This window comes from Salmonella sp. 741265050_HSA, assembly GCF_046569445.1.
Classification (GTDB): domain Bacteria; phylum Pseudomonadota; class Gammaproteobacteria; order Enterobacterales; family Enterobacteriaceae; genus Salmonella; species Salmonella enterica.
Map to the genome: position 1 here is coordinate 345,907 of NZ_JBKFSV010000003.1, position 57,671 is coordinate 403,577.

Annotated in this window: 55 protein-coding genes, 1 tRNA gene, 1 other RNA gene and 1 pseudogene (1 of these 58 running past the window's edge); 17 read left to right on the top strand and 41 right to left on the bottom strand. The window is 52.7% G+C overall.

Features of this window, described 5'->3' with window-relative positions:
* Window positions 1-24: 24 nt before the first annotated feature.
* The 3 genes from kduI to ACLD4F_RS09950 all read right to left on the bottom strand — a co-directional run bounded on the left by kduI (window position 25) and on the right by ACLD4F_RS09950 (window position 3,455).
* Entirely contained in the window at window positions 25-861 is an 837-nt protein-coding gene (kduI, locus tag ACLD4F_RS09940; protein WP_069721774.1) for a 5-dehydro-4-deoxy-D-glucuronate isomerase, read from the bottom strand.
* A 429-nt stretch (window positions 862-1,290) separates the two neighbouring features.
* On the bottom strand, window positions 1,291-2,469 hold the full coding sequence (locus ACLD4F_RS09945) for an acetyl-CoA C-acetyltransferase (protein WP_131046521.1): 1,179 nt from the start codon (window positions 2,467-2,469) through the stop codon (window positions 1,291-1,293).
* Window positions 2,470-2,591: 122 nt separating this feature from the next.
* Complete coding sequence (locus ACLD4F_RS09950) at window positions 2,592-3,455, bottom strand: LysR family transcriptional regulator (protein ID WP_001270776.1); 864 nt, start codon at window positions 3,453-3,455, stop codon at window positions 2,592-2,594.
* Window positions 3,456-3,558: 103 nt separating this feature from the next.
* Here ACLD4F_RS09950 and ACLD4F_RS09955 point away from each other — a divergent pair, with 103 nt between their 5' ends.
* On the top strand, window positions 3,559-4,014 hold the full coding sequence (locus ACLD4F_RS09955; protein ID WP_001736749.1) for a multidrug/biocide efflux PACE transporter: 456 nt from the start codon (window positions 3,559-3,561) through the stop codon (window positions 4,012-4,014).
* A gap of 141 nt (window positions 4,015-4,155) precedes the next feature.
* Complete coding sequence (locus ACLD4F_RS09960) at window positions 4,156-5,385, top strand: amino acid permease (protein ID WP_000036843.1); 1,230 nt, start codon at window positions 4,156-4,158, stop codon at window positions 5,383-5,385.
* Window positions 5,386-5,415: 30 nt separating this feature from the next.
* Here ACLD4F_RS09960 and rcnR read toward each other — a convergent pair whose 3' ends face one another.
* A complete protein-coding gene (rcnR, locus tag ACLD4F_RS09965) occupies window positions 5,416-5,688 on the bottom strand; it encodes a Ni(II)/Co(II)-binding transcriptional repressor RcnR (protein ID WP_000019953.1) in 273 nt (90 codons plus the stop codon).
* Between the two features lie 122 nt (window positions 5,689-5,810).
* Between rcnR and ACLD4F_RS09970 the strand changes: the two genes are divergently transcribed.
* A complete protein-coding gene (locus tag ACLD4F_RS09970) occupies window positions 5,811-6,677 on the top strand; it encodes a nickel/cobalt efflux protein RcnA (protein ID WP_411010816.1) in 867 nt (288 codons plus the stop codon).
* A gap of 209 nt (window positions 6,678-6,886) precedes the next feature.
* Here ACLD4F_RS09970 and ACLD4F_RS09975 read toward each other — a convergent pair whose 3' ends face one another.
* The 9 genes and pseudogenes from ACLD4F_RS09975 to vapC all read right to left on the bottom strand — a co-directional run.
* On the bottom strand, window positions 6,887-7,645 hold the full coding sequence (locus ACLD4F_RS09975; RefSeq protein WP_411010817.1) for a transcriptional regulator: 759 nt from the start codon (window positions 7,643-7,645) through the stop codon (window positions 6,887-6,889).
* The gene (locus tag ACLD4F_RS09980; protein WP_000336255.1) at window positions 7,632-8,144 is read right to left on the bottom strand and encodes a CaiF/GrlA family transcriptional regulator; all 513 of its coding nucleotides are present in this window, start codon (window positions 8,142-8,144) and stop codon (window positions 7,632-7,634) included. The genes ACLD4F_RS09975 and ACLD4F_RS09980 overlap by 14 nt, the downstream gene beginning before the upstream one ends.
* 144 nt (window positions 8,145-8,288) lie before the next feature.
* Window positions 8,289-9,356, bottom strand: a complete 1,068-nt coding sequence (locus ACLD4F_RS09985; RefSeq protein ID WP_000141336.1) for a hypothetical protein — start codon at window positions 9,354-9,356, stop codon at window positions 8,289-8,291.
* Window positions 9,353-10,096 (bottom strand): fimbrial biogenesis chaperone StdC, encoded by a 744-nt coding sequence (gene stdC, locus ACLD4F_RS09990; protein ID WP_411010818.1) that lies wholly within the window; start codon window positions 10,094-10,096, stop codon window positions 9,353-9,355. The genes ACLD4F_RS09985 and stdC overlap by 4 nt, the downstream gene beginning before the upstream one ends.
* Before the next feature lie 40 nt (window positions 10,097-10,136).
* Entirely contained in the window at window positions 10,137-12,626 is a 2,490-nt protein-coding gene (stdB, locus tag ACLD4F_RS09995; RefSeq protein ID WP_411010819.1) for a fimbrial outer membrane usher protein StdB, read from the bottom strand.
* Window positions 12,627-12,745: 119 nt separating this feature from the next.
* Window positions 12,746-13,333 (bottom strand): fimbrial protein, encoded by a 588-nt coding sequence (locus ACLD4F_RS10000; RefSeq protein WP_411010820.1) that lies wholly within the window; start codon window positions 13,331-13,333, stop codon window positions 12,746-12,748.
* Between the two features lie 717 nt (window positions 13,334-14,050).
* Window positions 14,051-14,683, bottom strand: coding sequence for a YfdX family protein (locus tag ACLD4F_RS10005; protein WP_000835257.1), 633 nt, complete (start codon window positions 14,681-14,683; stop codon window positions 14,051-14,053).
* A 46-nt stretch (window positions 14,684-14,729) separates the two neighbouring features.
* Window positions 14,730-15,266, bottom strand: coding sequence for an STM3031 family outer membrane protein (locus ACLD4F_RS10010; protein WP_001038499.1), 537 nt, complete (start codon window positions 15,264-15,266; stop codon window positions 14,730-14,732).
* An 805-nt stretch (window positions 15,267-16,071) separates the two neighbouring features.
* Window positions 16,072-16,248 (bottom strand): annotated as a pseudogene (gene vapC / locus ACLD4F_RS10015) (tRNA(fMet)-specific endonuclease VapC); the annotation flags it as partial.
* A 183-nt stretch (window positions 16,249-16,431) separates the two neighbouring features.
* Here vapC and ACLD4F_RS10020 point away from each other — a divergent pair.
* Window positions 16,432-17,238 (top strand): DUF1460 domain-containing protein, encoded by an 807-nt coding sequence (locus ACLD4F_RS10020; RefSeq protein WP_001635492.1) that lies wholly within the window; start codon window positions 16,432-16,434, stop codon window positions 17,236-17,238.
* A 131-nt stretch (window positions 17,239-17,369) separates the two neighbouring features.
* Here ACLD4F_RS10020 and ACLD4F_RS10025 read toward each other — a convergent pair.
* Together ACLD4F_RS10025 and actS are read right to left on the bottom strand one after the other, a co-directional pair.
* Window positions 17,370-17,443: transfer RNA gene (locus ACLD4F_RS10025), tRNA-Gly, on the bottom strand.
* Window positions 17,444-17,522: 79 nt separating this feature from the next.
* Window positions 17,523-18,281, bottom strand: coding sequence for an amidase activator ActS (actS, locus tag ACLD4F_RS10030; RefSeq protein ID WP_000244325.1), 759 nt, complete (start codon window positions 18,279-18,281; stop codon window positions 17,523-17,525).
* A gap of 264 nt (window positions 18,282-18,545) precedes the next feature.
* On the opposite strand from actS, the gene idi reads away from it, so the two are divergent.
* Window positions 18,546-19,091, top strand: a complete 546-nt coding sequence (gene idi, locus ACLD4F_RS10035; RefSeq protein WP_000133994.1) for an isopentenyl-diphosphate Delta-isomerase — start codon at window positions 18,546-18,548, stop codon at window positions 19,089-19,091.
* A gap of 75 nt (window positions 19,092-19,166) precedes the next feature.
* Here the strand turns inward: idi and lysS are convergent, their stop codons facing one another.
* From lysS to xerD, 5 genes are all read right to left on the bottom strand, one after another.
* Entirely contained in the window at window positions 19,167-20,684 is a 1,518-nt protein-coding gene (lysS, locus tag ACLD4F_RS10040) for a lysine--tRNA ligase (RefSeq protein WP_000003339.1), read from the bottom strand.
* A 9-nt stretch (window positions 20,685-20,693) separates the two neighbouring features.
* Window positions 20,694-21,792 (bottom strand): peptide chain release factor 2 gene (prfB, locus tag ACLD4F_RS10045; RefSeq protein WP_010989230.1). Its coding sequence is split into 2 segments (ribosomal slippage): window positions 20,694-21,716 and window positions 21,718-21,792, totalling 1,098 coding nucleotides; the frame shifts between segments, so codons are not numbered across the junction.
* A gap of 104 nt (window positions 21,793-21,896) precedes the next feature.
* Window positions 21,897-23,630 (bottom strand): single-stranded-DNA-specific exonuclease RecJ, encoded by a 1,734-nt coding sequence (gene recJ / locus ACLD4F_RS10050; RefSeq protein WP_058331845.1) that lies wholly within the window; start codon window positions 23,628-23,630, stop codon window positions 21,897-21,899.
* A 5-nt stretch (window positions 23,631-23,635) separates the two neighbouring features.
* Window positions 23,636-24,349, bottom strand: a complete 714-nt coding sequence (gene dsbC / locus ACLD4F_RS10055; protein WP_000745614.1) for a bifunctional protein-disulfide isomerase/oxidoreductase DsbC — start codon at window positions 24,347-24,349, stop codon at window positions 23,636-23,638.
* A 23-nt stretch (window positions 24,350-24,372) separates the two neighbouring features.
* On the bottom strand, window positions 24,373-25,269 hold the full coding sequence (gene xerD / locus ACLD4F_RS10060) for a site-specific tyrosine recombinase XerD (RefSeq protein ID WP_000434302.1): 897 nt from the start codon (window positions 25,267-25,269) through the stop codon (window positions 24,373-24,375).
* Between the two features lie 112 nt (window positions 25,270-25,381).
* On the opposite strand from xerD, the gene fldB reads away from it, so the two are divergent.
* Window positions 25,382-25,903, top strand: coding sequence for a flavodoxin FldB (fldB, locus tag ACLD4F_RS10065; RefSeq protein WP_001055885.1), 522 nt, complete (start codon window positions 25,382-25,384; stop codon window positions 25,901-25,903).
* 52 nt (window positions 25,904-25,955) lie between these two features.
* Here the strand turns inward: fldB and ACLD4F_RS10070 are convergent, their stop codons facing one another.
* Together ACLD4F_RS10070 and sdhE are read right to left on the bottom strand one after the other, a co-directional pair.
* Complete coding sequence (locus tag ACLD4F_RS10070; RefSeq protein WP_000244756.1) at window positions 25,956-26,369, bottom strand: protein YgfX; 414 nt, start codon at window positions 26,367-26,369, stop codon at window positions 25,956-25,958.
* Entirely contained in the window at window positions 26,350-26,616 is a 267-nt protein-coding gene (gene sdhE / locus ACLD4F_RS10075) for an FAD assembly factor SdhE (RefSeq protein ID WP_000351186.1), read from the bottom strand. The genes ACLD4F_RS10070 and sdhE overlap by 20 nt, the downstream gene beginning before the upstream one ends.
* A 249-nt stretch (window positions 26,617-26,865) precedes the next feature.
* Here sdhE and ygfZ point away from each other — a divergent pair, with 249 nt between their 5' ends.
* Window positions 26,866-27,846, top strand: coding sequence for a tRNA-modifying protein YgfZ (ygfZ, locus tag ACLD4F_RS10080; protein ID WP_000874178.1), 981 nt, complete (start codon window positions 26,866-26,868; stop codon window positions 27,844-27,846).
* A gap of 115 nt (window positions 27,847-27,961) precedes the next feature.
* On the opposite strand, the gene trhA is transcribed toward ygfZ, so the two are convergent.
* A complete protein-coding gene (trhA, locus tag ACLD4F_RS10085) occupies window positions 27,962-28,621 on the bottom strand; it encodes a PAQR family membrane homeostasis protein TrhA (RefSeq protein ID WP_000250289.1) in 660 nt (219 codons plus the stop codon).
* 163 nt (window positions 28,622-28,784) lie between these two features.
* A complete protein-coding gene (gene yqfB, locus ACLD4F_RS10090) occupies window positions 28,785-29,096 on the bottom strand; it encodes a N(4)-acetylcytidine aminohydrolase (protein ID WP_001182976.1) in 312 nt (103 codons plus the stop codon).
* Between the two features lie 157 nt (window positions 29,097-29,253).
* Between yqfB and bglA the strand changes: the two genes are divergently transcribed.
* Entirely contained in the window at window positions 29,254-30,687 is a 1,434-nt protein-coding gene (gene bglA / locus ACLD4F_RS10095) for a 6-phospho-beta-glucosidase BglA (RefSeq protein ID WP_411010821.1), read from the top strand.
* A 47-nt stretch (window positions 30,688-30,734) separates the two neighbouring features.
* Here the strand turns inward: bglA and ACLD4F_RS10100 are convergent, their stop codons facing one another.
* The 8 genes from ACLD4F_RS10100 to ACLD4F_RS10135 all read right to left on the bottom strand — a co-directional run bounded on the left by ACLD4F_RS10100 (window position 30,735) and on the right by ACLD4F_RS10135 (window position 41,521).
* A complete protein-coding gene (locus tag ACLD4F_RS10100; RefSeq protein ID WP_000819375.1) occupies window positions 30,735-31,628 on the bottom strand; it encodes a transporter in 894 nt (297 codons plus the stop codon).
* Between the two features lie 469 nt (window positions 31,629-32,097).
* A complete protein-coding gene (gene gcvP / locus ACLD4F_RS10105; RefSeq protein WP_115178863.1) occupies window positions 32,098-34,971 on the bottom strand; it encodes an aminomethyl-transferring glycine dehydrogenase in 2,874 nt (957 codons plus the stop codon).
* Between the two features lie 162 nt (window positions 34,972-35,133).
* Complete coding sequence (gene gcvH / locus ACLD4F_RS10110) at window positions 35,134-35,523, bottom strand: glycine cleavage system protein GcvH (RefSeq protein ID WP_001295377.1); 390 nt, start codon at window positions 35,521-35,523, stop codon at window positions 35,134-35,136.
* A 25-nt stretch (window positions 35,524-35,548) separates the two neighbouring features.
* A complete protein-coding gene (gene gcvT / locus ACLD4F_RS10115; RefSeq protein ID WP_000068738.1) occupies window positions 35,549-36,643 on the bottom strand; it encodes a glycine cleavage system aminomethyltransferase GcvT in 1,095 nt (364 codons plus the stop codon).
* Between the two features lie 454 nt (window positions 36,644-37,097).
* Window positions 37,098-38,300, bottom strand: a complete 1,203-nt coding sequence (ubiI, locus tag ACLD4F_RS10120; protein WP_001192144.1) for an FAD-dependent 2-octaprenylphenol hydroxylase — start codon at window positions 38,298-38,300, stop codon at window positions 37,098-37,100.
* Window positions 38,301-38,425: 125 nt separating this feature from the next.
* Complete coding sequence (gene ubiH, locus ACLD4F_RS10125) at window positions 38,426-39,604, bottom strand: 2-octaprenyl-6-methoxyphenyl hydroxylase (RefSeq protein WP_000111145.1); 1,179 nt, start codon at window positions 39,602-39,604, stop codon at window positions 38,426-38,428.
* The gene (pepP, locus tag ACLD4F_RS10130; RefSeq protein WP_057515039.1) at window positions 39,601-40,917 is read right to left on the bottom strand and encodes a Xaa-Pro aminopeptidase; all 1,317 of its coding nucleotides are present in this window, start codon (window positions 40,915-40,917) and stop codon (window positions 39,601-39,603) included. Before pepP ends, ubiH begins: the two co-directional genes overlap by 4 nt.
* 25 nt (window positions 40,918-40,942) lie before the next feature.
* Window positions 40,943-41,521 carry a YecA family protein gene (locus tag ACLD4F_RS10135; RefSeq protein ID WP_000027236.1) on the bottom strand — a complete coding sequence of 193 codons (579 nt, stop codon included), beginning with the start codon at window positions 41,519-41,521 and terminating at the stop codon, window positions 40,943-40,945.
* A 166-nt stretch (window positions 41,522-41,687) separates the two neighbouring features.
* On the opposite strand from ACLD4F_RS10135, the gene zapA reads away from it, so the two are divergent.
* From zapA to ACLD4F_RS10150, 3 genes are all read left to right on the top strand, one after another.
* On the top strand, window positions 41,688-42,017 hold the full coding sequence (gene zapA / locus ACLD4F_RS10140) for a cell division protein ZapA (protein WP_001276011.1): 330 nt from the start codon (window positions 41,688-41,690) through the stop codon (window positions 42,015-42,017).
* A 41-nt stretch (window positions 42,018-42,058) separates the two neighbouring features.
* Window positions 42,059-42,242: non-coding RNA, 6S RNA (ssrS, locus tag ACLD4F_RS10145), on the top strand.
* Between the two features lie 20 nt (window positions 42,243-42,262).
* A complete protein-coding gene (locus ACLD4F_RS10150; RefSeq protein WP_058331715.1) occupies window positions 42,263-42,859 on the top strand; it encodes a 5-formyltetrahydrofolate cyclo-ligase in 597 nt (198 codons plus the stop codon).
* Between the two features lie 380 nt (window positions 42,860-43,239).
* Here ACLD4F_RS10150 and serA read toward each other — a convergent pair whose 3' ends face one another.
* Together serA and rpiA are read right to left on the bottom strand one after the other, a co-directional pair.
* On the bottom strand, window positions 43,240-44,472 hold the full coding sequence (gene serA, locus ACLD4F_RS10155; RefSeq protein ID WP_001151627.1) for a phosphoglycerate dehydrogenase: 1,233 nt from the start codon (window positions 44,470-44,472) through the stop codon (window positions 43,240-43,242).
* Window positions 44,473-44,738: 266 nt separating this feature from the next.
* Window positions 44,739-45,398 carry a ribose-5-phosphate isomerase RpiA gene (gene rpiA, locus ACLD4F_RS10160; protein WP_000189741.1) on the bottom strand — a complete coding sequence of 220 codons (660 nt, stop codon included), beginning with the start codon at window positions 45,396-45,398 and terminating at the stop codon, window positions 44,739-44,741.
* Between the two features lie 153 nt (window positions 45,399-45,551).
* On the opposite strand from rpiA, the gene argP reads away from it, so the two are divergent.
* Window positions 45,552-46,445: a DNA-binding transcriptional regulator ArgP gene (gene argP / locus ACLD4F_RS10165; protein WP_000828345.1), complete on the top strand. Its 894-nt coding sequence runs from the start codon at window positions 45,552-45,554 to the stop codon at window positions 46,443-46,445.
* Window positions 46,446-46,710: 265 nt separating this feature from the next.
* Here the strand turns inward: argP and ACLD4F_RS10170 are convergent, their stop codons facing one another.
* The 6 genes from ACLD4F_RS10170 to epd all read right to left on the bottom strand — a co-directional run bounded on the left by ACLD4F_RS10170 (window position 46,711) and on the right by epd (window position 52,882).
* Window positions 46,711-47,457: an oxidative stress defense protein gene (locus ACLD4F_RS10170; RefSeq protein WP_000669854.1), complete on the bottom strand. Its 747-nt coding sequence runs from the start codon at window positions 47,455-47,457 to the stop codon at window positions 46,711-46,713.
* Between the two features lie 93 nt (window positions 47,458-47,550).
* Window positions 47,551-48,186 (bottom strand): arginine exporter ArgO, encoded by a 636-nt coding sequence (gene argO / locus ACLD4F_RS10175; RefSeq protein WP_000626863.1) that lies wholly within the window; start codon window positions 48,184-48,186, stop codon window positions 47,551-47,553.
* Between the two features lie 200 nt (window positions 48,187-48,386).
* Complete coding sequence (locus tag ACLD4F_RS10180) at window positions 48,387-49,247, bottom strand: small-conductance mechanosensitive channel MscS (RefSeq protein WP_000389833.1); 861 nt, start codon at window positions 49,245-49,247, stop codon at window positions 48,387-48,389.
* Window positions 49,248-49,469: 222 nt separating this feature from the next.
* On the bottom strand, window positions 49,470-50,549 hold the full coding sequence (fbaA, locus tag ACLD4F_RS10185) for a class II fructose-bisphosphate aldolase (protein WP_000034386.1): 1,080 nt from the start codon (window positions 50,547-50,549) through the stop codon (window positions 49,470-49,472).
* Window positions 50,550-50,650: 101 nt separating this feature from the next.
* Window positions 50,651-51,814 (bottom strand): phosphoglycerate kinase, encoded by a 1,164-nt coding sequence (gene pgk, locus ACLD4F_RS10190; protein WP_000111274.1) that lies wholly within the window; start codon window positions 51,812-51,814, stop codon window positions 50,651-50,653.
* A 21-nt stretch (window positions 51,815-51,835) separates the two neighbouring features.
* Window positions 51,836-52,882: an erythrose-4-phosphate dehydrogenase gene (gene epd / locus ACLD4F_RS10195; protein WP_000218338.1), complete on the bottom strand. Its 1,047-nt coding sequence runs from the start codon at window positions 52,880-52,882 to the stop codon at window positions 51,836-51,838.
* A gap of 373 nt (window positions 52,883-53,255) precedes the next feature.
* Between epd and ACLD4F_RS10200 the strand changes: the two genes are divergently transcribed.
* The 5 genes from ACLD4F_RS10200 to ACLD4F_RS10220 are packed head-to-tail and all read left to right on the top strand — an operon-like array spanning window position 53,256 to window position 56,308.
* On the top strand, window positions 53,256-53,681 hold the full coding sequence (locus ACLD4F_RS10200) for a PPC domain-containing DNA-binding protein (RefSeq protein ID WP_000218563.1): 426 nt from the start codon (window positions 53,256-53,258) through the stop codon (window positions 53,679-53,681).
* A gap of 25 nt (window positions 53,682-53,706) precedes the next feature.
* Complete coding sequence (locus ACLD4F_RS10205; RefSeq protein WP_000124001.1) at window positions 53,707-54,285, top strand: ECF transporter S component; 579 nt, start codon at window positions 53,707-53,709, stop codon at window positions 54,283-54,285.
* Window positions 54,286-54,993, top strand: coding sequence for an energy-coupling factor transporter transmembrane component T (locus ACLD4F_RS10210; RefSeq protein WP_079943922.1), 708 nt, complete (start codon window positions 54,286-54,288; stop codon window positions 54,991-54,993).
* A complete protein-coding gene (locus ACLD4F_RS10215) occupies window positions 54,981-55,658 on the top strand; it encodes an ABC transporter ATP-binding protein (protein WP_001534176.1) in 678 nt (225 codons plus the stop codon). Before ACLD4F_RS10210 ends, ACLD4F_RS10215 begins: the two co-directional genes overlap by 13 nt.
* Window positions 55,652-56,308, top strand: a complete 657-nt coding sequence (locus ACLD4F_RS10220; protein WP_023202168.1) for an ABC transporter ATP-binding protein — start codon at window positions 55,652-55,654, stop codon at window positions 56,306-56,308. Before ACLD4F_RS10215 ends, ACLD4F_RS10220 begins: the two co-directional genes overlap by 7 nt.
* Window positions 56,309-56,351: 43 nt before the next feature.
* Here the strand turns inward: ACLD4F_RS10220 and tkt are convergent, their stop codons facing one another.
* A protein-coding gene (gene tkt / locus ACLD4F_RS10225) for a transketolase (RefSeq protein WP_000098651.1) crosses the window boundary here: on the bottom strand, window positions 56,352-57,671 show its 3' portion. 672 nt of this gene lie beyond the right edge of the window; 1,320 of the gene's 1,992 nt are visible here — the last part of the coding sequence; its start codon lies off the right edge, out of view; it ends in the stop codon at window positions 56,352-56,354.

Sequence of the window (57,671 nt, forward strand, 5' to 3'; positions counted from 1 at the left end):
CACAGGCGTTATCACCGGTCGCGACTAGCGCAGATCTTGTACCGCAACGTGATCCATGTCATCGAAGACCTGATTTTCTCCCACCATGCCCCAAATAAACGTATAGGCTTTGGTGCCAACGCCGGAATGTATTGACCAGCTTGGGGAAATAACCGCCTGTTCATTACGCATCACAATATGACGGGTTTCCTGAGGCTGCCCCATCATATGGAAAACGCAACTGTCCTCTTCCATATTGAAATAGAGGTACACTTCCATACGGCGCTCATGGGTATGGCATGGCATGGTGTTCCATAGATTGCCGGGCGCCAGTTCGGTGAGTCCCATACTGAGCTGACAGGTTTTCAGTACATCCGGTACGAAGTATTTATTGATGGTGCGACGGTTACTGGTGAGGTTATCGCCTAAGGTGACGGGCGCAACGTCGGCAGGCGACACTTTTTTCGTCGGATAAGCGGTATGCGCTGGCGCGCAGTTGTAATAAAACTTCGCCGGTCTGCTCGCCTCATTGCTGACGAAAACCAGCTCTTTCGCCCCTTTACCAATATACAGAGCATCACGATGACCAATGTCATGGCGCTGCCCGTCAACGATAATGGCGCCCGCGCCGCCAATATTAATGACGCCCAGCTCGCGGCGGTCCAGTAACCGGGAAACGCCAAGCTGTTTACCCACCTCTCCGCCGATTTCAACAGAATGGCTGACGGGCATAACGCCGCCGACAATAATACGGTCGATATGGCTGTAGACCATCGTATATTCATCAGCGACAAAAATATTTTCTATTAAAAACTCGCGTCGCAGCGCCTGGGTGTCCAGCGTTTTAGCGTGCTCGCTATGGATGCTTTGCCTTACGTCCACTTTTCCCTCCAATGATAAATCGATCGCAACGGCATAAAATCAAAACACTGTTTTGATTTATTTAACGGCATCATAGTCGCCCGGATGAAGGTTTTCAACAATAAATAAAACAACGTTTCATTTATATGGTTGGTTATTTTTAAAACTGCTGTAGCGATCACGAACGGCGCTAAAACTTACACACATGTCTGATTTTCAGACATGTGCGCCAGATTCTGTATGCGGTTACTCAGATAAAAATTGGAGCTTGTTTTGGAACGGAGTCTGATATGCGAATTGAATTAAAAGCGGTATGCGTCTGCAATGCCCGCCGCAACAAGACGTTCTGCGCTATAACGAAAAAGGGGGTTCTGTCACTGGCTTTGCCCTCGTGATAGAGGGCTTTTTATAACGGAATACTGAAGCAGGAAAAGGATGGCTGGCGCAGGATCAATCGCGTTCAATGGTTAAAGCAACGCCCTGGCCGCCACCGATACACAGCGTCGCCAGGCCTTTACGCGCGTCGCGTTTAACCATTTCGTGCACCAGTGAAACCAGAATTCGACAGCCGGACGCGCCAATAGGATGCCCCAGCGCAATCGCGCCGCCATTAACGTTTACCCGTCGCTCATCCCATTCCAGCATTTTTCCTACCGACAACGCCTGGGCGGCAAACGCTTCGTTGGCTTCGATAAGGTCGACCTCCGCCAGTTGCCAACCGGCACGCTCCAGACAGCGCCGGGTAGCATATACCGGCGCAATCCCCATTAGCGCAGGATCGACGCCGACGCTGGCAAACGCGCGGATGCGCGCCAGCACCGGCAGCCCCAGCGCCTGGGCTTTCGTCTCGCTCATCATCATCACCGCGGCGGCGCCATCGTTGATTGAGGAGGCATTACCCGCCGTCACCGAACCTAAACTATCAAACGCCGGATGCAGCAGGGCTAACCCCTCCGCACTGGTGTCGGCCCGCGGTTGTTCATCCGTATCGACAATTGCGGTCTGCCCATTACGTTGCGTGACGATGGGGACAATCTCATCTTTAAAACGTCCGGTATCAATCGCGGCCCTGGCTTTTTGCTGCGAACTGAGCGCATAAGCATCCTGTAACTCGCGGCTGATGCCATATTCCCGCGCCAGGTTTTCTGCCGTCACGCCAATGTGATAATCGTTGAAGGCATCCCATAAGCCATCATGTACCAGACTATCCACCAGATTGTCGGCATCAGGCAACGCGCCGGTACGGCTATCATTGAGGACATGCGGCGCACGGCTCATATTCTCCTGCCCGCCCGCAATAACAATGTCCGCTTCGCCGCACTGAATAGCCTGCGTCGCCAGGTGCAACGCTTTTAAACCGGAACCACAAACGTCATTAATGGTAATGGCGGAAACGGTAGTCGGCAGCCCTCCTTTGATGGCTGACTGGCGCGCCGGATTCTGCCCGGCGCCAGCCGTCAATACCTGACCGAGGATGACCTCATCGATAGCGTTAGCGTCCACGCCGGTGCGCTCAATTAACGCTTTTACGACCATGCTCCCCAGCTCGACGGCGGAATGACGGGCCAGCGTTCCCTGAAAACAGCCGATGGGTGTCCGTAAAGCCCCCACTATCACAACCTCTTTCATTACCACCTCAGCGCAAAATGACACCGCCATAGTAGAGCATTGTTAAAATTAGTTATCTTGATTGTTTAAAAAAAGTGAGTTTTATCACAAAGGAAATGACGCTGATTTGACGGTGACGCAGCTTATTTCTGCTGCAAATGGTAGCGAAGCCAGTTCCCCGCCGTTCCGGGCGGCGTTTTCTTGTTCCACAGCAAATCAATAGCAATCGCCCTCGGCCAGCCAGGAACATCCAGCTGCGCCAGCGGTTTTTCCGCCGCAAACTCTTCCACCAGCGCGCAGGGCAATACGCACCAGCCAAATCCCTGAACCGCCATGCTCAACAGCAATAAATAGTTTGGCGCTGACCAGGCCGGGCCGCGCGTAATGTTGGCGTTAGATTCAAGGTAGGTATTCAGACGCAGCTCGCGCCAGGTATGCAGTTGCTCCCATCGCAGGTTCGTCTGCGACGCCAACGGATGCGTGGTCGCCACATAAACCCCCATCCAGCTTTGAACAGGCAGACGCGTCGCGCCAATGTCTGTGGGATAGTCATCACGCGCTTCAATCAGGCCTATCTGGGCACGCCCTTTTTGCAGCAGGTCGATGACATCATCATTTTCTCCGATCAAGCATTCAAACTCGGTATGCGGAAATTGACGATCAAACTGCGCCATTAACTCTTCCAGACTGTCAGGGTGCAGGGTATCAGAGAGGACGAACGTGAGTCTTGCCTCCGTCTCGCCGGATAACGTCAGCGCCACCTCATCCAGACGATCGCTCGCCGATAAAATAGCCTGAACATAGCTAAGCACCCGTTTTCCTTCTTCGGTCAGAACGGGCTGGCGCGATGATCGATCAAATAATGAAAATCCCAGATCCGCCTCCAGATGCGCAATGGCGGTACTAATGGTGGACTGGCTTTTACGCAGGCGGCGCGCCGCCGCAGAAAACGAACCGCAAGAGACGGTCTCAACAAATGCCATTAACGCTTCAGGTGAGTAACGCATAACCTATCTACTTTATCGATGGATGTTATCTTTTAGGTATCACATTAAACGATAAAATAGCGGAAATTTCTTTAGCTTGATTAAGAGTAAGGTTTTTTCGTTTATGCAACATGACGCCATACAACGTCGCTCGCTGCCGGAGCGTATTTTCCATGCTGTCTGTTTTGAAGGTATTGCGACTGCGATACTGGCGCCAACGACCGCCTGGCTAATGCAGCGCTCGGTGCTGGAGATGGGCGGCCTGACGATATTGCTGGCAACGACGGCCATGATCTGGAATATCATTTATAACGCTCTGTTTGATCGACTGTGGCCCGCGCATCAGGTGAGACGAACCGCCAAAGTGCGCGCACTCCATGCGTTAGGATTTGAAAGTGGGTTTATTGTCATTGGCGTGAGTATTGTCGCCTGGGTACTGAATGTCAGCCTGCTACAAGCATTCACCCTGGAAATTGGTTTCTTTCTGTTCTTTTTGCCGTACACGATGCTGTACAACTGGGCATACGATGTTTTACGCCAACGAATAGTGACCCGCCGCCAACAGCACGTTAGTGCATGATATTGCTCTTTTTTGCCGGGATCGCAACGCTCCCGGCCCTCCTCCTCCACGACATCCATCTGCTTAAAACGCCCCCAACTGACGCTATTTATGGTAAATTGCGCTTCTTTTTGTGTGTTTTATAGTTGATAAATTCAAATAATGTCTAAAATTTGGTCAAAAGATGAGACTCTCTGGAGTTTTGCATTATACGGAACGGCTGTAGGCGCAGGCACTCTTTTCCTTCCCATCCAGTTGGGATCGGCAGGCGCAATCGTGCTATTTATTACCGCGCTGGTCGCCTGGCCTCTGACATACTGGCCGCATAAGGCGCTGTGTCAGTTTATTCTTTCCTCAAAGACTTCTGCAGGTGAGGGAATTACTGGTGCCGTTACTCATTATTATGGCAAGAAAATCGGCAGTATTATTACCACGCTTTATTTCATTGCGTTTTTTGTCGTGGTATTAATTTATGCGGTGGCGATTACCAATTCCCTGACAGAGCAATTAGCGAAGCATATTCAGATAGATATTCGCATCCGGATGGCAGTTAGCTTCGGCGTAGTACTTATCCTGAATATGATTTTCTTAATGGGAAGACATGCCACTCTTCGCGTAATGGGCTTGTTAGTCTTTCCACTTATCGCTTACTTCTTGTTCCTTTCGCTCTACTTAACCGGAAGCTGGCAACCCTCGTTACTGACCGGGCAGATGTCTTTGGATAGTCACACGTTGCACCAGGTATGGATTTCTATTCCGGTGATGGTTTTTGCTTTTAGCCATACGCCCATTATTTCGACGTTTGCCATCGACAGACGGGAAAATTTTGGCGATCAGGCCATGGATAAATGCAAAAAGATCATGAAGGTCGCCTATCTGATTATCTGCCTGAGCGTGCTGTTCTTTGTCTTTAGCTGCCTGCTCTCCATTCCGCCGTCATACATTGAAGACGCGCGCAACGAAGGCGTTACCATCCTTTCCGCGCTCTCGATGATGCCCAATGCGCCGGCCTGGCTCTCTATTTCCGGTATTATCGTTGCCGTCGTGGCCATGTCGAAATCTTTCCTCGGCACCTATTTCGGCGTCATCGAGGGCGCAACCGAAATGGTAAGAACCACCCTACAGCAGGTTGGCGTGAAAAAAAGCCGGGCGTTCAATCGCGCGCTGTCTATCATGCTGGTTTCCGGGATTACGTTTATTATTTGCTGTATTAACCCGAATGCCATCTCTATGATTTATGCCATTAGCGGCCCGCTCATTGCGATGATTCTGTTTATTATGCCCACGTTGTCAACGTACCTGATACCGGCATTGAAACCCTACCGTTCAGTAGGTAATTTCATTACGTTGGTCGTCGGTTTACTTTGCGTATCGGTGATGTTTTTCGGCTAAAGTAAAAGATAGCCGGGATATAACTCCCGGCTATTTTATATAAGAATCCAGCACCTTTAATATTACGTCCAGATCTTCTTCACGTCTGGCTTCATCACTCTGATGAACGATATGCTCGGTCAGATGCCCTTTAATCACCTCACGCATTAAGCCATTTACCGCGCCGCGAATCGCCGCGATCTGTTGTAACACGGCCGCGCATTCATGCGGTTCATCCAGCATTTTTTTTAGCGCTATCACCTGTCCCTGAATCTTGCTGGTTCTGGCTTTAAGCTTTTGTTTGTCCCGGATGGTATGTGACATTACAACACCTCACTAACATTAACGAATACAAATTATAGCATTACGATGCTACTGGGGGGTAGTATTCCATACTGGGGGGGAGTAGAATGACGCCCCACATAAAACAACTAAGAATCATTCTCATGGGTGAATTTTCGACACTTCTTCAGCAAGGAAACGGCTGGTTCTTCATTCCCAGCGCCATTTTATTAGGTATTTTGCACGGGCTTGAACCAGGGCACTCCAAAACTATGATGGCGGCTTTTATCATTGCCATTAAAGGTACGGTTAAACAGGCCGTCATGCTCGGTCTGGCAGCAACGCTTTCTCATACCGCGATCGTCTGGTTAATCGCGCTGGGTGGGATGTATCTTAGCCGGGCATTCACCGCACAATCAGTGGAACCATGGCTGCAGTTAATTTCTGCGATTATTATTCTGAGCACCGCGTGCTGGATGTTCTGGCGGACATGGCGAGGCGAGCAGCAGTGGCTGGCGGGAAACCACCATCACGACCACCATCACGACCACCATCACGACCACGACCACGGCCATGACCATGACCATGACCATGACCATGACCATGACCATCATGGTCACATACATCCGGAAGGCGCAACGTCAAAAGCGTATCAGGATGCCCATGAACGCGCCCATGCTGCCGATATTCAACGCCGTTTTGATGGTCAAACAGTGACTAATGGACAGATCCTGCTGTTCGGCCTGACCGGAGGGCTTATCCCCTGTCCGGCTGCGATCACCGTTTTACTGATTTGTGTCCAGCTTAAAGCGTTTACGCTGGGCGCCACGATGGTGCTGAGCTTTAGTCTTGGCCTGGCATTAACGCTGGTGACGGTAGGCATAGGCGCGGCGATAAGCGTTCAACAGGCAGCAAAGCGCTGGAGTGGTTTTTCGACGCTTGCCCGGCGGGCGCCCTATTTTTCGAGCATTCTGATTGGTCTGGTCGGCGTGTATATGGGAATTCATGGCTATACCGGGATCATGCAGTAAATATGTAACGCTTCTGCTCAGGCCGTATCATTCACTTCGGGTTTCATTCCAGAAGCGTTTTTACTTATCAAACGGTATGAAAGGCCATACATTCAGCGTCCCGCCTGAATTCTGTATTTTACTCCACTACACCACAGGCAAAACATACCCCACCGCCACCGGGTTTAGCCGGCGTTTCAGGGTTTCTGGATAGAGTCGCCGGAGGCGGGTTATTGCGGAGCGATAAACGGAGTTCGCTGCAGTGATTTACAAAACCGGGTACCAAACAGCAGTTCCCGTAATCGGTTCCGCATTCCCAACTTCACCAGTAACCGGTATTTGTCCTGCCAGATTTGCTTCTCCTGCGTATTCAGCCTTCCACACAACGCTGACAGCCTTCCCCGTCCACGGTAAACTTCCTGAAGCAAGCGTAACTGGGCCAGGCTCACTCCGCATGCCAGTATCTCCCGGTGCATCAACTGGTCCATATAGTTCATCAACCGCTTCGGATTGTTAAATATCGGTGGCACTTCCAGAAAGCCCGTCACCGGAGCCGGAGATAACAAAAAGGCGTCCAGCTCTCCTGTCCTGCGCAGGCGTGCGCCCCCGGCCCACTGTTCACCCCGCCGCCCCCGGATAAGTATCTCCGCCAGTTCCTGCTCCAGCAGCGCCGGGATGCCGCCGTATACCTTCAGTACCACCCGGTCGCTGAAAAACAGCTCATCGCTGATAATCATAACCGGGTAGTCCGACAGTATCTGTCTCAGGGAATAGAACAAAAAGAGATGTTCACGGGGACGCAGACACAGTATCAGTATGGCCTCCGGTTTCCGACGTAATTGCTGCAACAGAACAGGCAGTCTGTATGCGGTTTCACAGTTGCAGCCCGGCAGAAATCTCCGGACCAGGTGTGCCACGGCGATCGTCACCGGCCAGCAGTCACCGTAAACGATAATCTGCCGGGCCGGCATCCGGTTATGTTCCGTCATCCTCATTCTCCTTCTTTTTCAGGATCTTTCCCGCATTTCTGTTACTGCACAGCCGGTTCCACAGTTCATTTGCCATCGACCTGTCACCATTACCGACCCGGCGTTTTGATACCGGCGGCGGTCCGGCTTTTTCACGGCGCGTGGACGGGGTGGGACTGTCAAGAACCCGGATAACATAAATCTCATAGCGTCGTGCTTTATTGGGCAGGGTCTGGTGACGGCAGATGCTGACCACCCGCGATGTTTTGCTTCGCAGATAGGCAATCAGGTAGCTGGCCCGTCTGGCCGTGATGTGAAACGCCTCTGCTATCTGGTTACGCTGAACCCAGTTCTGCTGCAACAGGCACCAGTGTGCCACGATGATATACAGGGGCTCGCCGGCATACTGGCGGACACTTACCGGAATAAAACAGGCATCATGGTTGGTCTGTCCGGGATAATGAATATCGTTACCTGGGATAAGGTACTGCTTTTTTGCGTGTGTATTATCAGGGCACATAAAACCTCTCCATAACTGGGTAAATAATTTTCCGGAGGTGAAGAACAGCTCTTAAATAGTATTTATTATTAATGTGGGTTTATTCGGGATTAGTTCCCCGATAACTCAGTCAGCTCTTTTATTTTTATTATCTGTCACCCCCGATTAGTTATAGGTAACAGTAACGGGTATTGCAGCAGAAAACTTTCCTGTCTTTACACTTCCCCCCGGGGTCGGGGTTATTACTGCAGTATATACCTTCGACACATTACCGGTGACAGTTCCTGTAATAGTAATATCCCCCAGTACTTCTTGTTTATCAAAAGTAATCTCTTTTCCTTTATCATCTTTTATTGAAAGCCGGAGTCCATTAGGCTGACCTTTGTTGGGGCCATCCAGACTGACAAGATTCAGAGTTTGCCCGGTATCCTGTGTCAGCGCACCTTTCCCGAAGGTGATGGCCAGCGGGATCGTGAATTCCTGTCCCATAGCCGGTCGTAAAACCTGCCTGGCGATCACTGTAAAATTTGCCTGTCTGGTCTGTGAAGGTTCATAAGTCGTATAAATATGCCCAAAGTTGACCTGTAATGGAACAATGTCAACTTTACCCAATCCGTTTCTGAGAATTCTCACATTAAAACCAGATAAAACAAATCCGTTGTTTCTTTGAGCATAATTTACCGGAACAACATTCATCACATTATTTATACCGGAAAAAGTGTACACAGCACTGCTCTCTTTGTAGGCTGTCAGATATAAGAAGTCCATTTTTACAGTTGCTGTTCGTGTCGTGAGCCCTGGAGGTAAAGGCTGTCCAAATTCCACTTTAGGCTCATTTCCTCCCTGCGATATCCCTTTAATATCGTCCCAGGTTAAGACAGGAGCGTCGGTAACGGACACCTGAAAACCCAGGCCCATACTGTCTAACTTTTTGGTAAAATCTCTGAAATAAGGCTGATTTAATAACAGTAAAGGTGGTTTACCTGAAATCAAAGATGATATATTACACGAATAAGTGAACTTCTGAGTTATTGTGCTGACAACTGTCCCCGGACCCGGGGTGTAATTATCGTTTGTTATATTTATGTTTTTAAAATTAATATTCTGACCAGAGGTAATGATACATTCATTCAGGCTTGGCTCAACCGCATACACTTTAGTCACACATAAAGAGCACAACATCATCACCAGCACGGTCAGTTTTGTTTTCAGATTAAAAATCCATTCTGTCATGATGTTGCCCCTGCGTCCTTAAACGCGCAGTTCAGGGCATCGCAGGCGTAGCGGTTCATCTGCAGTCCACCGTAATCATCAATATACCCCACCCACAGCGTCCGGGTTTCTGCCGGCAGAACAGCCTTTAAAGGCAGGCTCCCCAAGGGCGGCACCATCACGCCCTCGCGGAAACCGCTGAGCCTGTGGCTACGGTCTGCTCCCAGCCACGCCACAGTGATGTAGTACGGCGTCGGGTTTCTGAGGGTCAGTTGTCCCGCATTCCGCTCAGCGGTCAGCTTTCTTTCCGGCTGGTCACTGCTGCTTCTGATAATGGCTTTCGGACGATAAAACAGTTTCAGCTGGCTCTGCATGGCCAGCTGCAGGACGTTGTCGTCTTCCGGCTTCGGGGGAACGCCCCGCACGTTAAACCAGAACAGTGTTTCCCTGTCCTGGGGGAGCTTATCTGTCAGCCCACGAACCTGGGTGATACGGACCTGGGATTTCTGTCCGGCATCAATACGCTGCAGCGGCGGCAGCGCCATCAGCGCATCGGTTCTCACCCCGTCAACGTCCGTCACCCAGGACTGCGCCAGAAACGGCGTGGTTTTGTCATCGTTATTCAGCGTGATGGCCACCGTTTTCTGCGATGCATCCATGATAATACGGGTCCGGTCGACATTGACGGCCGCCGGGCTGCACTGGCTCCATGCTGCCGCCAGTGCGAGTAAAATCACACGGCTTCTTCTGCTGTTTTTCACCTGTTTTCTCCTTTAGTCCTGCTCTGTGACAGGGATATTTTTATCTGCAGGGCAGTAACAGCGGCCCCCGGCTGAGTGTCACCGTTTCCGGCAGGGTGAGTCTGCACTGCACCCGGCCATCCCAGGACACATTCAGGGTCCGGCGGTCTTCCCCGCTGAGACCTGTCAGGTAGGCCAGACCGCCATCTCCGACCATCCCCGCGGTTCTGCCGCTTTTCCCGGACACTACCATGGCGCCAAACGGCGGACTGGCACCATCAGCCAGTCGGATATGACCGAGCACCTGCTCCCCCTGGCTGGCGTCAATCTTCCGGTAGCCCACCGCGCCCTCCGTCAGCACCTGGCTGATGACGGAGCTGCTGACGTCCACGCCCTCCGGCAGGGCGGCCACATCAACCGAAATATCGCTGCGCCGATAGCTGCTGCCGGCGCTCACCACGCCCACCCCGAAGCGGTTGGTCACCCCGCTGTTGCCGTTCACCGGTACACCGGCCACGTCTCCGGTATCTATCATCATGCGGGGCTCATTCCCGGCCATCGACTGGCTGAAAGCGGCGCCGTGGGCGGTGGCGGTCACCGAGCCGTACCAGCTCAGGCCCAGACTGCGGTACTGTCCGGGCTGCAGGGTGGCGTCCGCTGCCGCCTGGCCCCACGGCAGACGGCTCTGCACGCTGCCGCTGAAGCTGCTGTTGCTGCCGGTGTCATAACGGTTATGGCCGGCGCTGATGTTCCATGTGGTGTCCGGGTTATGGAAATCGCTGTAATTCACGGTCTGCTGCAGGCCGCCCCGGTTATCCTTCTGCACGCTGTAGCTCACCTGGCGGCTGTCGCCCCACGGGATACTGATGGTGGTGTAGACCTGGTTCTGGCTGCCCCCGCCGGTGTACTGGTTACGGGCAAACGACACCGAGGCCGAGAGCCCCTGAAGGTCGCCGAGACTGAACACTTTGTTGAAGCTGAGCATGTAGTTATTGTTGGACTGCGCATTCCAGTAATTGAGCCGGCTTACCGAGAGGGCCGCGCTCATATTGAGTACCGGAACGGACTGGCTGTAAGTCACGGTGTAGCTTTGTTTTTCATGCCATGCATCGCCGCCGTCGGTGGCCCGACGCTGCAGGTACTCCGGCATGGACAGAAAATGGCGGTCCGAGAAGCGGTATCCGACGAACGCCAGGGTACTGCCGGTTTTATCAAACGTTTTGGCATAGTTGATACGGTAGCTGTAACCGGACTGCTTCTGCCCATGCGGCAACCGCGCATCTGAGCGGGTGACGTCCGCAGACAGAGCGCCCAGCAGCCCCATATTCTGGCCGATCCCGAGCGCCGCGGACTGGTAGTCGCCGGTGGAGGCAATGAGGCCGCCATACAGCGACGTGTTGTTAAATGCTCCCCAGGTGGCCTCCCCGAGCAGAAAGTCAGGGCTGACCGTGCTGTTGTTATGCGTCCCGCCGTACAGCGGACGTCCGGCGGCCACCTTATAGCGAACCTGTCCCTGGCGTGCCATAAAGGGGACGCTGGCCGTGTTGACCTGCCATGTCCGGACGCTACCGTCGCTTTCCCGGACGCTGACATCCAGGTTGCCGCTGATATTCTGGCTCAGGTCGGGAAGCTCAAAAGGCCCCGGTGACACCCGGGTCTGGTACAGAATGCGGCCATTCTGGCTGACGGTAACCTGTGCATTACTGTTCGCAATGCCGCTGATTTTCGGGGCATACCCCTGAAGAGAGGGCGGTAGCATGCGCTCATCGCTGGCCAAAGTGAGCCCGGCAAAGCGGAAGGAGTCAAAAATAGCGGAGCTGAGGTACGTCTGTCCGAGCGTCAGTTTTGAGCGCAGTGCTGGCAGGGCACGGAACAGATACGTCTGCGGCAGATAAAAATCGGACTGTGATGCGCCCTGCCCACTGTCAAAACGGCTGTACTGGTAATCGCTCCGCAACCGCCAGGCACCGAGATTAAACCCGGCGGTGCCGTAGAGGCTGTAGCTGGTAGAGGTCTCCCCCTGCTGCGGCATATAGCGGTTGGCCATCAGGCTGTAATCGAGCAGGCCGGCGGTGACGCCGTCGCTCCAGCGTGAAGGCGGCACCCAGTCCGGGTCCTGATAACGCATCCAGGCCTGGGGGATAATGAAGGTCAGACGCTGATTTTCAGCGCTGTACCGTACCTGACTGTCAGCGGAGCGCAGCTCAAGGCATTGCCCGTCCGGGATACCGGTAACGGGTTTCAGGCCATGAATAATCTTATCCTTAAGACCCAGCATGGCCACCATGTCTGTTGTCACACAGATGACGGCCGCGTCGCGTCCGGCAACCGGTACAACTCTGACCGGATACTGTTCCCGTACCGGCTGGTCATTGAGCCAGATATCGAGAATATAGTTACCGGGCGCCACATACCCCTCGCGGCTGAAGGCCGTTAGGTCCACGTTGGACAGGTTCCCGCTGTCCAGCAGGCTGGCATTGAACTCCGTGGCCTGCGACTTCAGGACGGAAAATGTCAGGGTAATCAGAATGGCAAGCCGGGTAATTTTCATGGCATGGCGCTTTCGTGTTGTCGTCCGTGTAACAGACAGCCCGCAGGCATGGTCAGATATAAAAGCCGTCCGAACCCCTCCGTGGACGGCTTCTCCCTGTCGTTATTTACCGCGTAAAATCACAGGTATTTCAGGGTGTAGGTGACGGATGCGTTGACATCACCGGGCGTGACGTCAGCACCAAGCGCTATCAGGCGGGCAAAGAAGTTGAGTTCGTTATTCCCGGCCTGCAGTTGCTGAGCTTCACCATCCGGCATCGGGGTATTGGGTGTAATCAGTGAGTTATTGTCACTTTTCAGAAGCTGCACACCAACATGCTGGGCACTGCCGGTGCTGACGTAAGCTTTACCTGAGGTATCAGCTGTACCACTGAAAGAGACGGTTACTTTAGACATTTTCCCTGCGGAGCCAGCAGGATTTGAACCTGCATCATTCGGATCAAATGCACAGTTCTGCAGATGAATGGTGAACGGTTTTGATTCCGTAGTTGCGTCGGCGGTATTCAGTTTACGGTAAGAAATCTGTCCAAACGGAACGGTGATCGCATCGTCGCCCGGTGCGATATCACAGGGTGAGTTGGTGATGGTACCAGTGAAAAGAATTTTACCTGAGCCGAACGGGCCTACTGTTGGTGGATCGACTGCATATACAGAAGCGCCATACATCATACCGGCAGCCGCCATGGCAAGTATTATTTTATTACGCATAGATAATATGTCCTTTGGGTGAATGAGAATTATTTTGCAAAGGCTGAAAACAAATCTGAGGGTATTAATGAAAGCGTTCAGAAAAGATTCGCATGAATAATAAACGCCTGGTGTTAAACGAAGCACCTGAACTTTCCATCGAAAAATATTGATTTCAGCTAATGCCTAATCAGTTGTAAGAAAATTCTTATTCAAATTAAAACAATAAAAATAGATCGATACGATCGATGATTATGATCGTAATTTAAGAATAATCATCAAAGAAATACTTTTTAATGTAATTATAAGCGGGTGAATACCTAACAGACAGATATTCGCAGCGGACATGAAATATTTTGTAATATGTTATCGGGAATGTATGTTTTGCTTTTCCATCACACTGGATATTTACAAAACATAATACTAATCATATATAACAATGAAATTACTGGCAGCATAAAAAACTAGATATAGCGCAAGTAAAAGGAGTTTAATTCCAAAACATTAACTTAATAAATCATTATAAACCACCATAAGTGGAAGAGATAAAAAATAATAAATGAAATAATATTCTTCTGTATTTGTGATGAGCATCACAATAGATATAAATGCAGGTACCCTGACATTACTGAACTTCACGGATGAAATTTAAAAACAATGCCGACAGCAAAGAACAAACTGGTAATAGCTGTCAGACATAATGCTGCCTGCTGTAATATCTACAGCAGGCTGGGGATATTAATGCGCGGAATCGTGCTGCACGGGGGCCGTGGGTAATTCCTGAACTGACTGAGAATCCACAATTATGCCATCCTGAGCTGATTTCAGTATCAGACCTGCCTGATAGTATTTTCCTTCGCTCATCAAGGAAAGCGCTGTGGTCACATCCTTACGGGTTTGCTGAAGAGGAATGAGTTCCTGATTTTCAATCATACTGACGCCTGCTAGTTTCAGGGCCTCTATAGTCCCTTTTTTATCTCCTTCTTTCATTTTCTGGTTTGCTTTATTAATAGCATCATTTTTCTGCCCCGCAGGGAGATAATCTTCTGCTACCGTAATCGATGAATTTATCCGAATATAGCGGTCTCCTTCAACTGGGGCTTTTTTATCTGATTTGACATACAGATTCCAGTCAGTGCTGTCATCGTTCAGGAGTTTTTCTGCTTGCGCAGCCAGTTGTTCCGCCTTTTGGGTTCGACCATTAAACAACTCGAATCGCGACATTCCGATATCACGCATGGCCTGCCAGGCCTGTCCGGATATCTTGTCATTATTCAGAGTAACGTTATCAGTCATGTTTGTTGCGGCCATAATATTTCCTGAAAACAGGATAACCATCAGCGCAACGCCCGGTATAATATGGCTTTTCATAATCCATCATCTCCACAAAGTAACATTTTTTATCGGGTTATCCTATTCAGAACCGGTAACCCACACCAAGATTAAAGCCGTTGCTATTAAGGCTTCCGCTGTTATGGGTAGCATCAAAATCCGCACCCTCATAACCCAGATTTATAGCGACATTACTGACCGGGGTATAAGCCACGCCTGCAGAATAACCATATCCGACCTTACTGTCAGACTCATTTATTCCGTGATCACGCTGATGCAATAATACGGGGCCCACTTGACTATACAGGCTTAACTGGTTATTTATTTTCCATGAAGGGCCTGCAAGTAGGGAGTAATAACGGGTTGTTACACGACCATTACTGCTTTCATCGGAATAGCGCTGGCTTCCATTTAGCCAGGCAAATGAGGTTGTCAGCCCCCAGTCCGGTGACATTTCATAGTTGTTTGCCAGCCGAACCCCACGCAACGTCCCGGCGTGATTAGTATGGGACTGGGCGTATCCAAGTGAAAATGTACTGGCATTATCGTCTGCCCATACCGGACTGGCTGCAGCAGACAGCAGAACAATACCGGCACTTCCGGCTAATAGCATTTTGTTCATCTTCTTCTCTCCGGTTATTTTTACCTGATGCCTTACTGGCATGTATTAAGTTAAAATCTTTCCGTGATAACAAACTATAAATAAATCTTTTAAATTATGAGCGCTGTTACGCCAGCAAATACCTTTATCTCCGGCTGTCGGGAGGCTATTCACGAAAATATATCCAGGCCAGAAACAGTATTTAATAATAAATAAACTGAAAAATAAAAACTGACAAAAATAGAAGTTCACTGATATATACCCAAAATAATTCGAGTTGCTTAAAGGTGGCAAGGGAGTGAGTCCCCAGGCACATAGATAACGATGTGACTGGGGTGAGCGACAAATCTGCCGGGAGCAGATTTTAACGTCGCGTGCGACGGCCCGTCAGGGCGAGGCCCATGGATGGACCGAGTAATCCGTAGCCAACACATAAGCAACTTGAAGTATGAAGGGTATATAACGGGAAAGAAGCCATATCGGCCTGGTAAATCAACGTCTGTGATTTAAGTTGCAGGAAACGGCTATGGTGAGGGGATGCGGCAGTTATCGGGCAGTAACGGCATTGTTCAGTGAGTATCCAGGAAACAAAAAAAGAAGGGAGCGGTACTCCCTTCGTAAACATGTCAGAATACGACATTTTGGTACTCTTTTATTTATTATCTGGCCGTAAAAGTTATGCTGTTGGCAGGTATCTCCAGTCAACATAAAAAAATACCACCAGCTAAAAATGTGATGCAAACCACCATTAAGCAGGTAACCAAACTGACTGTGCCACTAAATCCGGAAAAGAGTTTGAATCCGGGGATAACATCTGATGCAGAAATTAGCACCAGTCTTCGATTCGGATACCCGGAATGCGTTCAAACTCGCGGAGATTGTTTGTGACGACGACCAGTCCGCGGCTACGGACATGGCCAGCAATCATCTGGTCATAAGGCCCGACAGGTGTTCCCTTGCGGGCCAGTTCGGCACGGATTTGACCGGTATGTATCGCTGCCTGAAGGGGCATGTTGGCTTTGACGATCAGGCAAAAAACAACGGCGAATAAAGTCGTATGATGATCTTCACATTTATCATCATCAGCGTTCATATTACTCAACCTGTAATCAACCTCTGGCGTTTTTCTGTATCCATCACAACCATTTCCGGTAAAGGTAAAAAAGGGATTTGAACCTTTCCGGAGATGATAATGAAGGTAAATACATGGACAATTTTGCTTATGTCGGCGCATCTGACGGCCTGTACCGTCCCTGGCACAGAAAAATATCAGACCAGCATGGACAGCGTTACGGCAGAAAAAGTAAGTCGGATTATCCAGTCGGATGTCATTCCTTATAAAGGCGAAAACCATGGAGAAGTTATCAGCCGCGTATCGTCTGCTTTTCTCGGAACACCTTATCAGGCAAATACGCTCATCGGTGGGCCCGGCACACCCGAAGTCCTTGTAGCGAATTTCAACGGCGTGGACTGCTTTACCCTGGCTGATTACGTTGAAGCCCTGGCCCGCAGCGATAATCAGAAATCGTTTCTGCATAATCTTGCCAGGACTCGCTACGCCGCAGGCAAAGTTGCTTATCTCAGCCGCCGGCACTTCTTCTCTGACTGGTTCGCCGCAGTACCGCGTAATGCACGGGATGTAACGCCGTATATCAGCCCTGATTATATCGTTGTTGACAAGCAGCTTAACCATAAACCTGATGGCGGCGAGTACATTCCTGGTCTGGGCATCCATCCTCGTAAAATAAATTATATTCCCGGAAGAGCCATCAACCAGCAGGTCATGAACCACCTAAAAAATGGGGACTATATCGGTGTCTACTCCCCGCTTGACGGGCTGGACGTTTCACATGTGGGTATCGTAGTTCGCCATGATGAACAGGTGTGGTTTCGGAACGCCTCCTCATTGGCCGCAAACAGAAAAGTGGTGGACACACCGTTTATGGAATACATGCATTCCAGACCGGGCATCGTTGTGCTGCGGGCTGAATGATAAAGTCATTACCGGAGTCGCCAGCTGATAATAGCCGTCCGACATAGGTATTGAAACCCTGTGTACTGTGGGGCCGACAGGAAAAATTGCTGTAAATTCGTGGAGTTAGTAAATACTAGAAGATATTTGTCTGGAGCGGGCGAAGGGAATCGAACCCTCGTATAGAGCTTGGGAAGCTCTCGTTCTACCATTGAACTACGCCCGCTTTGAGATGCGTAAGGCATTATAAACCTTACGCTCTGGTTGGCAAGAGACTTACTGGCTGACTGGCGATTAATTCACCGTCAGCACTTCGGTTTACTCCCCTGCGGCGGCAGATAACGCAGCGGATCGATGGCCGTCGCCCGGTAGCGAATCTGGAAGTGTAGTCTTACGGATGCGGCATCCGTGCTGCCCATCGTAGCGATTTTTTGCCCCGCTTTAACGCTTTGCCCATTATTAACCAGCATGGTGTCATTATGAGCGTAAGCCGTAATGTAATCTTCATTGTGCTTAATCATGATGAGATTGCCGTAACCGCGCAGCTGGTTCCCGACATAGACAACTTTACCCGCTCCCGCCGCATAAACAGGCGTTCCGCGCGCGCCCGCAATATCGATCCCCTTATTTCCGCCCTCCGCGGTGGAATAAGGTAAAATCACTTTACCGTTGGCGGGCCATACCCAACAGCGCTGCCCCACCGGCGGCCAGGAGGATTTTGGCACCGAAGATGACGGTCTGACCGCGGCAGTTTTTGTTGCTGTTTTATTGCTGGTTTTGCGTGCTGAACTGCTACTCTTTGCGCTGCCGCGCACTTTAATTCGCTGCCCCACCTCAATAGTATAAGGCGGAGAAATGCCATTCAGCCGGGCCAGTTCTTTCACGCTGGTTCCCGTGGCGCGCGATATACGATACAACGTATCGCCGCGCTTAACGGTATAGACGGAGCCGGAATACGTTCCTGAGCCGGAATTACTGGAACACCCCGCCAGCAGCAGCCCTGTGCATAACAGCACCGCAATACCCAGGCTATTTTTGTTCAGGCGTCCTGCGCTCAAAACCATTCCTCACTCTATTGACAGACGCCTTATGATAGCAGCCAAATGCCGTATGCCCAATCCATTGACGCCGGAAAGGGTCCGCGCGGATGATGATGCCGCGAATATCCGATATGCCAGCATAATATCGACTCACGGCGCAATGGCGCTCGTCTGCGTTCTGTCAGGGCCTGTTTTGGTAATGCCTTTCTTTCTGTTATGCGCTACGCTGATCGTCTGAGTATATGGCCTGGCCATGCTGCCGGGTCATTTTAATTTTCAGGAGCTTTCATGACTGAGGAACATGTCGTTTTATTGGATGAGCAGGATAAGCCTTCCGGCACACTGGAAAAGTATGCGGCTCATACGCTTAATACGCCTTTGCATCTGGCTTTCTCCTGCTGGCTATTTAACGAAGATGGTCAGTTGCTGGTAACACGACGGTCGCTGAGCAAAAAAGCCTGGCCAGGCGTGTGGACGAATTCAGTTTGCGGTCATCCGCAACAAGGCGAAACCACCGAAGAGGCGATCATCCGCCGTTGTCGGTTCGAACTCGGCGTGGAAATTACCGATCTCACCCCCGTCTATCCGCACTTCAGCTATCGGGCGACAGATCCAAACGGTATTGTGGAAAATGAAGTCTGTCCGGTATTTGCCGCGCGGGCAACCAGTGTGTTACAGGTTAACAGCGAAGAGGTGATGGACTATCAGTGGAGCGAATTTAAAAGCGTATGGAAAAGCCTTCTCGCTACGCCGTGGGCATTTAGCCCGTGGATGGTCATGCAAGCGTCAGACGAACAAGCGCGTGAACGACTGCTCAATTACTGCCAGCGTTAAAGATTGCCTGATGGCGCTACGCCTGAACGAAGAGATGCCGGATGGCGGCTAATGCCCCATCCGGCAATTTACATCTTATTTCACCGGACGCATCGCCGGGAACAGAATAACGTCGCGAATCGTGTGGCTGTTAGTAAACAGCATCACCATACGGTCGATGCCAATTCCCAGACCCGCTGTCGGCGGTAAACCGTGTTCCAGCGCCGTCACGTAGTCTTCGTCGTAGAACATGGCTTCGTCGTCGCCCGCCGCTTTTGCATTAACCTGATCCAGGAAACGCTGCGCCTGGTCTTCCGCATCGTTCAACTCGCTAAAGCCATTACCGATTTCACGACCGCCGATAAAGAACTCGAAGCGGTCAGTGATTTCCGGGTTCACATCATTACGACGCGCCAGCGGAGACACTTCAGCCGGATATTCGGTGATGAAGGTCGGCTGAATCAGATGCGCTTCAGCGACTTCGTCAAAGATCTCGGTGACGATACGGCCCAGACCCCAGCTCTTCTCGACGTGAATGCCGATGCTTTCAGCAATCGCCTTCGCGGAATCGAAGTTGTCCAGATCAGCCATATCCGTTTCCGGACGATATTTCTTGATCGCTTCACGCATGGTCAGTTTTTCGAATGGCTTACCGAAGTCAAACACTTCATCACCGTACGGAACCTGGGTGGTGCCCAGAACATCCTGCGCCAGCGTACGGAACAGAGACTCCGTCAGCTCGATCAGGTCTTTGTAGTCCGCATACGCCATATAGAGTTCCATCATGGTGAACTCAGGATTATGGCGCACGGAGATGCCTTCGTTACGGAAGTTACGGTTAATTTCGAATACGCGTTCGAAGCCGCCAACCACCAGACGCTTGAGGTACAGTTCCGGCGCGATACGCAGGTACATGTCCAGATCCAGCGCGTTGTGATGGGTGATAAACGGACGGGCAGACGCGCCGCCAGGGATCACCTGCATCATCGGGGTTTCGACTTCCATAAAGCCGCGAGCAACCATAAACTGGCGAATACCGGCCAGGATCTTCGAACGGGTTTTGAAGGTGTTACGGGATTCATCGTTAGAGATGAGATCCAGATAACGCTGGCGATAGCGCGCTTCCTGGTCCTGCAGGCCATGGAATTTATCCGGCAACGGACGCAGCGCTTTCGTCAGCAGGCGCAGTTCGGTGCAGTGGATAGACAGCTCGCCGGTTTTGGTTTTGAACAGCTTACCTTTCGCGCCGAGGATATCGCCAAGATCCCACTTCTTGAACTGCTCGTTGTAAACGCCTTCCGGCAGATCATCGCGCGCCACATACAGCTGAATGCGGCCGCCTACGTCTTGCAGGGTAACAAAAGAGGCTTTACCCATAATACGGCGAGTCATCATACGGCCCGCGACGGACACTTCAATATTCAGCGCTTCCAGTTCTTCAGCTTCTTTCGCGTCAAACTCTGCGTGCAGTTGGTCTGAGGTACGGTCACGACGGAAATCGTTCGGGAACGGGATACCCTGCTCACGCAGTGCAGCCAGCTTCTCGCGACGTGCCTTCATTTCATTGTTAAGATCGACTACCTCGTCAGCGCCCTGTGCGTTTTGTTCAGACATGTTGATTCCTCATAGCCCTGCTTTCAAACTTGCTTCGATAAATTGATCCAGACTACCGTCCAGTACCGCCTGTGTATTGCGGGTTTCCACCCCAGTACGCAGGTCTTTAATGCGGGAATCGTCCAGGACATAGGAACGAATCTGGCTTCCCCAGCCGATATCGGACTTAGTGTCTTCCATCGCCTGTTTTTCAGCGTTCTTTTTCTGCATCTCCAGTTCATAAAGCTTCGCTTTCATCTGCTTCATGGCCTGGTCTTTGTTTTTGTGCTGCGAACGGTCGTTCTGGCACTGCGTCACGATCCCGGTGGGAATATGGGTGATACGCACTGCGGATTCCGTACGGTTAACGTGCTGACCGCCTGCGCCAGACGCACGATAGACGTCGATACGCAGATCCGCCGGGTTAATGTCGATATCGATATCGTCGTCCACTTCCGGGTACACAAACGCGGAGCTAAACGAGGTATGACGGCGACCGCCGGAGTCGAACGGGCTTTTACGCACCAGACGATGTACGCCAGTTTCAGTGCGCAGCCAGCCATAGGCATATTCGCCGGAGATTTTGATAGTCGCGGACTTAATGCCGGCAACTTCCCCTTCCGACTCTTCAATGACTTCCGTCTTAAAGCCGCGCGCTTCCGCCCAACGCAGATACATACGCAGCAACATGCTGGCCCAGTCCTGCGCTTCAGTACCACCGGAACCGGCCTGAATATCGAGATAGCAATCGGCGCTATCGTACTCGCCGGAGAACATCCGACGGAATTCCAACTGCGCCAGTTTCTCTTCCAGCGTATTCAGTTCCGCGACGGCTTCGTTAAACGTCTCTTCGTCGTCAGCTTCTACCGCCAGTTCCAGCAGCCCGGAAACGTCGTCCAGCCCCTGAGTCATTTGATCAAGCGTATCGACGATCGCTTCGAGCGATGAACGCTCTTTTCCCAGCGCCTGCGCGCGCTCAGGTTCGTTCCAGACATCCGGCTGTTCCAGCTCGGCGTTTACTTCTTCCAGACGCTCTTTCTTAGCATCGTAGTCAAAGATACCCCCTAAGAACGTTGGTGCGTTCCGTGAGGTCCTGAATGCGGTTATTCACCGGGTTAATTTCAAACATGGTCTGATTTCTTTTATTTGACTTGTCAAAATGCGGTTATAAGGGCGAAATATTAGCGGATTTCGCCCCTTAATTACAGCGAAAGTGTTGTTAAATCGCCCCGATCATAGCGGCCAAATATCATCGATAATAATCTGTAAACTACGGTTGCCGCGAAACTCGTTAATGTCCAGTTTATAAGCCAGTTCTACCTCCCGCACGCCGTTATCCGGCCAACAGGTCGTATCAATATTAAATGCGATGCCATCCAACAGGGGGCCGCCGCCGACGGGCTCCACCATCACCTTGAGGTGGCGCTCGCCCACCAGACGCTGTTGTAGCAGACGGAAACGACCATCGAATAACGGTTCCGGGAACATTTGCCCCCACGGCCCGGCATCCCGCAACAGTTGTGCCACTTCCATAGACATCTCCGCCGCGCTTAATGGACCATCGGAGATCACCTCGCCTTGCAACAGGGCAGGATCGAGCCATTCCGTTACCAGCTCGCCAAAACGTTGCTGAAACTGCTCGAATTTATGCTCTTCCAGCGACAATCCCGCCGCCATCGCATGACCGCCGAACTTGATCATCAGATCAGGGTAAAGCGTATCCAGCCTTTCCAGCGCATCGCGCATATGCAGCCCCTGAATCGATCGGCCTGAGCCTTTTAGCGTGCCGTCGCCCGCAGGCGCAAAGGCAATCACCGGGCGGTGAAAACGCTCTTTAATGCGCGACGCCAGAATTCCGACCACGCCCTGATGCCATTCAGGATGATACATCGCCAGACCGCCCGGAAGCGTTTCACTACTGCGCTCAAGCTTTTCGCACAGGATAAGCGCTTCCGCCTGCATCCCCTGCTCTATTTCTTTGCGCGTCTGGTTAAGCGCATCCAGCTCGCTGGCCAGAACACGCGCTTCGCCGAGGTTGTCGCACAACAGTAACGCCACGCCAACGGACATATCATCCAGCCTGCCGGCGGCATTCAGGCGAGGCCCCAACGCGAAGCCTAAATCACTGGCGGCAAGCTGCTGCGGATCGCGATTCGATATCTCCAGCAACGCTTTAATTCCCGGGCGGCATTTCCCGGCACGAATACGACTTAGCCCTTGCCAGGTCAGAATACGGTTGTTAGCGTCCAGCGGCACAACGTCTGCTACCGTTCCCAACGCCACTAAATCCAACAGCTCCGCCAGATTCGGCGGCGCGATGTTGCGCTCGTCGAACCATCCTTTGTCGCGCAAAAATGTTCGCAACGCCAGCATCAGGTAAAACGCCACGCCGACGCCCGCCAGCGACTTAGACGGGAATTCGCAGTCGCGCAGATTGGGATTAATAATCGCTTCGGCATCCGGCAACGTGTCGCCTGGCAGGTGGTGATCGGTCACGATCACCGGAATCCCCAACGTCTTTGCATGCGCTACGCCGGCGTGGGATGAAATGCCGTTGTCTACGGTGACGATAAGCTGCGCGTCGCGCGCCTTCGCCTGATCGACCACTTCCGGGCTTAAACCGTAGCCGTCTTCAAAGCGATTAGGCACCAGATAACTGATGTTGTCACATCCCAACGCACGCATTCCCAATACGCTTAGCGCAGTACTGGTCGCGCCGTCGGCGTCAAAATCGCCAACAACAATAATGCGGGTACCTTCGCGAAAGGCGTTGTAGAGGATCTCCACCGCGTTATCTATGCCGCTAAGCTGTTGCCAGGGCAGCATTCCTTTCACGCTGCGCTCCAGTTCGCGGGCGCTACGAACGCCCCGGCTGGCATATAAACGTCGTAGTAATGGAGGAAGATCGGCGGGGAGTTCCGCCGTCTCATCAGCCTCGCGCCGACGAAGTTGTCTCTGTTGTTTCACGCGTATTATTTACCACTGGTCTGTTTTTGATGCTCATCAAGAAACGCTTTCATCTCTTTCGGTCCCTGATAGCCAGGCACCACATAGCCGTTACTCAATACAATGGCTGGCGTACCGCTAACGCCCAACTGCACGCCCAACGCATAATGATCAGCAATGTTCACGTCACAGCTTGCCGGTTTCACACCCTTACCTGCCATGGCGTCATCAAACGCTTTGTTTTTGTCTTTGGCGCACCAGATAGATTTCATATCCTGCTCCGCCTGGCTTTCCAGCCCCTGGCGCGGGAAGGCCAGATAACGTACCGTGATCCCCAGCGCGTTATAATCTTTCATCTCTTCATGTAGCTTATGACAATAGCCGCAGGTGATATCGGTAAAAACAGTAATGACATGTTTCTCATCCGGCGCTTTATAGACGATCATCTCTTTTTCCAGCGCATTTAGCTGGCTCATCAGCAGTTTGTTCGTCACGTTTACCGGATGCGCGCCGCTCACGTCATACATCGGCCCTTGAATAATATGTTTGCCGTCGTCAGTGACGTACAGTACGCCGCTGTGAGTGAGGACGGTTTTCATTCCTGCCACTGGCGAGGCCTGAATTTCCGTACTCTGAACGCCCAGCTTAGCCAGCGACTGACGGATAGCCGCATCATCCGCATGGGCCACGCCTGAAAACGCCGCCGCCAGTAAAGTGAACATCATAAAACGCTTTTTCATAAACTATCCTTTCCTGTCAGCACTCATGCCCGCGGATGGTGCTGTTGATGAAGTTGACGCAAACGCTCCGTTGCGACATGCGTATAAATTTGTGTCGTCGAAAGATCGCTATGCCCAAGTAGCATTTGTACAACGCGCAAGTCGGCACCGTGATTCAGCAAATGCGTGGCGAAAGCGTGACGTAAAACATGCGGCGATAGTTTTTCGCTATCGATTCCAGCCAGTACCGCATAATGTTTAATACGGTGCCAGAAGGTCTGCCGCGTCATCTGCTGCGCACGCTGGCTGGGGAATAATACGTCAATCGATACGCCATTAAGTAACCAGGGACGCCCATGCTCCAGATACGTTTCCAGCCAATATACCGCCTCTTCGCCTAACGGCACCAACCGCTCTTTATTGCCTTTACCGATAACCCGCACCACGCCCTGCCGCAGACTGATATCGCTCATTGTCAGCCCCACCAGTTCCGACACGCGCAAACCGGTGGCATACAGCACTTCCAACATAGCTTTATCGCGCAACTCCAAAGGTTGATCAATAAGCGGCGCCTGCAAGAGCCGCTCAACCTGCGCCTCGCTAAGATCTTTCGGTAAACGCTGCGGAAGCTTAGGCGAGGCCAACTGCGCGCTCGGATCATCCTCACGATACTTTTCACGGTACAGATGCTGGAAGAAGCGCCGCATAGCGCTTAACAGGCGTGCGGAGCTGGTCGCTTTGTATCCTCCCTCCACCCGTTCAGCCAGCAGCGTTTGTAAATCATCAGCCTGCGCCGTCGCAAGCGTTTTTCCGCGATGATGCAACCACGCAACGACCATCGATAAATCGCGACGATACGCGCTTAATGTATTTTCCGCCAGATTTCGTTCCAGCCACAGGGCATCCAGAAACTGCTCAATACGCGCTAAATCCTGTTCCATTCGCGCTCCCTACTTCACGCTTACTTTTGGTGCATTATGCCTCATTGTGCCGTGAATGCAGTGATTCTGTTACACTACCCGCAACGCTATAGCAGAATCGAGATGTAACGTAATGAACATGGGTCTTTTTTACGGTTCCAGCACGTGCTACACCGAGATGGCCGCAGAGAAAATTCGCGATATCCTCGGCCCGGAGCTGGTGACATTACATAACCTCAAGGATGACGCCCCCGCCTTAATGGAGCAGTACGACGTGCTCATTTTAGGCATCCCCACCTGGGATTTTGGCGAAATTCAGGAGGACTGGGAAGCCGTCTGGGAGCAACTGGACGATCTCAATCTGGAAGGCAAAATCGTTGCGCTTTACGGTATGGGCGACCAACTCGGCTACGGTGAGTGGTTCCTGGATGCGCTGGGTATGTTGCATGACAAACTTGCCCTCAAAGGCGTTAAATTTGTCGGCTACTGGCCCACAGAAGGCTACGAATTTACCAGCAATAAACCGGTCATTGCGGATGGGCAACTGTTTGTCGGCCTGGCGCTGGATGAAACGAACCAGTACGATCTCAGCGATGAGCGTATACAGACCTGGTGTGAACAAATTCTCGGCGAAATGGCCGAACACTACGCCTGAAGCCTTACTCGCTGTATTTCCCTCTCGACGGAACCGCGTTTACGCCGTTCCGTCAGTGTTGGCCTGATATCGGCTGCTGTAACAGTATCCGACGCAACTCACGCCATTCCGCTTCTTCCATGCTATCCGCCGCCAGCCATAAATGCTGATGACGTCCAGACTCTGCGCGTAAACGCAACACCATCCCGCTCTTCAGTAACCAGGGCGGACGCAAGAGCGTCCAGTCCTGCCCCTGCCAGCGTAAGCGCCCGTCCATGAGTAGCTTGATCTCTCCCTGACAGGTATTAATCCTGCGCTGGCTACGTACACAGTCAAACACGACCAGTGACAGTAGTATCATCCATAACGGGGTATAACTCAGCGGCCAGGGCATCAATAAAATCACCGCGGCAACCAGCCCATGAATGAGCAATGAGATCCACTGAGCGCGCCATGAGACGCGTAAATCAGATTGCCACAGGACCACGTTCCCGATTCCGTGTCTGAATGAGTCGGACCATCTGTTCCAGTTCAGCGTCAGCCGGTTTACCGTGATTCATTAACCAGTTAAATAAATCCGGGTCATCACTCTGCAACAAACGGACAAAAATACGCTTTTCTTCATCACTTAAACTATCGTACTCATGTTCAAAAAACGGCATGATGGAAATATCAAGTTCGCGCATACCGCGACGACATGCCCAGTGAATACGTGCTTTATTGTGAATATCCATGTTCTTCCTGCCTCGCGAAAATGAAGTACCGGGCTATTGTAACGTGTTTTTGGCGTTGTTTTACGGGAATCTCAGTAATCTGGAACGCGATCGCGAAATAAAAGGCTGGGAATCAATATGTTCATCCATTTTGGATACCGCCTCGCAAAACGATCAATCCGCTCTCAATGGGCTATTTAAAGCACTTGCAATGACCGATGGCTCTTTTACCATTAACCATTATTGTTGCAGCTAACCAGGACATTATTTATGGCTTTTATCTCCTTTCCACCACGTCATCCTTCATCGTCAGCCCGCCTGCCGCTGACGCTGATCGCGCTTGACGACTGGGCGCTGTCGACCATTACCGGCGTAGACAGTGAAAAGTATATTCAGGGCCAGGTCACCGCTGACGTAAGCCAGATGACTGAACAGCAACACCTTCTCGCCGCCCACTGCGATGCTAAAGGTAAGATGTGGAGCACTCTGCGCCTGTTCCGTGAGCGCGACGGTTTCGCCTGGATTGAACGCCGTAGCGTGCGTGAAGCGCAATTAACGGAGCTGAAAAAGTACGCCGTATTTTCCAAAGTGGTCATCGCGCCGGATGACGAACGCGTATTGCTTGGCGTGGCAGGTTTTCAGGCCCGCGCGGCGCTGGCTAATGTCTTTAGCGTACTGCCCAATAGCGAAAATCAGGTGGTCAGAGACGGCGCCTCTACGCTGCTATGGTTTGAACATCCTGCGGAACGATTCCTGCTTGTCACCGATGTCGCGACGGCCAACATGTTAACGGAGAAGTTGCATGGCGAAGCCGAACTGAATAACAGTCAACAGTGGCTGGCATTGGATATTGAAGCAGGCATTCCGGTGATTGACGCGGCGAACAGCGGTCAGTTTATCCCCCAGGCGACTAACCTACAGGCGCTGGGCGGCATCAGCTTCAAGAAAGGCTGCTACACCGGACAGGAGATGGTCGCACGGGCAAAATTCCGCGGCGCCAATAAACGCGCGCTTTGGTTGCTGGCGGGCAAAGCCAGCCGGGTACCGGAAGCAGGAGAAGATCTGGAGCTACAGATGGGCGAGAACTGGCGTCGTACCGGCGCTATTCTGGCGGCGACACAGTTGGACGATGGTCAGTTACTGGTTCAGGCCGTCATGAATAACGATTTAGAAGCCGAAAGCGTCTTCCGTGTTCGCGACGATGCCAACACCCTGCATATCGTCCCGCTGCCTTACTCGTTGGAAGAGTGATATCACGTTAAAAGTCGGATAGCCTGATAGCGCAACGCCATCAGGCTCGCACGTGCTGCTCTCGTAGGCCGGATAAGGTACGACAGCGCCGCCATCCGGCACGGGCATCCGGGAATTACGCCTGTCCCACATACAAATAGATGGCCAGGAAGTGGCACACGCTGCCGCCCAGCACAAAGCCATGCCAGATGGCGTGGTTATAAGGTATGCGTTTGCAAACATAGAAAATTACGCCCAGCGAGTAAACGACGCCACCTACCGCCAGCAGCGTCACGCCGCCTATCGCCAGCTTAATCGCCAACTGATAAACCACTATCAGCGACAGCCAGCCCATTGCCAGATACGTAACCAGTGAAAGCACTTTAAATCGGTGCGCAATCGTCAACTTGAAGAGGATACCGAATAGCGCCAGGCTCCAGATCACAATCATTAGTCCGCGCGCCAGCGGCGAATCCAGACCTACCAGCAGAAATGGCGTATAGGTTCCGGCAATGAGCAGATAGATAGCGCAGTGATCAAATTTCTTTAACCAGATTTTTGCCCGCTGATGAGGAATGGCATGATAAAGCGTTGAGGCAAGAAAAAGCAGGATCATGCTCCCGCCATATAAACTGTAGCTGGCGATAGCCGTCATACCCGCATTCGCCTCTACCGCCTGAACCAACAACAGCACCAGGCCGACAATACCAAATACCAATCCAATGCCGTGGCTAATACTGTTGGCGATTTCCTCAGCCAGCGAATATCCCTGCGTCATTAATGGTTTTTGCACCATAACTTACTCCGGAGAAACGTTCATAACGATGAACTGCGCCTCTAGCGTAACTGAGAATGGTTCCAGTGAACACATGTTAGCTAAAATAAATTCGCAAAATTAAATTTTGTTTATTATTCAATAAGTTAATTACAAAAACTCAACTAACACGCGTTCATATTTATCAAAGACATTTAAAATCAATCACATAAAATTGCGTCTGGTTGGGATAGATTTCAGCAATGACCCGTTTCAGCTCATCAAGCGACATATTTTCCTGTTGCGCATGTTTTTCGTTCAGCGTATCCAGCGTCACAGTTGACGTTCCTGTCACTTCGATTGTGCAAAAATAGCCATCATCTTCGAACCGTCCCACGCGTAGCACATCGCCTGCTTTAAAGTGGGACTCGGAGGCATCACGAATAGTGATGGTTTTACGCCCTGCCAGAATGTCATTCTGGAAACGTTGAAAGAAAGTAATGTCGTTTGGCTGCATGTGGTTATCCCCTGAATATGGCCCCTTGAAGTGGATGTTACGATCTGAATGTGTTCCTGCCCCGACACGCGAGCCCCCTGGAATTTTGCGTACGCTTTACATGTCATTTGGTGCAGAATGAATGATAACAGACTAAATAAATTGAGATTATGCAACAATGAGAAAACTCACCTTGCCAAAAGATTTTTTATGGGGCGGCGCGGTTGCTGCACACCAGGTTGAAGGCGGCTGGAATAAAGGCGGTAAAGGCCCCAGCATCTGCGACGTGCTAACCGGCGGCGCACACGGCGTGCCACGCGAAATTACCCAGAATGTCGTTGCTGGCAAATACTATCCGAACCACGAGGCGGTGGATTTTTACGGACATTACAAAGAAGACATCCGTCTTTTCGCCGAAATGGGGTTCAAATGCTTCCGTACCTCTATTGCCTGGACGCGTATCTTCCCGAATGGCGACGAATCCCAGCCAAACGAGGCCGGTCTGAAATTCTACGACGACATGTTTGATGAATTGCTCAAATACAACATCGAACCGGTCATCACCCTTTCCCACTTTGAAATGCCGTTACATCTGGTCCAGCACTACGGCGGCTGGACCAATCGTAAAGTCGTTGATTTCTTTGTCCGTTTTGCTGAAGTCGTGTTTGAACGCTACAAGCATAAGGTCAAATACTGGATGACCTTCAACGAAATTAACAACCAGCGAAACTGGCGCGCGCCGCTGTTTGGCTACTGCTGTTCCGGCGTGGTGTATACCGAGCATGAGAATCCAGAAGAAACCATGTATCAGGTCTTACATCATCAGTTTGTCGCCAGCGCGCTGGCGGTAAAAGCGGCACGTCGTATTAATCCACAGATGAAAGTGGGCTGTATGCTGGCGATGGTCGCGCTGTATCCTTTCTCCTGTAAACCAGAAGATGTGATGTTTGCTCAGGAATCGATGCGTGAACGCTACGTCTTTACCGATGTACAGCTGCGCGGCTATTACCCGTCCTATGTGTTGAACGAGTGGGAGCGCCGCGGATTTAACATCAAAATAGAAGATGGCGATCTTGAAGTGCTGCGCGAAGGCACCTGCGATTATCTTGGTTTCAGTTATTACATGACCAACGCGGTCAAAGCCGAAGGCGGTAGCGGCGATGCGATTTCCGGTTTTGAAGGCAGCGAACCGAACCCCTATGTTAAAGCATCTGACTGGGGCTGGCAGATTGACCCGGTGGGCCTGCGTTATTCATTGTGTGAACTGTACGAACGCTATCAAAAGCCGCTATTTATTGTCGAAAACGGTTTTGGTGCTTACGACAAAGTAGAAGAAGATGGCAGCATCAACGACGACTATCGCATTGACTACCTGCGCGCCCATATTGAAGAGATGAAAAAAGCGGTCACTTACGATGGTGTCGACCTGATGGGCTACACGCCGTGGGGCTGCATCGACTGCGTGTCGTTCACCACCGGTCAGTACAGCAAGCGCTACGGCTTCATCTACGTGAACAAGCACGATGACGGTACGGGCGATATGTCGCGTTCGCGTAAGAAGAGCTTCAACTGGTACAAAGAGGTGATTGCCAGCAACGGCGAGAAGCTTTAACTCCTGCACGTTACCCGCCAGTCGGCGGGTAACACTTTGAACGAGTCTTACCAGGTCTTACCTATTTTAAATTCCCAGCGTACATCTTCCATTTTGGTTGGCGACTTCGCTTCCTGCATTACCGGGAAGAAGGCTCCGGCACCAAACCATAATTTCAGTGAATCGACGGCAATATTAAATGACGGACCAACAACCCATTCGGTAGTTCCAGAATGGTTATTAATTACGCTGCCATTAGACAGTTTTTTCGTTCCAGAGGCATTATTGCTGTAGGCACTTTCCAGACCAAGATCCAGCGGTAAATCGCTAAACATATACCGCACCTGGGTATTCCACTGGAATTCGTTACCTCGTTTCACGTCCTGGTTACCGCGCTCAAATGGTCCCTGATATACAAAACCCATATCCCCTTTAATGTTAGGAGTAAATAATTTTGTTAAAGTGAGTGTTACTCTTCCTCCCCAGGCGCTATTCCCAGGCAAATGATTATCTCCATCTTGCCCGGTGGGTAGTAATACTGCCCCACCTACCGTAACCCAAAACGGATCACCTCTTCGCTGGCTCATTAAAGCATAATTGACCCCCACCGATTGGTCGCCCATTCCCTCTATGTGCTCAGGAGACAGATTGTCTCGTTTGTTATTGATATAGGAACCCACAGTTGATAATTCCAGTCTGTCGGTCAAACCGTAACGAATCTTCAATAACCATATCTGGGAGTAAACATCCGGACTTCCGTGCCCCTCGATTTGATGATCTTTATCGCGAAATGAGCTATTCACGGCGGTTAATAACTTTCCTTCCGGCAATACTGAACCACCAGAAATAGCGGTATTAACTGGTGCACCTAATAGATTACTGGGATTATTTTCTCCGTTAGCTGCCATTGCATTCATTAATAGAAAATATGTCATTAATGGCAGAAATATAAATCGTTTCATTATTCCCTCCAGGTATAAAAAACAAAGCGCTAAGTTAATAAATATTTACGTTATTTATGTTTATTTTTAATTTATAATTTATAATTTATAATTTAAATTAATAACTTGATGAATTTAATATACGGAAATTTTTGTAACTATATTGAGAGGTAAATAACGATTCCGGAGAGAAACTATTTGTAACCACATGTAAATATACTGTGTTGTTTTGATTAAATAACAGCAAGGTAAAAATGATGCACAATGAATCATTAGGCTCTAAAAAAGCGGTAATTTAATTCTGGCTAATACACTGATACAAACGCCAGGTTGCCTGACAGGAGCCAACGATTTACTGTAATATATTGAATTAGTAACACTTTGTAGCCTGAATAAGTCACTCACACTGCATCCGACATCAACAAAGCGCACTTTATTAACAAGCTGAAAAGGCGCCGAAGCGCCTTTAGAAAACAGTCGAATCAGTAAATTACTGGTAGTCGCTAATCGGTACGCAGGAGCAGAACAGGTTACGGTCGCCATAAACATCATCCAGACGTTTCACCGTCGGCCAGTATTTGTCTGCCACGCCTGCCGGGAATACGGCAACTTCACGGCTGTACGGATGCGCCCACTCGGCGACCAGTTCGCTCTGAATGTGCGGCGCGTTCACCAGCGGGTTATCTTCCAGCGGCCAGACACCGGCTTTCACCTGGTCAATCTCTGCGCGGATAGCCAGCATCGCATCGATAAAGCGATCCAGCTCGGCCTTACCTTCAGATTCCGTCGGCTCTACCATCAGCGTGCCCGCCACCGGGAACGACATGGTTGGCGCATGGAAACCGTAGTCGATCAGACGTTTGGCAATATCCAGCTCGCTGATGCCGGTTTCTTCTTTCAATGGGCGAATATCAAGAATACATTCGTGCGCCACTCGGCCATCTCGACCAGTATACAGTACCGGGTACGCGTCTTTCAGACGGCTGGCAATGTAGTTAGCGTTAAGAATCGCGACCTGGCTTGCCTGCTTCAGGCCTTCTGCACCCATCATGCGGATGTACATCCAGCTGATTGGCAGGATAGAGGCACTACCGAACGGCGCCGCAGAAACCGCGCCCTGACGGGTTAACATGCCTTCGATTTGCACCACGCTATGACCCGGTACGAACGGTGCCAGATGCGCTTTCACGCCGATCGGTCCCATGCCTGGGCCACCGCCGCCGTGCGGAATGCAGAAAGTTTTATGCAGGTTAAGATGCGAAACGTCCGCGCCAATAAAGCCCGGTGAGGTAATGCCGACCTGAGCGTTCATGTTCGCGCCGTCAAGGTAAACCTGACCGCCGAACTGGTGCACAACTTCACACACTTCACGGATCGTTTCTTCATAGACGCCGTGGGTGGACGGATAGGTCACCATGATGCAAGAGAGGTTCGCAGCATGTTGTTCTGCTTTGGCCCGCAGATCGTCCAGGTCGATGTTGCCGTTCTTATCACACGCCACAACCACCACCTGCATTCCTGCCATATGTGCAGAAGCAGGGTTAGTGCCGTGAGCAGAGGCCGGAATCAGGCAGATATCGCGATGCCCTTCGTTGCGGCTTTCGTGATAGTGACGAATCGCCAGCAGCCCCGCGTATTCCCCCTGTGCGCCGGAGTTCGGCTGCATACAGACGGCGTCGTACCCGGTGAGTTTCACCAGCCAGTCAGAAAGCTGGCTAATCATCTGATGATATCCTTCGGCCTGTTCCGGCGGGCAGAACGGGTGCAGTTCAGCGAATTCCGGCCAGGTGATAGGAATCATCTCGGCGGCGGCGTTCAGCTTCATGGTGCAGGAACCCAGCGGGATCATCGCCTGGTTCAGCGCCAGATCTTTACGCTCCAGCGAGTGCATATAGCGCATCATCTCGGTTTCGCTGTGGTAACGGTTAAATACCGGATGCGTCAGAATCGCATCGTCACGCAGCATACTTTGCTGAATGGAACGGCTATCAAGCGCCACGTCTTTATCCAGTGTTTCAATGTTCAGACCGTGGCTGCCGCCCAGCAAAACATTGAACAACTGCGCCACATTCTCACGGGTGGTGGTTTCATCGAGCGTAATACCAACCGCGTTATGAATATCGCTGCGCAGATTGATCTCTGCCGCTTCCGCACGCGCCAGTACCGCAGCTTTATCAGCCACTTCCACACACAGGGTGTCGAAGTAGTGCGCATGACGCAGCTTTAAGCCTTTCTGTTGCAGACCTGCCGCCAGAATATCGGTCAGGCGGTGGATACGATTCGCAATGCGCTTCAGACCAACCGGACCATGATAAACGGCATACAGACTGGCGATGTTAGCCAGCAGTACCTGCGAGGTACAAATGTTGGAGTTCGCTTTCTCACGACGGATATGCTGCTCGCGAGTCTGCATCGCCATGCGCAGTGCGGTATTGCCCGCCGCATCTTTTGAGACGCCGATAATACGGCCTGGCATGGAGCGTTTAAATTCGTCTTTGGCGGCAAAGAACGCCGCGTGCGGGCCACCGTACCCCATCGGTACGCCGAAGCGTTGCGCAGAGCCGAAAACAATGTCCGCGCCCTGTTTGCCCGGAGCCGTCAGCAGCACCAGCGCCATAAAATCGGCGGCGACGCTGACCACAACTTTACGGGATTTCAGCTCAGTAATCAGTGCGCTGTAGTCGTGAATTTCGCCCGTGGTGCCTACCTGTTGTAACAGCACGCCAAACACATCCTGGTGATCCAATGCTTTCGCCGCGTCATCCACAATGACGTCAAAACCAAAGGTTTCGGCGCGAGTACGCACGACGTCCAGAGTTTGCGGATGGACATCAGAGGCGACAAAGAACCGGTTGGCATTTTTCAATTTGCTGACGCGCTTTGCCATCGCCATCGCTTCAGCGGCGGCGGTCGCTTCATCCAGCAGCGAGGCGGAAGCCATGTCCAGCCCCGTCAGGTCCAGCGTCACCTGTTGGAAGTTGAGCAGCGCTTCCAGACGCCCCTGAGAGACTTCCGGCTGATAAGGGGTGTAGGCGGTATACCAGCCTGGATTTTCCAGCATGTTGCGCAGGATAACCGGCGGTAGCTGCACGGCGGTGTAGCCCATGCCAATGTACGACGTGAAGCGCTTGTTACGCCCGGCGATGGCTTTTAATTCCGCCAGTGCGGCATATTCGGTTGCCGCCTCGCCAATCTGCGGCGGAGTCGCGAGCTGAATGTCTTTCGGCACAATCTGACCTGTCAGCGCGTTTAACGACTCGGCGCCAACCACATTCAGCATCTCTTGCTGCTGCGCGGCGTCCGGTCCGATGTGGCGTTCAATGAAAGCGCCGCGGTTTTCAAGCTGGCTTAACGTCTGTGTCATGGGCGATGGTTCCTGAAACGTGCAGTGAATCGTGATTGTCTCTAACTCAATTGCCCGGTGGCGCTGACGCTTACCGGGCCTACGCGTGCGAAAACGAATACGCAAAATAATTCGCGTTGCAGTGAGTAGGCCGGATAAGCATTAGCGCCATCCGGCACAACATTATTCGTCTTCTAACAATGCCTCGTACGCGGTGGCATCCAGCAGCGATTCAAGTTCGCTTTCATCGCTGGCTTTGATTTTAAAGATCCAGCCACCGGCATACGGTTCGCTGTTCACCAGCTCCGGGGAGTCGCTCAGCGCATCGTTTACCGCCACGATCTCGCCGCTTACCGGCGCATAAATGTCGGACGCCGCTTTTACGGACTCCGCCACGGCGCAGTCGTCGCCCGCGCTTACGGTCGCGCCGACTTCCGGCAGATCAACAAAAACCATATCGCCCAACAGCTCCTGAGCGTGTTCAGTAATGCCAACGGTGTAAGTGCCATCCGCTTCTTTACGCAGCCATTCGTGTTCTTTGCTGTATTTCAGTTCTGCGGGTACGTTGCTCATCAATTAATCTCCAAAAAAGGATGAATCACGCGACGGCTTTGCCGTTACGCACAAAAACAGGTTTAGTCACTTTTACCGGCATTTCACGGTTACGAATTTGTACAATCGCCGTCTCGCCGATGCCCGCCGGAACGCGCGCCAGCGCAATGCTGTAGCCCAACGTTGGGGAAAACGTCCCGCTGGTGATAATGCCTTCTTGCTGATTGCCCTGCGCATCGGTAAAACGCACCGGCAATTCATTACGCAATACGCCCTTCTCGGTCATCACCAGACCGACAAGCTGCTCATGGCCTTTTTCACGCTGCATCTCCAGCGCCTCACGGCCAATAAAGTCGCGGTCAGCAGGTTCCCAGGCGATAGTCCATCCCATATTAGCCGCCAGCGGAGAGATACCTTCATCCATCTCCTGACCGTACAGGTTCATGCCTGCTTCCAGACGCAGCGTGTCGCGCGCGCCAAGACCGCACGGCTTCACGCCCGCCTCCACCAGCGCACGCCAGAAATCCGCCGCTTTTTCATTCGGCATGGCGATTTCATAGCCCGCTTCGCCGGTATAACCGGTGGTGGCGATAAACAAATCACCCGCCTGAACGCCGAAGAACGGCTTCATACCTTCTACTGCATGGCGCTGTTGGTCAGTAAACAGAGTCGCCGCTTTTTCCTGCGCATTCGGCCCCTGTACCGCAATCAGCGACAGGTCGTCACGAACGGTGATGTCGATGGCATAAGGTTCAGCGTGTTGGGTAATCCAGGAGAGGTCTTTTTCGCGGGTGGCGGAGTTAACAACGAGACGGAAGAAATCTTCAGTGAAGTAGTAGACGATAAGGTCATCAATCACGCCGCCCGATGCGTTAAGCATACCGGAGTAGAGGGCTTTACCCGTCTTCGTTAGCTTCGCGACGTCGTTTGCCAGCAGATAACGTAGAAACTCTCGTGTACGGCTGCCATGAAGATCGACAATGGTCATATGCGATACATCAAACATCCCGGCATCGGTGCGCACAGCGTGGTGTTCATCAAGCTGAGAGCCGTAATGCAGGGGCATCATCCAGCCATGAAAATCGACCATGCGGGCGCCGCATAGCGTGTGTTGTTCGTACAAAGGCGTCTGTTGGGCCATCTTTTCCTCGTTGAATTAGCGGGGGCTAACAACCATTTTCATGGGAAATCTTCGCCACGAAACCTGGCATCGACGCTCTTTTTCCTGCGCCGACGCAAACGTTCTCTTGCTCCTGAACTTACCACCGAACCAGGCGCTAAACCATAAGGCTGAATTTACCATCACATTAGCTTATGACTAAAAAGCGCTAAAATCCCATCAGCACAAAAAACCACTATTACGCTAAATAACCGTCATAAAAAGGAAGCTGATACGATTTATCACAACATAAATTAATATTAAATGCGGAAAAAATGTCGAAAATCGCGTTCGCTAAAAATAATAACATTAGAAAATATAATGCGAAATAGGCGGTGAAATTAGATTATTTCAAACGAGGAAAGCCCCCCGGCGCGATAGCCGGGAAAGCAAAGTGTGACGGGTTTCAAACTCTTGCTGGCGTGCAGTCAGACGCTTAACGAAGCCATTGCGGAAGGTCGTTTAGCCCCATTGCCTGGCGAAGCAGTTGAGGTTTGACGCCGGGGAGCGTATCCGCCAGTTTCAGCCCGATGTCGCGCAGCAATTTTTTTGCCGGGTTTTCGCCGGCAAACAGGTCACGAAAACCTTGCATCCCGGCAAGCATCATCGCCGCGCTATGTTTACGGCTACGCTCATAACGACGGAGATAAAGATGTTGGCCAATGTCTTTGCCCTGGCGCTGAAGCCGGCGCAGATCGTCCACCAGTTCGGCCGCGTCCATAAAGCCGAGGTTGACGCCTTGCCCTGCCAGCGGATGGATGGTGTGCGCGGCATCGCCGACTAACGCCAGACGATGCGCGGCAAACTGGCGAGCATAGCGGCCCGTCAGCGGAAAAACCTGCCGTTCGCTTTCCAGGCGGCATAAGCCCAGCCGATTATCGAAGGCGATAGTCAACGCCTGGTTAAACGCCTCGTCGCCGCTCTGTTGCATACGCTCCGCATCCTGCGGAGAAAGCGACCAGACAATGGAACACAGATGCGGATCGCTTAACGGCAAAAACGCCAGAATACCTTCACCATGAAACACCTGGCGAGCAACCGCGCCGTGCGGCTCTTCGGTGCGGATAGTCGCTACCAGCGCATGGTGACGGTAGTCCCAGAAAGTTAAGGGAATATCCGCTTTGTTACGCAGCCAGGAGTTGGCGCCATCCGCGGCAATCACCAGACGCGCGGTTAACATCGCGCCATCTTTTAAAGTCAGGAAGGCGTCGTTCTCTCCCCAGGCGACCTGCTGTAACTCCGCTGGCGCCATTAAGGTGATATCCGCCGCTTGCTGCGCTTTTTGCCACAGTGCATAGTGAATGACGCTGTTTTCAACAATATGCCCCAGATGGCTATATCCCATGCTTGCGTCATCAAACGTAATACGGCCAAAGCTGTCTTTATCCCAGACTTCCATACCGTGGTAGCAACTTGCCCGTCGCGCCACAATGTTTGACCATACGCCAAGACGGGTAAGCAGTTTTTCGCTGGCGGCATTAATCGCCGACACCCGAAGCTGAGGCGGGGCATCGTTCGCCAACGGCTGGGGAACAACGTGATCCAGCACCGCAACGCGCAAACCGCTCCCCTGCAAGCCGCAGGCGACAGCCAGTCCCACCATGCCTCCGCCAACTATTGCTACATCAACACTTTGCACTATTTACTCCTGGAAACCGGAACAATCAAAACCGTAGGCCGGATAAGGCGAAGCTGCCATCCGGCATTTTTACGAACACGATGCCGGATGGCGGCGTAAATGCCTTATCCGGCCTACAGATCTGCTTAACGCGCAACCCAACCTAAGGTCCGCTGTGCCAGCGCATCGCGCGCAGGCGGTAATAACTCCATCGCCATTAAACCGATATTGCGCCCAATAACCAGCGGCGCCCAACGATTTGCAAACACATGGACCAGACCGTTCGTTACGCCAATCGTCGTATCCCGATCAACCTGACGACGCTGCTGATAGCGCGATAATACGTGCCAGGCGCCAATATCCTCGCCCGCGTCCTGTGCCGCGACCAGCGTTTCCGCCAGGCTCATGACATCGCGCAGACCGAGATTAAACCCTTGTCCGGCGATAGGATGCAACGTCTGCGCCGCATTGCCGACCACGACAGTCCGGTGAGTAAACACTTTCGCCGCCGTAGTCAGGGCAAGCGGATACACGCTGCGCTTACCGGCCTGAGTAATTCGCCCCAGCCGCCAGCCGAACGCGGCCTGCAATGCATGACAGAACTGCGCGTCGGACCAGCTCAGCACCTCATCGCGCTGGTCGAGCGGGTGACACCAAACCAGCGAACATCGGCCATGCGACATCGGCAACATCGCCAGCGGGCCATTGGGGGTAAAACGTTCAAAGGCGCGTCCCTGATGCGGGATAGCGGTCGCGACATTCGCTATCACCGCTAACTGTTCGTAAGGCTCCTGACGCCAGTCAACGCCGCAGGCTGACGCGAGCGCGGAGTGGGTACCGTTAGCCGCCACCAGCACGCTGCCAGCTATCACATTGCCGTTTTCCAGAGTGACGTTAACTTGCTGTTGGGTACGCGACACGCTGGCTACGCGCTCCGGGCAGTGCAGCGTAACGCCTGGCGCTTTACGCAAGAGCGCAAACAGACGCAGCCCGATATCATGCAGCTCCGCAACGTGACCCAACGCTGCCAGGCTGTAATCCTGCGCGTCGAGAGTCACAAATCCGGCATGACCGCGATCGCTGACGTGTACGGTGTTGATTGCCGTTGCGCAATCGGAAATCGCCTGCCAGACGCCAATTCGCGCCAGTTGCTGGCAAGTGCCCGCCGCCAGCGCAATCGCTCTGGCGTCAAAGCCGGGATGACCGTCGGCTTCAGGCGCTTTCGCTTCAATCAGGTGTACCGGCAACGTCCCATGACTGAACTGAGAGATGGCCAGCGCCAGCGTTGCGCCTGCCATGCCGCCGCCAACGATAATGACGCTCATTGCTGCCGCGCCGCCGCCATTAATGCCTCAATGTCATCCGCCTTCTTCACAACGCCAGCGGTCAGGTTGTCATTACCGGTTTCGGTAATGACAATGTCATCTTCAATTCGAACGCCAATGCCGCGATACGCTTCCGGCACGTCGGCATCCGGCGCAATATAGAGGCCTGGCTCTACGGTCAGCACCATGCCCGGCTCCAGGATGCGGGAGCGATCCGGCCCATAAACCCCGACATCATGAACATCCAGCCCCAGCCAGTGGCTCAAGCCATGCATAAAGAAAGGACGATGCGCATTTTCGGCAATCAGTTGATCAACCTCTCCTTGCAAAATCCCCAGCTTCACCAGCCCGGTTATCATGATGCGCACGACTTCGCCGGTCACCTCCTGAATAGAGGTACCAGGACGGAACAGTCGCAGGCTGGTCTCCAGCGATTCCAGAACGATGTCATAAATTTCACGCTGAGCTGGCGTAAATTTCCCGTTCACCGGGAAAGTACGCGTGATGTCGCCCGCGTAACCTTTATATTCACAGCCCGCGTCGATAAGCACTAAATCACCGTCGCGCATTTCACTTTCGTTTTCAGTGTAATGCAGGATACAGCCATTTTCGCCGCTGCCGACAATGGTGTTATAGGAGGGATAGCGCGCGCCGTGGCGATTAAATTCGTGGTGAATTTCCCCCTCCAGCTGATACTCAAACATCCCCGGACGGCATTTTTCCATCGCGCGGATATGCGCCAGCGCGCTAATTTCCCCGGCACGGCGCAGGACAGCAATCTCTTCCGGCGATTTGAACAGGCGCATCTCATGGACGATCGGTCGCCAGTCAGTCATGGTGGCCGGCGCGGTCAGATTCTGGCGGGAGCCTTTACGCAGCTTCTCCAGCGCAGCCAGAACAATCTCGTCGGCATACGCATATTCGCCCTGCGCGTGGTACACCACATCCAGACCATTAAGCAACTGAAAGAGTTGCTGGTTGATTTCGCTAAACGCCAGCGCCCGGTCAACACCCAGTTTTTCCGGCGCGGCATCCTGTCCTAAACGGCGACCAAACCAGATTTCCGCCGTCAGGTCGCGAACGCGGTTGAACAAAACGCTGTGGTTGTGGGTGTCATCACTCTTAATCAGTACCAGCACGGCTTCCGGTTCGTTAAAACCGGTGAAATACCAGAAGTCGCTACTCTGGCGATACGGATATTCACTGTCTGCGCTGCGCGTCGCCTCCGGCGCGGCAAAGATCAGCGCGGCGCTGCCGGGCTGCATTTGCGCCAGTAATGCCTGGCGACGGCGTTGGTATTCCTGCTGAGTCATGACATGGCCTCCATTTCGTTTTTTCTTAGTGTAGCGTCGGTTTACGCACTTCCGGCGCGGTAGGCTGTTGGCGCGTGAAAGTGTCATGACATAACAGCGCCGCAACACGGACATATTCGATGATCTCTTCGAGCGACATCTCCAGCTCTTCCTGATCTTCGCTCTCATCATAACCAAGCTGCGCAATATTACGCAGGTCGTCAATCGCTTCACCCGTTTCGCCGGTGACTTTATCAAGTTTAGGCTGCGTTACGCCGAGGCCAAGCAAAAAGTGGTTAACCCACCCGGCTAATGCATCAGCGCGATCGAATACGCTGACATCGTCGCCTTCAGGCAGATAAAGCTGAAAAAGAAAGCCGTCGTCTTCCAGCGCGTCGCTGGTCGCCGCGTGCATTTTGCGCAGCGCCTGAGCAAGCTCATGCCCGAAGGCCAGACCTTCGTTCGTCAGGTCGTGCAACAGCGGCTGCCATGAGCTGTCGTTGTTGCCGCCGCAAATCATCCCGCTGATTAAACCATGCATTTCAGCCGGGGTCAGACCGGCCCCTTGTTGATTCAAAAACCGGTTCATTTCGTTGTAACCAGGCATTTCGTTCTGTATAGACATAAGCATTCGTCATCAAAGGGAGGATATTCATGATATGCTACCACTTTGGACCCTGGTGAACCAGAAAAGGGCTTGTATCTTCACACCAGGGTAGCTATAGTGTCGCCCCGTCGCGGACCCTGGGTCTGGAGACGAAGGCAGCGCAGTCAATCAGCAGGAAGGTGGCATGTCTGCACAACCCGTCGATATCCAAATATTTGGCCGTTCACTGCGAGTGAATTGCCCGCCTGACCAAAGGGATGCGTTGAATCAGGCTGCGGACGATCTGAATCAGCGGTTGCAAGATCTGAAAGTTCGCACTAGAGTCACAAATACTGAGCAGTTGGTTTTCATTGCCGCATTGAATATCAGCTATGAGTTAACTCAGGAAAAAGCGAAGACCCGCGATTACGCGGCGAGCATGGAACAACGTATTCGGATGCTACAACAGACCATCGAACAGGCGTTGCTTGATCAAGGTCGCATAACCGAAAAAACGGGCCAAAACTTTGAATAACACTTTTCGCTTTACTATGGTAAAGTGATTGTGAAAACAGAATTTCTCTGAGATGTTTGCAAGCGGGCCAGTCCCCTGAGCCGATATTTCATACCACAAGAATGTGGCGCTCCGCGGTTGGTGAGCATGCTCGGTTCGTCCGAGAAGCCTTAAAACTGTGACGACACATTCACCTTGAACCAAGGGTTCAAGGGTTACAGCCTGCGGCGGCATCTCGGAGATTCCCCTTCTGACTGGCGACAGCCATGACGCAACTTCCCGAACTCTCTTTATCACGACAAGAAATCCGCCGAATGATTCGGCAACGTCGCCGTGTGCTAACGCCAGAGCAGCAACGCCGTTTTGGTCAACAGGCCGCCGCCCGAATGCTCAGCTTTCCTCCCGTCGTGATGGCGCACACTGTCGCCGTGTTTCTCTCCTTTGATGGCGAACTCGACACCCAGCCGCTGATTGAACAGCTATGGCAAGCGGGCAAGCGCGTCTACCTTCCGGTTCTTCATCCCTTCAGCCCTGGCAACCTCCTGTTCCTGCACTATCATCCGCAGAGTGCGCTGGTGACCAACCGCTTAAAGATCCAGGAGCCACGGCTTGATGTCCGCGACGTATTACCGCTGGCAAAGCTGGATGTGCTGGTAACGCCGTTAGTGGCGTTTGACGAAGACGGGCAGCGCCTGGGGATGGGCGGCGGATTTTATGACCGTACGTTGCAAAACTGGCAGCAGCATAAGATCCAGCCCGTGGGCTACGCACATGATTGCCAGTTAGTAGAAAAGCTGCCGGTTGAAGAGTGGGATATCCCGCTGCCTGCGGTGGTGACGCCGTCCAAAATTTGGGAGTGGTAGCCGTGTTTTGTCGATTGACAGCGTCGCTTTTTTGACCTAAATTTCTCGGTGAAGGGTGAGGGAGGCGAACCTCCCTCCTGCGTACTCTCTGTTAATATGCTGGCGTAGCGATGATTAACAGGATCAGCAGCATGATGACGTATCTCATCATCGTCCCTTTCCTTTTTAGAGCCCCTGCCTCGGTAGGGGCTTTCCCGTTTCAGCGCTATGCTGAGCCCTTATCGTAAATTCCTTTGATTGCTGTACAACACGCAACGCTGCCTTTAATTACCAATTGCGGCAAGGCTCGAAAACAGAATGTATGCGTTACACGAAGAGATGTTGAGGCAGGGAAACCAGAGAAAGGATGGGCAGGTCATCTCCTGCCCATTTAGAGGAAATTAGTACAGCAGACGGGCGCGAATGGTGCCCGGAATCGCCTTCATCGCCAGCAGCGCTTTCTCCGCCACATCGCCATCGGCTTCTATATCAATTACCACATACCCCATTCGGGCGGAGGTTTGCAGATACTGCGCGGCAATGTTAACGCCCTGCTCGGCAAAGATCTGGTTAAGCGCGGTCAATACGCCCGGGCGGTTTTCGTGGATGTGCATCAGGCGACGACCGCCGTGCAGCGGCAGCGACACTTCCGGGAAGTTCACGGCGGACAGTGTCGAGCCGTTATCCGAGTACTTAATCAGTTTTCCTGCGACTTCCAGACCGATGTTTTCTTGCGCCTCCTGCGTCGAGCCGCCGATATGCGGCGTCAGGATCACGTTATCGAATTCGCACAGCGGAGAGGTAAACGGATCGCTATTAGTGGCCGGTTCCGTCGGGAAGACGTCGATAGCCGCCCCCGCCAGATGTTTCGTCGCCAGCGCGTCGCACAAAGCCGGGATATCCACTACCGTACCGCGCGCGGCGTTAATCAGCAGCGAACCCGGCTTCATCAGGGCAATCTCTTTTGCGCCCATCATGTTTTTGGTGGAGGCGTTTTCAGGTACGTGCAGACTGACCACATCGCTCATATTCAGCAATTCAGACAGGTGCTGCACCTGAGTTGCGTTACCGAGCGGCAGTTTATTTTCAATATCATAGAAATAGACATGCATCCCCAGCGATTCCGCCAGAATGCCCAACTGCGTTCCGATATGGCCGTAACCGATAATGCCAAGCTTTTTACCGCGCGCTTCGAACGATCCCGCCGCTAGTTTATTCCATACGCCGCGGTGCGCTTTGGCGTTCGCTTCCGGCACGCCGCGCAGCAGCAGCAATAGCTCGCCAATCACCAGCTCCGCCACAGAACGGGTATTCGAGAATGGCGCGTTAAAGACCGGAATACCGCGTTTTGCCGCCGCATTTAAATCCACCTGGTTGGTGCCGATGCAAAAACAGCCAATCGCCACCAGCTTCTCTGCGGCGTTAATCACTTCTTCTGTCAGATGAGTACGGGATCGCAGACCGATGAAGTGGGCATCGCGGATGGACGCTTTCAACTGTTCAGCGTCCAGCGCGCCCTTGTGATATTCAATGTTGGTGTAACCTGCCGCACGAAGGCTTTCCAGCGCCTTTTGATGCACCCCTTCAACCAGCAGAAATTTAATTTTATCTTTCTCCAGCGATACCTTTGCCATTTCCCCGATCCTGTCTTTTTTTGCCATCTGATGTTGTGTGCGGATTTGCATCCGTCCTTCAACATATCAAAAAAAATTATCACGGCAATATGAACGTTTGCGCCAGCGTCGTGAAGGAATCGCATACAGCGGGAAATAGCAGATGAAAATACCGGGAATAACTTTTTCTTTGGAGGGATCGGCAGGGCAAACGATTAAACGTGATACATGTCACCAAATTTGCCCTGACCGAATTTTTTACGCGGCAGGAAATGCGCCTGGCGGGATCATTTTACGATGGTTTTCACCCCGTCCGGCGTGCCGATCAGTGCGACATCGGCGCCACGGTTGGCGAACAACCCTACGGTCACGACGCCTGGAATCGCGTTAATGGCGTTTTCCAGCGCGATGGGATCAAGGATTTCCATCCCATAAACATCCAGAATCACGTTGCCGTTATCCGTGACCACGTTCTGACGGTACTCCGGACGCCCGCCCAGCTTCACCAGTTGACGAGCGACCGCGCTGCGCGCCATCGGAATCACTTCGACCGGCAACGGGAATTTGCCAAGAATATCCACCTGTTTAGAGGCATCCGCAATACAGATAAATTTCTCCGCTACGGAAGCAATAATTTTCTCACGGGTTAATGCCGCGCCGCCGCCTTTGATCATCTGCATATGACCGTTGATTTCGTCCGCGCCATCGACATAGATACCCAGGCTATCCACTTCGTTGAGATCAAACACATGAATACCGAGGCCTTTGAGTTTTTCAGTCGAGGCGTCCGAGCTGGAGACCGCGCCTTCAATCTGGCCTTTCATTGTGCCCAGCGCATCAATAAAGTGTGCGGCCGTTGAGCCTGTACCAACGCCCACAATGGTGCCGGGCTGTACATACTGAAGTGCCGCCCATCCTACCGCTTTTTTCAGTTCATCCTGCGTCATAGATCGTTTCGCCTGTGGTGTGAAAATACAGCCGCATTATAGAACATTGTCGGGAAAAATCTCCGTGTCCGTACACAGGCTACGGATTTCATCTGTACCGACGGCAAATTTATGTCATAGTGCGGAAAAAAATAACAGGAGCATGACACAACAATGAAACGTCCGGACTACAGAACACTACAGGCGCTGGATGCCGTTATACGTGAACGAGGATTCGAGCGCGCCGCCCAGAAGCTGTGCATCACACAATCCGCCGTCTCACAGCGCATAAAACAGCTTGAGAATATGTTCGGACAACCGTTGTTGGTGCGTACCGTTCCTCCTCGCCCCACGGAGCAAGGGCAAAAATTACTGGCTCTGCTGCGTCAGGTTGAACTGCTGGAAGAAGAGTGGCTGGGCGATGAACAAACCGGCTCTACACCGCTGCTGCTGTCGCTGGCGGTTAACGCCGATAGTCTGGCGACCTGGCTGCTTCCGGCGCTGGCGCCGGTGCTGGCGGACTCCCCTATCCGTCTCAATTTACAGGTGGAAGATGAAACGCGCACGCAAGAACGTCTGCGGCGCGGCGAGGTGGTGGGCGCGGTGAGTATTCAGCATCAGGCGCTGCCCAGCTGCCTGGTAGACAAACTGGGCGCACTCGACTATCTGTTTGTCGCGTCAAAGCCGTTTGCCGAGCGCTATTTCCCCAATGGCGTTACCCGGTCGTCGCTGCTGAAAGCGCCCGCCGTCGCGTTCGACCATCTGGATGATATGCATCAGGCCTTTTTGCAACAGAATTTCGATCTACCGCCCGGCAGCGTGCCGTGCCATATCGTTAATTCATCCGAAGCGTTTGTACAACTTGCGCGTCAGGGCACGACCTGCTGCATGATCCCTCACCTGCAGATTGAGAAAGAGCTGGAAAGCGGCGAGTTGATCAACTTAACGCCTGGTTTGCTACAGCGCCGGATGCTTTACTGGCACCGCTTTGCCCCGGAAAGCCGGATGATGCGCAAAGTGACCGACGCGTTGCTGGAGTACGGGCACAAGGTGCTGCGTCAGGATTAGCCTCTCTATGAATGCCGGATGGCGGCGTGAACGTCTTATCCGGCCTGCATGACCCCTTATTCCCTCGTCACTTCTTTGAAGTTCATCACAAAATCATTGCGTTCAGGCGGCAAAAAACGACGCGCCATTGGCTATTTTTTGCTGGCGACAAGGCGATTCAAAACGCTCACCGTATTAGCAAATCTTCATTTCATTGCGTAATACGGAGCAAAAAACGAGAACACCGGGAGAAAACGCGGCCTGGAAGCGCCCAGGCCGGGCGAGATTACTGCGTGCTGGCGGCCGTGGTCGACGTCTGCCCTGTTCCAGGTTCAAGCTGGAATACCACATCGACCTGATCGTCGAACTGAATGGTCGGCTGCTCGTAAGTTTCCTGCGCGGATACCGGCGCAGCATCTGCGGCTTTCATCATTCGCACCACCGGACTCGGCTGATAATTAGAGACATGGTAACGAACGCTGTAAACCGGCCCCAATTTGCTGTTAAAACCGGCTGCCAGCGCTTGCGCCTGATGAATCGCGTCATCAATGGCGGCTTTGCGGGCCTTGTCTTTATAGGCGTCCGGTTGCGCCACGCCCAGCGATACCGAACGAATCTCGTTCAGACCCGCCTTCAGCGCGCCGTCCAGCAGAGAATTAAGTTTATCTAACTGACGCAGCGTCACCTCAACGGTTCGCACCGCACGATACCCTTTCAGAATGCTTTTACCGTTTTGGTAATCATAATCCGGCTGCGTGCGCAGATTCGCCGCGCTAATGTCTTTTTTCGCAATCTGATTTTGCTCAAGGAAGGAAAGATATTGCGCCACGCGCTCATCGGCCTGCTTCTTCGCCGTCGCCGCATCCTTCGCCGCGACGTTCACTTCAATCGCTAAGGTGGCGATATCAGGCACAGCATCGACGCTTGCCGTACCGGAAGTCACGATGTGCGGGCCTTCCGGCAATTCGCTTGCCTGCGCCGACATTGCACTTAAACCCACTAATGCCGCCAGGGCCATCACTTTGAACTTCACAGTCTCTCCTCCATATTGCAGTCATTGCCCTGATATACAGGGCGCATGCAGGCAAGCTTAGCGGATATCGGCCTGTTGTCCATCAGACAACGCTTAGTTGAAAAGCGCGTGCATATGCGCGACGCCTTCCCGCGCCAGTTGGAAGGCGATAAGCCACATCACCACCCCAACCAGAATGTTGATAATGCGTTGAGCTTTCGCCGTACGCAGTCGAGGCGCAAGCCAGGCCGCCAGTAGCGCTAACCCAAAAAACCATAAGAACGACGCGCTAATCGTGCCGAGGGCGAACCAGCGCTTTGGTTCCATAGCCAGTTGTCCGCCGAGACTGCCCAACACGACAAACGTATCCAGATAAACGTGCGGATTCAGCCACGTTACCGCCAGCATCGTAGCAATAATTTTCCAGCGCCCCTGCTTCATAACCTCGGCGCTGGCCAGCTCCAGATTACTGCTCATTGCCGTTTTCAGCGCGCCAAAACCGTACCATAACAAGAACGCGACCCCGCCCCATGTGACCAGCGCCAGCAGCCACGGCGACTGCATCAGCAACGCGCTGCCGCCAAAAATACCGGCGCTAATCAGGACTAAATCACTTAACGCGCAAAGCAGCGCTATCATGAGGTGGTACTGGCGACGAATTCCCTGATTCATCACAAACGCATTTTGCGGGCCAAGCGGAAGGATCATGGCGGCGCCAAGGGCAAACCCTTGAAAATAATAAGATATCACGTTAACTACCCTGAGCTGTTTTTCTTAAAGGCAGACTATAGCGCGGGAATATTATTAGCGGAAATTGATAATTTTAATCACTAATAAGAAAAGCTAATGAAGAGACTGAATAACGGATGGCGGCTACGCTTATCCGCTCAATAACCAGAGAATACTGGAGGCGGATAAGCGCAGCACCGGCAGGCAGCACGGGAGGAAAATTACTCCGCGGCGTTATCTTTCACACGTTTAAAATTGACGTCCATCTGCGGGTACGGGAAGCTAATACCAGCGGCGTCGAATTCACGTTTAATACGTTCCAGCACGTCCCAGTAGACATTTTGCAGGTCGCTGCTTTTACTCCAGACACGCACCACAAAATTAATTGATGAGGCGCCCAGCTCATTCAAACGTACCGTCATTTCGCGATCTTTTAAAATACGATCGTCGGACTCGATAATCGTGGTTAGCAGCTGTTTCACCTGATCGATATCCGAATCGTAGGCCACCCCAATAATGAATTCGTTACGGCGAACCGGCTCACGAGAATAGTTGATGATATTTCCCGCGATAATTTTGCCATTCGGAATTACAATAATTTTGCCGTCTACCGCGCGCATTGTTGTGGAAAAGATTTGCACATTCAGTACCGTACCGGCAACGCCGCCTAAATCGACATACTCACCGGCGCGGAACGGACGGAACATAACCAGCAATACCCCAGCCGCAAGGTTAGAGAGTGATCCCTGTAATGCCAGGCCAACGGCTAAACCAGCGGCGCCCAGTACGGCAATAACCGAGGCGGTTTGAACCCCCACGCGACCCAAAGCCGCAATCAGCGTAAAAGCGATAACCCCATAGCGCACCAGCGCAGAAAGAAAGTCGGCCACTGTCGCATCAATATGACGCGCACGCATCAGACGATTTACCGTATTGGAAATCACACGCGCTACAATCAAGCCGATGATGATAATAGCGATAGCCGCAACAATATTCACAGCATAGCTGAGCAATAACGCCTGGTTGCGTACCAGCCAGGTGCCCGCACCATTTATGCTGTCGACAACATTCAAATCTTCCATTCAATATTCCTTGGTCATAGCAAAACAAGCAAATGAGATCATTCTCACGAAAAGAACTTTTTAAAGGTAAACAAAAACAGCGGAATATGCCATTTTTCGGCATCATCCCCAAAAAGGCAGGTACACTGTGAGTTGGCCGGATGAAAGCGCTAACGCCGCTCTCCGGGAATAACGATAAAAAAATGGCTTCCCAAGGGAAGCCATTTTAATCAACAGACTACATTACAGAACGTCAATCGCGTTCAGTTCTTTAAATGCTTTTTCCAGACGAGCGATCATCGAAGTCTGGCCAGCACGCAGCCATACGCGCGGGTCATAGTATTTCTTGTTCGGCTGATCTTCGCCTTTCGGGTTGCCCAGCTGACCTTGCAGATACGCTTCGTTTTCTTTGTAGTAGTTCAGAACACCTTCCCAGGTTGCCCATTGGGTATCGGTATCGATGTTCATTTTCACTACGCCGTAGCTTACGGAGTCTTTGATTTCCTGAGCAGTAGAACCGGAACCGCCGTGGAAAACGAAGTTCAGGCTGTTGTGCGGCAGGTTGTGTTTCTTAGAAACATAGTCCTGAGAATCACGCAGAATGGTCGGGGTCAGAACCACGTTACCCGGCTTGTAAACGCCGTGTACGTTACCGAAGGAAGCGGCAATGGTGAAACGCGGGCTGATTTTGCTCAGTTCAGTGTACGCGTAATCAACGTCTTCCGGCTGGGTGTACAGAGCAGAAGCGTCCATGTGGCTGTTGTCCACGCCGTCTTCTTCGCCACCGGTGCAACCCAGTTCGATTTCCAGAGTCATGCCAATTTTGGACATGCGCGCCAGGTATTTGGAGCAGATTTCGATGTTTTCGTGCAGAGACTCTTCAGACAGGTCAATCATGTGAGAAGAGAACAGCGGTTTACCGGTAGCCGCAAAGTGTTTTTCACCCGCGTCCAGCAGACCGTCGATCCACGGCAGCAGTTTCTTCGCGCAGTGGTCAGTGTGCAGGATAACCGGAACGCCGTAGTGTTCAGCCATCTGGTGAACGTGATGCGCGCCAGAGATAGCGCCCAGGATTGCCGCGCCCTGAGGTACGTCAGTTTTCACGCCTTTACCCGCGATGAAGGACGCGCCGCCGTTGGAGAACTGAACGATGACCGGTGCTTTAACTTTTGCAGCGGTTTCCAGAACAGCGTTGATGGAATCAGTGCCCACGCAGTTAACTGCCGGCAGAGCAAAATTGTTTTCTTTTGCTACCTGGAACACTTTCTGTACGTCATCACCAGTGATCACGCCTGGTTTTACGAAATCAAAAATTTTAGACATGTTTCGTTGTCCTGTATCGTCGGGCTTTGGGAAAAAACACGGGCCGCCCTGAATGTCAGATCGGCGATAAATCAACGGGCAGGAATCCCTGCCCGTAACGATTACTTCTTAGCGCGCTCTTCGAGCATCGCTACGGCTGGCAGAACTTTACCTTCCACGAATTCGAGGAATGCGCCGCCGCCAGTAGAAATGTAGGAAATTTTGTCAGCAATGCCGAACAGGTCGATTGCCGCCAGGGTGTCGCCGCCGCCAGCGATGGAAAACGCTTCGCTATCAGCGATGGCATTCGCCACGATTTCAGTCCCTTTACGGAAGTTCGGGAACTCAAACACGCCAACCGGGCCGTTCCACAGAATGGTTTTGGCATTCTTGAGGATTTCAGCCAGCTGCTGAGCGGAAGCATCGCCGATATCCAGGATCTGCTCGTCTTCTTTCACGTCGTTAACGGATTTCAGAGTCGCCGGTGCGGTTTCGGAGAACTCGGTGGCAACGCGAACATCAGTCGGAACCGGGATATCGCAAGTGGTCAGCAGACGTTTTGCTTCGTCAACCAGGTCAGCTTCGTACAGGGATTTACCGACGCTGTGGCCCTGAGCGGCAACGAAGGTATTGGCGATACCGCCGCCGACAATCAGCTGGTCAGCGATTTTAGACAGGGAATCCAGAACGGTCAGTTTGGTAGATACTTTAGAACCACCAACGATAGCCACCATCGGACGAGCCGGTTCTTTCAGCGCTTTACCCAGCGCATCCAGTTCAGCGGCCAGCAGCGGGCCTGCGCACGCGACGTCAGCAAATTTGCCGATACCGTGGGTAGAAGCCTGCGCGCGGTGCGCAGTACCAAAGGCGTCCATCACGAATACGTCACACAGGGCAGCGTATTTTTTAGACAGCGCTTCGTCGTCTTTCTTTTCGCCTTTGTTAAAGCGAACGTTTTCCAGAACCACCAGCTCACCTTCGGCCACGTCAACGCCGTCCAGGTAATCTTTGACCAGGCGAACCGGGTTAGACAGTTTGTCTTTCAGGTAGTTAACAACCGGCAGCAGAGAGAATTCTTCGTTGTACTCGCCTTCGGTAGGACGACCCAGGTGGGAAGTTACCATCACTTTCGCGCCCTGTTTCAGAGCCAGTTCAATGGTCGGCAGAGAGGCGCGGATACGCGCGTCGCTGGTCACTTTCCCTTCTTTAACAGGTACGTTCAGATCCGCACGGATAAAAACGCGTTTCCCGGCCAGATCCAGATCGGTCATCTTAATTACAGACATGGTGAATCCTCTCAATGATGCTTAAAGTTTTGTCGACGCTGACGCGTCGAGCCTGAAACCAACTGCGGCCATCGCTAACGTGGTGTCGAGCATCCGGTTAGCAAAGCCCCATTCATTATCGCACCAGACCAGCGTCTTGATCAGGTGGGCGCCACTGACCCGGGTTTGCGTGCCATCAACAATGGCGCTGTGCGGGTCGTGGTTAAAATCTATCGAGACCAACGGTGATTCCGTATAGTCAACTATACCATGAAATGCACCTTGTGCTGCTTTTTGCAGCAACTGGTTGACTTCACTGGCTTTTACTGGTTTTTTCACCGTTACGCTTAAATCGATCGCCGTCACATTAATGGTTGGAACGCGCACCGCAATCGCCTCAAAACGGTCGTTAAACTGCGGGAATATACGCGTAATGCCTGCCGCCAGTTTTGTATCTACCGGGATAATCGACTGGCTGGCCGCGCGCGTGCGCCGTAGATCGGAGTGATACGCGTCGATCACCTGCTGATCGTTCATCGCGGAGTGGATCGTCGTGACGGTACCAGACTCGATGCCGTAAGCATCATCCAACAATTTAATGACGGGAATTATGCAATTCGTGGTACAGGATGCGTTTGAGACAATACGATGTTCCGCACGCAGTTGGTTCTGGTTCACGCCAAAAACGACGGTGGCGTCAAGATCGTTGCTGCCCGGATGAGAAAAGAGCACTTTCTTCGCGCCAGCGGCAATATGCGCCTCGCCATGCTCCCGGTTGCCATATACGCCCGTACAATCCAACACGACATCCACGCCCAGTTCGCGCCACGGCAGATCCGCCAGCGTTCGTTCATGCAGAATACGAATGACATCGTCGCCGACAAAAAGCTGCTCGCGCTCGTGGCGAACCTCCCATGCAAAACGCCCGTGGCTGGTATCGTATTTCAACAAATGCGCCATGCCTGCGGCATCCGCCAGCTCGTTGATGGCCACCACGGTAATTTCCGCCCGACGTCCGGATTCATACAAAGCACGAACCACGTTACGCCCGATGCGACCAAAGCCATTAATCGCTATGCGTACGGTCATAGGTCTCCTGCAAGGCTATCCCGATTCAGATGAGGCTGACAGAGTAATGCAGCTCATCGTCGAGTAAAACCTCACCTGTCGCAAACTGCGACTGATTGGTTAATTGTCGAACATTTAATTAACTGAAACGCTTCAGCTAGAATAAGCGAAACGGGGAATAAAAGGAATGTTTGTCCAGTCGAAGAAGACAGTTATCTGACCTGCATCACATTTCATGGCCGCTTACGCTGCAATTTATTCCATATTTAAGAATCACCAGTACATCCGTCAGATCTTTTCATCGCCGCGTCACAAATACTGATTTATATCAGAAAGCGCTGCCGCCAGCGTCTATATTATCAGCGCCACGTCCGAGTCTCGGAGTCCTGTAACGATGACTGTATCTCACCACAATGCCTCTACAGCGCGCTTTTACGCGCTTCGTCTGCTTCCCGGCCAGGAAGTGTTTTCCCAATTACACGCCTTTGTGCAACAGAACCAATTACATGCCGCCTGGATTGCAGGGTGTACCGGCAGTCTGGCCGATGTTGCGCTGCGTTATGCCGGGCAAGAGGCGACCACATCGCTCACCGGCACGTTTGAAGTTATCTCGCTAAACGGCACGCTTGAATTGACCGGCGAGCATCTGCATCTCGCGGTATCGGATCCCTACGGGGCCATGCTCGGCGGCCATATGATGTCAGGGTGTACCGTGCGTACCACGCTGGAACTGGTTATCGGCGAGCTGCCAGCGCTGACGTTCAGCCGTCAACCGTGCGCCATTTCCGGTTATGACGAACTGCATATTTCTTCCCGTTAATTGACGACTCTTTAAGAGGTACTTTATGGCGCGTCGCCCGTTTTCCAGCCAGTCTCTGGTGCTGATTGTTATCGCTATTGCCATCAATATGATTGGCGGACAGCTTATTAGCATGTTGAAGCTGCCTATTTTTCTCGACTCGATCGGCACCTTAATTAGTGCGGTGCTGTTAGGGCCGTTCATCGGCATGTTGACTGGGCTTCTGACCAACTTGCTGTGGGGGCTTCTTACCGACCCTATCGCTGCCGCGTTTGCCCCGGTAGCGATGGTTATCGGCCTGGTCGCCGGGTGGCTGGCGCGCGCAGGCTGGTTTCGTACCCTGCCCAAAGTGATCGTCAGCGGCGTCGTCATTACGTTAGCGGTGACGCTGGTTGCCGTACCGCTTCGTACCGCGCTTTTTGGCGGCGTTACCGGCAGCGGCGCTGATTTATTCGTCGCCTGGATGCATTCAATGGGCCAAAACCTGGTAGAGTCGGTCGCGATTACCGTCATAGGCGCTAATCTGGTCGATAAAATTCTGACGGCGATCATCGTTTGGGTGCTGCTGCGTCAGCTACCGTTACGTACGACACGGCATTTTCCTGCGATGTCAGCCGTACGCTAAATGCATCCGTTTACCTCGTTAACCTTATGGGCGCTGGCGGCCTGCACCACGCTGCTGCTCCCTGCGCAGACCGTGCTCCCGATTTATAGCGCGGCGGCCTTCCTCTGTCTGCTGGCGCTGAAATCAACGCGGCGGCGGGCGAAGTATGTCGCCTGGCTGATGCTGTCTTTAGGGTTTGGGCTATGGCTGGTACATGGCGGTTGGCTAACGGAATGGATAAGCGGGCAGCCTCGCGATCCGCAACGCTGGATATATGCCGTTACGCTATGGCTACGCCTGCTGGCGATCGTGTCGACGTCGCAGCTATGGATGCAGTATGTGCCGGTTCAGCGGTTTATTCGCGCCCTGTTCGCTTCACGTCTGCCGCCCGGCATCGCTTACCTGTTCGCTGGCCCGCTGCTGGTCGTCGAACAGCTCAAACGACAACTGACGATCGTTCATGAAGCCCAGCGCGCGCGCGGCGTACCGCTGGATGAAGGCTGGTATCAGCGGCTACGGGCGATGCCTGCGCTGATCGTGCCGCTTACGCAAAATGCGCTTAACGATTTGACAATACGCGGCGCGGCGTTGGATATGCGGGGGTTTCGGCTGCATCAAGCCCGAACCACGCTGTGGGCGCCGAAAGATAGCATGTTACAGCGGGTTGCGCGGTATGGCATGGTACTGCTAATACTGGCGGAAGCGGGAGTATGGATATGGTTACGTTAGAGCAGTTTCGTTATCTTCCGTCCGATGCGACACGCCCGCCGGCATGTTTTGATTTCCACTATTCAACACCCGGAATAGTGGCGATAGTCGGCGATAACGGCAGCGGAAAAAGTACGCTGGCGCAACTGATGGCTGGCTGGTATCCGGATTATCTCCCCGGTGATATTGACGGCACAGGCTTACTGCTTGGCGTCCCTATCGGGCAGCTCCCGCTGGTAGAACAGTCGCCCACCATCCAGTTGGTGCAGCAATCGCCTTATTTACAGCTTTCCGGCTGTACCTTTAGCGTAGAGGAAGAGGTGGCGTTTGGCCCGGAGAATCTCGGCCTCCATGAAGCGGAGATTCTACGGCGCATTGACGAGGCGCTGACTCTGACAAACTGCCAGTCGTTACGCCATCGCCATCCCGGCACGCTCTCCGGCGGCGAAACGCAGCGGGTAGTAATTGCCAGCGCGCTTGCCATGCAGCCCAGATTATTAGTTCTTGATGAAGCCTTCAGTCGGCTGACGTCAGCGGCCACCGGGACACTGCTGGAACGGCTACAACAGTGGGCGCTGGAACGTCATTCTCTCATTGTGCTTTTTGAACGTAATCACTTTCCTTTTCTGACGCGATGCCAGCGGGTATGGCAATTGCGCGACGGAGCGCTAACCCCATTATGTTGACGTTAAATCAGGTCGCTTATCGCTGGCCGGATGCCGCAGCCGACTGTCTGCACGCCATCTCGCTTGAACTTCGTGACGGCGAATGGCTGGCGTTGACCGGCGATAACGGCGCGGGAAAATCAACGCTGTTACGGATTATGGCCGGCCTGCTTTCCCCCACTTCCGGCTCGGTAACGCTTAATGGAGAGCCGATTGCGCAGCTTAAAAATCGTCAACGCGCCGCCGCTATCGGCGTACTCTTTCAGGAAGCGGAAAACCAGATTTTCCACAGCAATGTCGCACAAGAGGTCGCTTTTGGGCTGAAACTACAACGCTTATCGGCGGAGGAAATTTCACGGCGCACGCAGGCCGCGCTGCGGTTATGCCAGCTAACGGACGTCGCCGAGGCGCACCCGCTTGATCTGCACGCCGCGCAGCGCCGGATGGTGGCGGTCGCCAGTCTGGAGGCGATGGCGCCGCCGGTGTTATTGCTGGATGAACCCAGCCGGGATTTTGACGCCCACTGGCTAACCGTATTTGAACACTGGCTGGCGACATGCCGGGCACGGGGAGCCAGCGTCGTGGCGATTAGCCATGACGCTGCGTTTGCCCGGCGTCATTTTTCACGGGTGGTACGGCTGGAAAACGGCAGGTTGTCAAAGGGGGAATAAAAAACGGGTCGCCGAAGCGACCCGTTTTATGCCGTATTAAGGATTACAGCAGCGCTTTCGCTTTGGCGATCACGTTGTCCACCGTGAAGCCAAACTCTTCAAACAGCAGCTCTGCCGGGGCGGATTCACCGAAGGTGGTCATGCCGACAATAGCGCCGTTCAGGCCGACGTATTTGAACCAGTAGTCAGCGATACCCGCTTCAATCGCCACACGCGCAGAGACCGCTTTCGGCAGCACGGATTCACGGTAGGCCGCATCCTGCTTGTCGAATGCGTCGGTGGACGGCATGGAAACCACGCGCGCCTTCACGCCTTCGGCAGTCAGTTTTTCGTAAGCGGCAACCGCCAGCTCAACCTCAGAACCGGTCGCAATGAAGATAATCTGCGGCTGGCCCGCACAATCTTTCAGTACGTAACCACCGCGGGCGATATTCGCCAGTTGCTCTTCAGTACGTTCCTGCTGCGCCAGGTTCTGACGGGAGAGGATCAGCGCGGTTGGGCCATCCTGACGCTCTACGCCATATTTCCACGCCACCGCGGATTCCACCTGGTCGCACGGACGCCATGTGGACATGTTCGGCGTTACGCGCAGGCTTGCCACCTGCTCGACCGGCTGGTGCGTCGGGCCATCTTCGCCCAGACCGATGGAGTCGTGGGTGTAAACCATCACCTGACGTTGTTTCATCAACGCTGCCATACGCACTGCGTTACGGGCATATTCGACGAACATCAGGAAGGTGGAGGTGTACGGCAGGAAACCGCCGTGCAGGGCGATACCGTTGGCGATAGCGGTCATACCGAATTCGCGCACACCGTAATGAATGTAGTTACCTGCGGCGTCTTCGTTGATAGCCTTAGAACCGGACCACAGGGTCAGGTTAGACGGTGCCAGGTCAGCGGAGCCGCCGAGGAATTCCGGCAACAGCGGACCGAAGGCTTCGATGGCATTCTGGGACGCTTTACGGCTGGCGATTTTGGATGGATTCGCCTGCAGTTTAGCGATGAACTCATTCGCTTTCGCATCGAAGTCAGCCGGCATGTCGCCTTTCATACGACGAGTGAATTCAGCAGCTTCCTGCGGGAAGGCTTTCTCATAAGCCGCGAATTTCTCATTCCATGCAGACTCTTTCGCCTGGCCGGCTTCTTTCGCATCCCACTGGGCGTAGATTTCAGACGGGATTTCGAACGGCGCGTACTTCCAGCCCAACTGTTCGCGGGTCAGCGCGATTTCCGCGTCGCCCAGCGGCGCGCCGTGGGAATCGTGGGTACCCTGTTTGTTCGGCGAACCGAAGCCGATGATGGTTTTGCACATCAGCAGGGACGGTTTGTCAGTCACGGCGCGAGCTTCTTCCGTGGCGCGTTT

Bases quoted from the DNA above. Each gene is read 5' to 3' on its own strand.
- rpiA (WP_000189741.1), bottom strand. From the start codon at position 45,398: ATGACGCAGGATGAACTGAAAAAAGCGGTAGGATGGGCGGCACTTCAG.
- fldB (WP_001055885.1), top strand. From the start codon at position 25,382: ATGAACATGGGTCTTTTTTACGGTTCCAGCACGTGCTACACCGAGATG.
- ACLD4F_RS10135 (WP_000027236.1), bottom strand. From the start codon at position 41,521: ATGTCTATACAGAACGAAATGCCTGGTTACAACGAAATGAACCGGTTT.
- ACLD4F_RS09980 (WP_000336255.1), bottom strand. From the start codon at position 8,144: ATGTGCCCTGATAATACACACGCAAAAAAGCAGTACCTTATCCCAGGT.
- ACLD4F_RS10100 (WP_000819375.1), bottom strand. From the start codon at position 31,628: ATGAAACGATTTATATTTCTGCCATTAATGACATATTTTCTATTAATG.
- ACLD4F_RS09975 (WP_411010817.1), bottom strand. From the start codon at position 7,645: ATGACGGAACATAACCGGATGCCGGCCCGGCAGATTATCGTTTACGGT.
- ACLD4F_RS09955 (WP_001736749.1), top strand. From the start codon at position 3,559: ATGCAACATGACGCCATACAACGTCGCTCGCTGCCGGAGCGTATTTTC.
- gcvT (WP_000068738.1), bottom strand. From the start codon at position 36,643: ATGGCCCAACAGACGCCTTTGTACGAACAACACACGCTATGCGGCGCC.
- ACLD4F_RS10200 (WP_000218563.1), top strand. From the start codon at position 53,256: ATGACTGTATCTCACCACAATGCCTCTACAGCGCGCTTTTACGCGCTT.
- argP (WP_000828345.1), top strand. From the start codon at position 45,552: ATGAAACGTCCGGACTACAGAACACTACAGGCGCTGGATGCCGTTATA.
- ACLD4F_RS10150 (WP_058331715.1), top strand. From the start codon at position 42,263: ATGACGCAACTTCCCGAACTCTCTTTATCACGACAAGAAATCCGCCGA.
- ubiH (WP_000111145.1), bottom strand. From the start codon at position 39,604: ATGAGCGTCATTATCGTTGGCGGCGGCATGGCAGGCGCAACGCTGGCG.
- trhA (WP_000250289.1), bottom strand. From the start codon at position 28,621: ATGGTGCAAAAACCATTAATGACGCAGGGATATTCGCTGGCTGAGGAA.
- ACLD4F_RS10010 (WP_001038499.1), bottom strand. From the start codon at position 15,266: ATGAACAAAATGCTATTAGCCGGAAGTGCCGGTATTGTTCTGCTGTCT.
- idi (WP_000133994.1), top strand. From the start codon at position 18,546: ATGACTGAGGAACATGTCGTTTTATTGGATGAGCAGGATAAGCCTTCC.
- pgk (WP_000111274.1), bottom strand. From the start codon at position 51,814: ATGTCTGTAATTAAGATGACCGATCTGGATCTGGCCGGGAAACGCGTT.
- gcvP (WP_115178863.1), bottom strand. From the start codon at position 34,971: ATGACACAGACGTTAAGCCAGCTTGAAAACCGCGGCGCTTTCATTGAA.
- epd (WP_000218338.1), bottom strand. From the start codon at position 52,882: ATGACCGTACGCATAGCGATTAATGGCTTTGGTCGCATCGGGCGTAAC.
- ygfZ (WP_000874178.1), top strand. From the start codon at position 26,866: ATGGCTTTTATCTCCTTTCCACCACGTCATCCTTCATCGTCAGCCCGC.
- serA (WP_001151627.1), bottom strand. From the start codon at position 44,472: ATGGCAAAGGTATCGCTGGAGAAAGATAAAATTAAATTTCTGCTGGTT.
- xerD (WP_000434302.1), bottom strand. From the start codon at position 25,269: ATGGAACAGGATTTAGCGCGTATTGAGCAGTTTCTGGATGCCCTGTGG.
- fbaA (WP_000034386.1), bottom strand. From the start codon at position 50,549: ATGTCTAAAATTTTTGATTTCGTAAAACCAGGCGTGATCACTGGTGAT.
- gcvH (WP_001295377.1), bottom strand. From the start codon at position 35,523: ATGAGCAACGTACCCGCAGAACTGAAATACAGCAAAGAACACGAATGG.
- pepP (WP_057515039.1), bottom strand. From the start codon at position 40,917: ATGACTCAGCAGGAATACCAACGCCGTCGCCAGGCATTACTGGCGCAA.
- ACLD4F_RS09970 (WP_411010816.1), top strand. From the start codon at position 5,811: ATGGGTGAATTTTCGACACTTCTTCAGCAAGGAAACGGCTGGTTCTTC.
- rcnR (WP_000019953.1), bottom strand. From the start codon at position 5,688: ATGTCACATACCATCCGGGACAAACAAAAGCTTAAAGCCAGAACCAGC.
- sdhE (WP_000351186.1), bottom strand. From the start codon at position 26,616: ATGGATATTCACAATAAAGCACGTATTCACTGGGCATGTCGTCGCGGT.
- ACLD4F_RS09960 (WP_000036843.1), top strand. From the start codon at position 4,156: ATGTCTAAAATTTGGTCAAAAGATGAGACTCTCTGGAGTTTTGCATTA.
- dsbC (WP_000745614.1), bottom strand. From the start codon at position 24,349: ATGAAAAAGCGTTTTATGATGTTCACTTTACTGGCGGCGGCGTTTTCA.
- ACLD4F_RS10215 (WP_001534176.1), top strand. From the start codon at position 54,981: ATGGTTACGTTAGAGCAGTTTCGTTATCTTCCGTCCGATGCGACACGC.
- ACLD4F_RS10210 (WP_079943922.1), top strand. From the start codon at position 54,286: ATGCATCCGTTTACCTCGTTAACCTTATGGGCGCTGGCGGCCTGCACC.
- stdB (WP_411010819.1), bottom strand. From the start codon at position 12,626: ATGAAAATTACCCGGCTTGCCATTCTGATTACCCTGACATTTTCCGTC.
- lysS (WP_000003339.1), bottom strand. From the start codon at position 20,684: ATGTCTGAACAAAACGCACAGGGCGCTGACGAGGTAGTCGATCTTAAC.
- ACLD4F_RS09950 (WP_001270776.1), bottom strand. From the start codon at position 3,455: ATGCGTTACTCACCTGAAGCGTTAATGGCATTTGTTGAGACCGTCTCT.
- ACLD4F_RS10000 (WP_411010820.1), bottom strand. From the start codon at position 13,333: ATGCGTAATAAAATAATACTTGCCATGGCGGCTGCCGGTATGATGTAT.
- ACLD4F_RS10180 (WP_000389833.1), bottom strand. From the start codon at position 49,247: ATGGAAGATTTGAATGTTGTCGACAGCATAAATGGTGCGGGCACCTGG.
- ACLD4F_RS10005 (WP_000835257.1), bottom strand. From the start codon at position 14,683: ATGAAAAGCCATATTATACCGGGCGTTGCGCTGATGGTTATCCTGTTT.
- ACLD4F_RS10205 (WP_000124001.1), top strand. From the start codon at position 53,707: ATGGCGCGTCGCCCGTTTTCCAGCCAGTCTCTGGTGCTGATTGTTATC.
- bglA (WP_411010821.1), top strand. From the start codon at position 29,254: ATGAGAAAACTCACCTTGCCAAAAGATTTTTTATGGGGCGGCGCGGTT.
- zapA (WP_001276011.1), top strand. From the start codon at position 41,688: ATGTCTGCACAACCCGTCGATATCCAAATATTTGGCCGTTCACTGCGA.
- yqfB (WP_001182976.1), bottom strand. From the start codon at position 29,096: ATGCAGCCAAACGACATTACTTTCTTTCAACGTTTCCAGAATGACATT.
- ACLD4F_RS09985 (WP_000141336.1), bottom strand. From the start codon at position 9,356: ATGACAGAATGGATTTTTAATCTGAAAACAAAACTGACCGTGCTGGTG.
- actS (WP_000244325.1), bottom strand. From the start codon at position 18,281: ATGGTTTTGAGCGCAGGACGCCTGAACAAAAATAGCCTGGGTATTGCG.
- ACLD4F_RS09945 (WP_131046521.1), bottom strand. From the start codon at position 2,469: ATGAAAGAGGTTGTGATAGTGGGGGCTTTACGGACACCCATCGGCTGT.
- ACLD4F_RS10020 (WP_001635492.1), top strand. From the start codon at position 16,432: ATGATAATGAAGGTAAATACATGGACAATTTTGCTTATGTCGGCGCAT.
- ACLD4F_RS10220 (WP_023202168.1), top strand. From the start codon at position 55,652: ATGTTGACGTTAAATCAGGTCGCTTATCGCTGGCCGGATGCCGCAGCC.